Origin of the sequence: Pectobacterium aquaticum, assembly GCF_003382565.3 — a bacterium.
In the GTDB taxonomy this organism is placed as follows: domain Bacteria; phylum Pseudomonadota; class Gammaproteobacteria; order Enterobacterales; family Enterobacteriaceae; genus Pectobacterium; species Pectobacterium aquaticum.
Map to the genome: position 1 here is coordinate 3,514,498 of NZ_CP086253.1, position 57,671 is coordinate 3,572,168.

General features: G+C 51.0%; 50 protein-coding genes, 1 other RNA gene and 6 pseudogenes (1 of these 57 running past the window's edge). 22 read left to right on the top strand and 35 right to left on the bottom strand.

The window, feature by feature from the left end; all coding sequences use genetic code 11:
* On the top strand, positions 1–1,765 hold the 3' portion of the coding sequence (locus tag DMB82_RS16300) for a MacB family efflux pump subunit (RefSeq protein WP_116163173.1). 188 nt of this gene lie to the left of the window's left edge; 1,765 of the gene's 1,953 nt are visible here — the last part of the coding sequence; the start codon falls outside the window, past its left edge; its stop codon occupies positions 1,763–1,765.
* Between the two features lie 36 nt (positions 1,766–1,801).
* On the opposite strand, the gene cysM is transcribed toward DMB82_RS16300, so the two are convergent.
* The 8 genes from cysM to DMB82_RS16340 form a co-directional block, all read right to left on the bottom strand.
* Positions 1,802–2,683: a cysteine synthase CysM gene (gene cysM / locus DMB82_RS16305; protein ID WP_116163175.1), complete on the bottom strand. Its 882-nt coding sequence runs from the start codon at positions 2,681–2,683 to the stop codon at positions 1,802–1,804.
* A gap of 32 nt (positions 2,684–2,715) precedes the next feature.
* Complete coding sequence (locus DMB82_RS16310) at positions 2,716–3,615, bottom strand: Dyp-type peroxidase (protein WP_102118221.1); 900 nt, start codon at positions 3,613–3,615, stop codon at positions 2,716–2,718.
* 167 nt (positions 3,616–3,782) lie between these two features.
* Positions 3,783–4,394, bottom strand: a complete 612-nt coding sequence (locus tag DMB82_RS16315) for an RpoE-regulated lipoprotein (protein WP_116163177.1) — start codon at positions 4,392–4,394, stop codon at positions 3,783–3,785.
* Positions 4,395–4,581: 187 nt separating this feature from the next.
* Positions 4,582–6,255: an ABC transporter ATP-binding protein/permease gene (locus tag DMB82_RS16320; RefSeq protein ID WP_116163179.1), complete on the bottom strand. Its 1,674-nt coding sequence runs from the start codon at positions 6,253–6,255 to the stop codon at positions 4,582–4,584.
* A complete protein-coding gene (locus tag DMB82_RS16325) occupies positions 6,252–9,026 on the bottom strand; it encodes a M16 family metallopeptidase (RefSeq protein ID WP_116163202.1) in 2,775 nt (924 codons plus the stop codon). The genes DMB82_RS16320 and DMB82_RS16325 overlap by 4 nt, the downstream gene beginning before the upstream one ends.
* 105 nt (positions 9,027–9,131) lie before the next feature.
* A complete protein-coding gene (locus DMB82_RS16330) occupies positions 9,132–11,729 on the bottom strand; it encodes a TonB-dependent receptor plug domain-containing protein (protein ID WP_116163180.1) in 2,598 nt (865 codons plus the stop codon).
* Between the two features lie 70 nt (positions 11,730–11,799).
* Complete coding sequence (locus DMB82_RS16335) at positions 11,800–12,771, bottom strand: TonB family protein (RefSeq protein WP_116163182.1); 972 nt, start codon at positions 12,769–12,771, stop codon at positions 11,800–11,802.
* 336 nt (positions 12,772–13,107) lie between these two features.
* The gene (locus DMB82_RS16340; RefSeq protein ID WP_116163184.1) at positions 13,108–13,533 is read right to left on the bottom strand and encodes a GNAT family acetyltransferase; all 426 of its coding nucleotides are present in this window, start codon (positions 13,531–13,533) and stop codon (positions 13,108–13,110) included.
* A 181-nt stretch (positions 13,534–13,714) separates the two neighbouring features.
* Here DMB82_RS16340 and hemF point away from each other — a divergent pair, with 181 nt between their 5' ends.
* On the top strand, positions 13,715–14,647 hold the full coding sequence (gene hemF / locus DMB82_RS16345) for an oxygen-dependent coproporphyrinogen oxidase (RefSeq protein ID WP_116163186.1): 933 nt from the start codon (positions 13,715–13,717) through the stop codon (positions 14,645–14,647).
* 3 nt (positions 14,648–14,650) lie between these two features.
* A complete protein-coding gene (locus tag DMB82_RS16350; protein ID WP_010307164.1) occupies positions 14,651–15,103 on the top strand; it encodes a YaiI/YqxD family protein in 453 nt (150 codons plus the stop codon).
* 185 nt (positions 15,104–15,288) lie between these two features.
* Here the strand turns inward: DMB82_RS16350 and mtr are convergent, their stop codons facing one another.
* The 8 genes from mtr to DMB82_RS16390 form a co-directional block, all read right to left on the bottom strand.
* The gene (mtr, locus tag DMB82_RS16355) at positions 15,289–16,563 is read right to left on the bottom strand and encodes a tryptophan permease (RefSeq protein WP_116163188.1); all 1,275 of its coding nucleotides are present in this window, start codon (positions 16,561–16,563) and stop codon (positions 15,289–15,291) included.
* 319 nt (positions 16,564–16,882) lie between these two features.
* Positions 16,883–19,162: an NADP-dependent oxaloacetate-decarboxylating malate dehydrogenase gene (gene maeB, locus DMB82_RS16360; RefSeq protein ID WP_116163190.1), complete on the bottom strand. Its 2,280-nt coding sequence runs from the start codon at positions 19,160–19,162 to the stop codon at positions 16,883–16,885.
* A gap of 271 nt (positions 19,163–19,433) precedes the next feature.
* Positions 19,434–20,396 carry a sugar-binding transcriptional regulator gene (locus tag DMB82_RS16365; RefSeq protein WP_010284307.1) on the bottom strand — a complete coding sequence of 321 codons (963 nt, stop codon included), beginning with the start codon at positions 20,394–20,396 and terminating at the stop codon, positions 19,434–19,436.
* A 201-nt stretch (positions 20,397–20,597) separates the two neighbouring features.
* The gene (locus DMB82_RS16370) at positions 20,598–21,455 is read right to left on the bottom strand and encodes a phosphogluconate dehydrogenase C-terminal domain-containing protein (RefSeq protein ID WP_039472019.1); all 858 of its coding nucleotides are present in this window, start codon (positions 21,453–21,455) and stop codon (positions 20,598–20,600) included.
* A 37-nt stretch (positions 21,456–21,492) separates the two neighbouring features.
* On the bottom strand, positions 21,493–22,329 hold the full coding sequence (locus tag DMB82_RS16375) for a sugar phosphate isomerase/epimerase family protein (protein ID WP_116163192.1): 837 nt from the start codon (positions 22,327–22,329) through the stop codon (positions 21,493–21,495).
* A gap of 14 nt (positions 22,330–22,343) precedes the next feature.
* Positions 22,344–23,123, bottom strand: coding sequence for an L-erythrulose-1-phosphate isomerase (gene lerI / locus DMB82_RS16380; RefSeq protein ID WP_102118210.1), 780 nt, complete (start codon positions 23,121–23,123; stop codon positions 22,344–22,346).
* Complete coding sequence (gene lerK / locus DMB82_RS16385) at positions 23,120–24,892, bottom strand: L-erythrulose kinase (RefSeq protein WP_116163194.1); 1,773 nt, start codon at positions 24,890–24,892, stop codon at positions 23,120–23,122. The genes lerI and lerK overlap by 4 nt, the downstream gene beginning before the upstream one ends.
* Before the next feature lies 1 nt (position 24,893).
* Positions 24,894–26,276 (bottom strand): MFS transporter, encoded by a 1,383-nt coding sequence (locus tag DMB82_RS16390; RefSeq protein WP_116163196.1) that lies wholly within the window; start codon positions 26,274–26,276, stop codon positions 24,894–24,896.
* A 542-nt stretch (positions 26,277–26,818) separates the two neighbouring features.
* Here DMB82_RS16390 and rpiB point away from each other — a divergent pair.
* From rpiB to DMB82_RS16415, 5 genes and pseudogenes are all read left to right on the top strand, one after another.
* A complete protein-coding gene (gene rpiB / locus DMB82_RS16395; RefSeq protein WP_010307132.1) occupies positions 26,819–27,277 on the top strand; it encodes a ribose 5-phosphate isomerase B in 459 nt (152 codons plus the stop codon).
* Between the two features lie 212 nt (positions 27,278–27,489).
* Positions 27,490–28,440: a transaldolase gene (gene tal, locus DMB82_RS16400; RefSeq protein WP_116163198.1), complete on the top strand. Its 951-nt coding sequence runs from the start codon at positions 27,490–27,492 to the stop codon at positions 28,438–28,440.
* Positions 28,434–28,538, top strand: a pseudogene (locus DMB82_RS16405) (transketolase-like TK C-terminal-containing protein); the annotation flags it as partial. The gene tal and the pseudogene DMB82_RS16405, both read left to right, overlap by 7 nt.
* Before the next feature lie 350 nt (positions 28,539–28,888).
* Positions 28,889–30,838 carry a beta-glucoside-specific PTS transporter subunit IIABC gene (locus DMB82_RS16410; protein WP_116163200.1) on the top strand — a complete coding sequence of 650 codons (1,950 nt, stop codon included), beginning with the start codon at positions 28,889–28,891 and terminating at the stop codon, positions 30,836–30,838.
* 64 nt (positions 30,839–30,902) lie between these two features.
* Complete coding sequence (locus tag DMB82_RS16415) at positions 30,903–32,330, top strand: glycoside hydrolase family 1 protein (protein ID WP_102118205.1); 1,428 nt, start codon at positions 30,903–30,905, stop codon at positions 32,328–32,330.
* A 67-nt stretch (positions 32,331–32,397) separates the two neighbouring features.
* On the opposite strand, the gene DMB82_RS16420 is transcribed toward DMB82_RS16415, so the two are convergent.
* Positions 32,398–33,525 carry an ISAs1 family transposase gene (locus tag DMB82_RS16420; protein ID WP_102119602.1) on the bottom strand — a complete coding sequence of 376 codons (1,128 nt, stop codon included), beginning with the start codon at positions 33,523–33,525 and terminating at the stop codon, positions 32,398–32,400.
* 207 nt (positions 33,526–33,732) lie between these two features.
* Here DMB82_RS16420 and licT point away from each other — a divergent pair, with 207 nt between their 5' ends.
* Both licT and DMB82_RS16430 read left to right on the top strand, forming a co-directional pair.
* Complete coding sequence (gene licT, locus DMB82_RS16425; RefSeq protein ID WP_102118204.1) at positions 33,733–34,602, top strand: BglG family transcription antiterminator LicT; 870 nt, start codon at positions 33,733–33,735, stop codon at positions 34,600–34,602.
* Between the two features lie 227 nt (positions 34,603–34,829).
* Entirely contained in the window at positions 34,830–35,867 is a 1,038-nt protein-coding gene (locus tag DMB82_RS16430) for a LacI family DNA-binding transcriptional regulator (RefSeq protein WP_116163318.1), read from the top strand.
* Between the two features lie 70 nt (positions 35,868–35,937).
* Here DMB82_RS16430 and DMB82_RS16435 read toward each other — a convergent pair whose 3' ends face one another.
* The 6 genes from DMB82_RS16435 to nudK all read right to left on the bottom strand — a co-directional run bounded on the left by DMB82_RS16435 (position 35,938) and on the right by nudK (position 42,781).
* The gene (locus DMB82_RS16435) at positions 35,938–37,461 is read right to left on the bottom strand and encodes a glycosyl hydrolase 53 family protein (RefSeq protein ID WP_116163316.1); all 1,524 of its coding nucleotides are present in this window, start codon (positions 37,459–37,461) and stop codon (positions 35,938–35,940) included.
* Between the two features lie 210 nt (positions 37,462–37,671).
* Positions 37,672–38,757, bottom strand: coding sequence for an ABC transporter ATP-binding protein (locus DMB82_RS16440; RefSeq protein ID WP_116163314.1), 1,086 nt, complete (start codon positions 38,755–38,757; stop codon positions 37,672–37,674).
* 36 nt (positions 38,758–38,793) lie between these two features.
* Positions 38,794–39,606: a carbohydrate ABC transporter permease gene (locus tag DMB82_RS16445; protein WP_039274968.1), complete on the bottom strand. Its 813-nt coding sequence runs from the start codon at positions 39,604–39,606 to the stop codon at positions 38,794–38,796.
* A gap of 1 nt (position 39,607) precedes the next feature.
* Complete coding sequence (locus tag DMB82_RS16450) at positions 39,608–40,489, bottom strand: carbohydrate ABC transporter permease (RefSeq protein ID WP_039274971.1); 882 nt, start codon at positions 40,487–40,489, stop codon at positions 39,608–39,610.
* Between the two features lie 63 nt (positions 40,490–40,552).
* Positions 40,553–41,818 carry an ABC transporter substrate-binding protein gene (locus tag DMB82_RS16455; protein ID WP_116163312.1) on the bottom strand — a complete coding sequence of 422 codons (1,266 nt, stop codon included), beginning with the start codon at positions 41,816–41,818 and terminating at the stop codon, positions 40,553–40,555.
* 381 nt (positions 41,819–42,199) lie between these two features.
* Entirely contained in the window at positions 42,200–42,781 is a 582-nt protein-coding gene (gene nudK / locus DMB82_RS16460; RefSeq protein WP_102118198.1) for a GDP-mannose pyrophosphatase NudK, read from the bottom strand.
* A gap of 271 nt (positions 42,782–43,052) precedes the next feature.
* Between nudK and DMB82_RS16465 the strand changes: the two genes are divergently transcribed.
* The gene (locus tag DMB82_RS16465) at positions 43,053–43,256 is read left to right on the top strand and encodes a 2-hydroxymuconate tautomerase family protein (protein ID WP_039355555.1); all 204 of its coding nucleotides are present in this window, start codon (positions 43,053–43,055) and stop codon (positions 43,254–43,256) included.
* A gap of 66 nt (positions 43,257–43,322) precedes the next feature.
* Here DMB82_RS16465 and DMB82_RS16470 read toward each other — a convergent pair whose 3' ends face one another.
* Complete coding sequence (locus DMB82_RS16470) at positions 43,323–44,561, bottom strand: Nramp family divalent metal transporter (protein ID WP_102118197.1); 1,239 nt, start codon at positions 44,559–44,561, stop codon at positions 43,323–43,325.
* 262 nt (positions 44,562–44,823) lie between these two features.
* Entirely contained in the window at positions 44,824–45,411 is a 588-nt protein-coding gene (gene grpE, locus DMB82_RS16475) for a nucleotide exchange factor GrpE (RefSeq protein WP_039533923.1), read from the bottom strand.
* Between the two features lie 149 nt (positions 45,412–45,560).
* Between grpE and nadK the strand changes: the two genes are divergently transcribed.
* From nadK to bamE, 3 genes are all read left to right on the top strand, one after another.
* Positions 45,561–46,439 carry an NAD(+) kinase gene (gene nadK, locus DMB82_RS16480; RefSeq protein ID WP_102118196.1) on the top strand — a complete coding sequence of 293 codons (879 nt, stop codon included), beginning with the start codon at positions 45,561–45,563 and terminating at the stop codon, positions 46,437–46,439.
* Between the two features lie 81 nt (positions 46,440–46,520).
* Positions 46,521–48,182, top strand: a complete 1,662-nt coding sequence (gene recN / locus DMB82_RS16485) for a DNA repair protein RecN (protein ID WP_102118195.1) — start codon at positions 46,521–46,523, stop codon at positions 48,180–48,182.
* Positions 48,183–48,334: 152 nt separating this feature from the next.
* Positions 48,335–48,670 (top strand): outer membrane protein assembly factor BamE, encoded by a 336-nt coding sequence (gene bamE, locus DMB82_RS16490; protein ID WP_010282437.1) that lies wholly within the window; start codon positions 48,335–48,337, stop codon positions 48,668–48,670.
* Between the two features lie 238 nt (positions 48,671–48,908).
* Here the strand turns inward: bamE and DMB82_RS16495 are convergent, their stop codons facing one another.
* Positions 48,909–49,190 (bottom strand): RnfH family protein, encoded by a 282-nt coding sequence (locus tag DMB82_RS16495; RefSeq protein ID WP_219606231.1) that lies wholly within the window; start codon positions 49,188–49,190, stop codon positions 48,909–48,911.
* A complete protein-coding gene (locus DMB82_RS16500) occupies positions 49,180–49,626 on the bottom strand; it encodes a type II toxin-antitoxin system RatA family toxin (RefSeq protein WP_102118194.1) in 447 nt (148 codons plus the stop codon). The genes DMB82_RS16495 and DMB82_RS16500 overlap by 11 nt, the downstream gene beginning before the upstream one ends.
* A gap of 155 nt (positions 49,627–49,781) precedes the next feature.
* Here DMB82_RS16500 and smpB point away from each other — a divergent pair, with 155 nt between their 5' ends.
* Positions 49,782–50,264, top strand: coding sequence for an SsrA-binding protein SmpB (gene smpB / locus DMB82_RS16505; RefSeq protein ID WP_102118193.1), 483 nt, complete (start codon positions 49,782–49,784; stop codon positions 50,262–50,264).
* Positions 50,265–50,313: 49 nt separating this feature from the next.
* Positions 50,314–50,676, top strand: a transfer-messenger RNA (tmRNA) gene (ssrA, locus tag DMB82_RS16510).
* A 282-nt stretch (positions 50,677–50,958) separates the two neighbouring features.
* Here ssrA and DMB82_RS16515 read toward each other — a convergent pair.
* The gene (locus DMB82_RS16515; RefSeq protein ID WP_116163310.1) at positions 50,959–51,303 is read right to left on the bottom strand and encodes a DUF1493 family protein; all 345 of its coding nucleotides are present in this window, start codon (positions 51,301–51,303) and stop codon (positions 50,959–50,961) included.
* Positions 51,288–51,758, bottom strand: coding sequence for an STM2901 family protein (locus DMB82_RS16520; RefSeq protein WP_116155464.1), 471 nt, complete (start codon positions 51,756–51,758; stop codon positions 51,288–51,290). Before DMB82_RS16520 ends, DMB82_RS16515 begins: the two co-directional genes overlap by 16 nt.
* Before the next feature lie 129 nt (positions 51,759–51,887).
* Here DMB82_RS16520 and DMB82_RS16525 point away from each other — a divergent pair, with 129 nt between their 5' ends.
* The gene (locus DMB82_RS16525) at positions 51,888–52,139 is read left to right on the top strand and encodes a type II toxin-antitoxin system Phd/YefM family antitoxin (RefSeq protein WP_116163308.1); all 252 of its coding nucleotides are present in this window, start codon (positions 51,888–51,890) and stop codon (positions 52,137–52,139) included.
* A pseudogene (locus DMB82_RS16530) lies at positions 52,129–52,283 on the top strand (type II toxin-antitoxin system RelE family toxin); the annotation flags it as partial. The gene DMB82_RS16525 and the pseudogene DMB82_RS16530, both read left to right, overlap by 11 nt.
* A 205-nt stretch (positions 52,284–52,488) precedes the next feature.
* Here DMB82_RS16530 and DMB82_RS16535 read toward each other — a convergent pair.
* The 5 genes and pseudogenes from DMB82_RS16535 to DMB82_RS20820 all read right to left on the bottom strand — a co-directional run.
* Positions 52,489–53,073: a putative adenosine monophosphate-protein transferase Fic gene (locus DMB82_RS16535; protein ID WP_102117269.1), complete on the bottom strand. Its 585-nt coding sequence runs from the start codon at positions 53,071–53,073 to the stop codon at positions 52,489–52,491.
* Positions 53,066–53,557, bottom strand: a complete 492-nt coding sequence (locus DMB82_RS16540) for a YhfG family protein (RefSeq protein WP_039491059.1) — start codon at positions 53,555–53,557, stop codon at positions 53,066–53,068. The genes DMB82_RS16535 and DMB82_RS16540 overlap by 8 nt, the downstream gene beginning before the upstream one ends.
* 206 nt (positions 53,558–53,763) lie before the next feature.
* Complete coding sequence (locus DMB82_RS16545; RefSeq protein ID WP_116163306.1) at positions 53,764–54,681, bottom strand: nucleotidyl transferase AbiEii/AbiGii toxin family protein; 918 nt, start codon at positions 54,679–54,681, stop codon at positions 53,764–53,766.
* A complete protein-coding gene (abiEi, locus tag DMB82_RS16550; protein WP_102117271.1) occupies positions 54,665–55,210 on the bottom strand; it encodes a type IV toxin-antitoxin system AbiEi family antitoxin in 546 nt (181 codons plus the stop codon). Before abiEi ends, DMB82_RS16545 begins: the two co-directional genes overlap by 17 nt.
* Positions 55,211–55,558: 348 nt before the next feature.
* A pseudogene (locus tag DMB82_RS20820) lies at positions 55,559–55,777 on the bottom strand (STM2901 family protein); the annotation flags it as partial.
* Here DMB82_RS20820 and DMB82_RS16555 point away from each other — a divergent pair.
* The 4 genes and pseudogenes from DMB82_RS16555 to DMB82_RS16570 form a co-directional block, all read left to right on the top strand.
* Positions 55,777–55,953: pseudogene (locus DMB82_RS16555) on the top strand (type II toxin-antitoxin system Phd/YefM family antitoxin); the annotation flags it as partial. The pseudogenes DMB82_RS20820 and DMB82_RS16555 sit on opposite strands and share 1 nt — an antisense overlap.
* Positions 55,943–56,097: pseudogene (locus tag DMB82_RS16560) on the top strand (type II toxin-antitoxin system RelE family toxin); the annotation flags it as partial. The pseudogenes DMB82_RS16555 and DMB82_RS16560, both read left to right, overlap by 11 nt.
* 309 nt (positions 56,098–56,406) lie before the next feature.
* A complete protein-coding gene (locus tag DMB82_RS16565) occupies positions 56,407–56,673 on the top strand; it encodes a type II toxin-antitoxin system TacA family antitoxin (protein ID WP_039355529.1) in 267 nt (88 codons plus the stop codon).
* 1 nt (position 56,674) lies between these two features.
* Entirely contained in the window at positions 56,675–57,190 is a 516-nt protein-coding gene (locus tag DMB82_RS16570) for a GNAT family N-acetyltransferase (protein ID WP_102117272.1), read from the top strand.
* 68 nt (positions 57,191–57,258) lie between these two features.
* Here DMB82_RS16570 and DMB82_RS16575 read toward each other — a convergent pair.
* A pseudogene (locus DMB82_RS16575) lies at positions 57,259–57,613 on the bottom strand (IS1 family transposase); the annotation flags it as partial.
* Positions 57,614–57,671: the final 58 nt, after the last annotated feature.

Genomic DNA, 57,671 nt, shown 5'->3' on the forward strand with positions numbered 1-57,671 from the left:
TGGTGATTATCAGGTGGCAGGACGCGCCGTTGGCGAACTGGATAACGACCAGCTCGCGGAACTGCGCCGCGAGCATTTTGGCTTTATTTTCCAGCGCTATCACCTGCTCGGCGACCTCAGCGCGCTGGGGAATGTTGAAGTGCCGGCCATTTATGCAGGCAAACGTCGGCTCGAGCGCCGTCAGCGGGCGGCAGAGCTGCTTACTCGGCTAGGACTGGAAAATCGTCTCCACTATCGGCCTAGCCAGCTTTCCGGCGGCCAACAGCAGCGCGTGAGTATCGCGCGGGCGCTGATGAACGGCGGCGGCATCATTCTGGCGGATGAACCAACCGGTGCGTTGGACACCCACAGCGGCAACGAAGTTCTGAGCATACTTCGCGATCTGCACAGACAAGGCAATACCGTCGTGATCGTGACCCACGATATGACGATTGCCGAACACGCTCAGCGCATCATCGAACTGCGTGATGGCGAAGTGATTGCCGACCGGCAAACGCGCCCTGAAGAAGCTGTCGTGCCGTCAACGGAAGCCGCCAGTTCTCCGGCGACGTCCGCCCTGAATCAATTCAAAGATCGCTTTATTGATGCGTTTAAAATGGCGCTACTGGCGATGAACGCCCAGCGAATGCGTACCTTTCTGACCATGCTTGGCATCATCATCGGCATTGCGTCTGTCGTCTCGGTCGTCGCACTGGGAAAAGGCTCACAGGAGCAAGTGCTGGCCGACATCAACTCGATGGGCACCAGCACGCTGGAAATCTTCCCCGGCAAAGACTTCGGCGACATGGATGCCAGCGCCATACAAACGCTGCGAGCCAGCGATATTCAGCCGCTAACGCAGCAGCCCTACGTGCATAGCGTTACGCCGTCTATCTCAACCAGCGTAACGATGCGCTACGGCAACATTGCCGTTTCCGCCAGCATTTCCGGGGTTGGCGAGCAGTTCTTCACCGTACGTGGCTACACTCTACAACGCGGCGTACTTTTCCCTCGCAGCAGCGTCGATGAACTGAAGCAGGACGCAGTAATTGACAAAAACACGCGCGATAAGCTCTTTCCCCACGGCGAAGATCCGATTGGGCAAGTGATTCTGCTGGGCTCGCTGCCCGTAAGGATTATCGGCGTCGTCAGCAAGAATCAGGGCGGCTTCGGCAGCGATGAAAACCTGAACGTGTGGGTGCCGTACACCACGGTGATGAAGCGCATGGTCGGGCAGTCCTACCTGAAAAGCATCACCGTGCGGGTGAAAGACAATATTGATATGAACGTCGCCGAGAAAAGCATCACTGCACTGCTGACGCAGCGGCACGGTACGAAAGATTTCTTTATCATGAACACAGATAGCATTCGTCAGATGATCGAGAAAACCACCACCACGCTCACGCTGCTGGTGTCGATGATCGCACTGATTTCGCTGCTGGTCGGCGGTATTGGCGTGATGAACATCATGCTGGTCTCCGTCACCGAGCGAACCCGAGAGATCGGCGTTCGTATGGCGGTTGGCGCACGCACCAGCGATATCATGCAGCAGTTTCTTATCGAAGCGGTGCTGGTTTGCCTGTTCGGCGGCATCATCGGCGTGGCGCTGTCGCTGGCTATCGGCGTACTGTTTGCACAGTTCAGCAGCAATTTCGCGATGATGTATTCCAGCTCCTCGATTATTGCCGCGTTCCTGTGCTCCAGCCTGATCGGTATTATCTTCGGCTTTTTCCCCGCCCGCCGTGCCGCACGGATGGAACCGATTCACGCGCTGGAGCGGGAATAGCCAACGCACATGCAACTCGAAGTATGACGAGTAACGTTAATCAAATACCCCGGTGGACAGATAGCGATCACCGCGATCGCAGGCGATTGCCACAATCACGCTGCCGGGGTTTTCTGCCGCAATCCGCAACGCACCGGCAACCGCACCACCGGAACTGACACCACAGAAGATGCCTTCCTGACGCGCCAGCTGTCGCAGCGTATTCTCGGCGTCCACCTGCGTCATATCCAGAATGCGATCGACCAGATCGGCACGGAAAATCCCTGGCATATAGTCTGGCGTCCAGCGGCGAATACCGGGAATGTGGCTTCCTTCCGCAGGTTGTAATCCCACCGTACAAATTGCCGAGTTCTGCTGTTTCAGATAACGGCTGACGCCGGAAATGGTGCCAGTCGTTCCCATGCTGGAAATAAAATGAGTCAGCTTACCCGCCGTCTGCTGCCAGATTTCCGGGCCAGTCGTCAGAAAGTGCGCCAGCGAATTGTCTGGGTTATTGAACTGATCGAGTGTTTTCCCGTCTCCCGCCAGCACCATCTGTTTCGCCCGATCCCGCGCCCCTTCCATCCCCAGCTTGCGATTCACCAACACCAGTTCCGCACCATACGCGCGCATCGCGGTCTGGCGTTCATCGCTCATGTTGTCCGGCATCAGCAGACGCAGCCGGTAGCCTTTTACCGCCGCAATCATCGCCAACGCAATGCCGGTGTTCCCGCTGGTCGCCTCAATGAGCCGATCACCGGGGACGATGTCACCGCGATTCTCCGCCTGCTGAATCATGGAGAGCGCAGCCCGATCTTTTACCGATCCGGCTGGGTTATTCCCTTCCAGCTTCAGCCAGATTTCACTGTTCAACCCCTGTGTTATGCGCTGCAATTTCACCAGCGGGGTATTGCCAATACACTGCTCAAGCGTTGTCACTTATTAAATCCTAAAAAAACCCACGTCGGCGATCACAGCGACAACAGCTGATCCAGAGAAGGCGCAAAGAAGTAGCTGCCGCTGACGGCACGCGTAAAGCGCAGCATGTCGTCACGTTTACCGTCACGATCGCCGAACATGCTCAGCAACTGCTGCTCAATGTTATGCAAACGTGCGCAGTAAGCGACAAAGTAGAGTCCATTTTTCCCGCTCGCGGTGCCATAAGGCAGGCTCTGGCGCAGAATTTTCAGCCCCTTGCCGTCTTCCTTTAAATCTACGCGGCTAAGATGCGAGGTCACAGGGCGCTCATCGGAAGACAGTTCTTCGTTATCCTGCTTGGTACGCCCGATCATCTGTTCCTGCTGTTCCACGCTAAAACGCTGTAGCTGCTTCAGATTGTGTTCCCAACGCTGGGTAAACACGTAGCTGCCGCCCGCATCCGGCTGGCCCTCAGGGATAATCGCCACAGCGTGACGGGCATCGCCCTGCGGGTTTTCCGTGCCGTCGACAAAGCCGCTTAAATCGCGATCTTCCACCCAACGGAAACCGTGCGTCTCTTCTTCGATACGGATCGCGCTGCCAAACGCGGCCAGCGCCGCCTGTGCCAGCGTGAAATTAACATCATGACGGAGTGATTGGATGTGAATCAGTAGATCGCGCTGCGTGGCTGGAGCAAGCCCGTTACCCAGCGGTGTGAACGGTTTCAGCTCCGCTGCGCCGTGGTTGCAATCCAGATCGCGCCAAACGTCGTTGCCAAATGCCAGCACCGCGCCCAATCCCGCATCAGGATACTGCTGCTGTAACGCTTGCAACGTCTGACAGAATTTTTTGCATCCCTGCCGGATAGCATCAAACTCTCCCTGAATCATCGCTTCCATAAAAATGGCAAAACGGCGGTGTTCCAATAAAATACCGCTTTGAATTGGTGTCATTTCTGCTTCCTCAAGCGTCAGTTTTTTCTTTTGTTGTTATGGTTTACTACGGTAATTATGGCGAATATGGCTGCCGAAAAAGATATCAGGCGGCGCGGGTATCATACCGGAAGCCGCCTGACTTTAACCTTGCGTAAAAACAAATTAGCCCGTTACGAGACCCCCCTTTATAAAACGGATGAGTTTCGCGCCTGCGCGTGCCACACGATTTTGCTCACTTTCCAGGTTTTCAGGATATCATCGGGCGGCATCAAGCCTTCTGGGCCGCTCCACTCGCCGGAATAGACGTAGCTGATATGCGTACTCTGCGGCGCGGCACATTCCACGCTCTGCGCATCATCACCTTGCCCTAACTGGCAGGATTCAAACGCTTTACTGTAGGTAGTGCTAAAAACATCCCCTATTTTTACGCCACCTGCGCTGCCAATCGCCGGATCCATGACCTCAACTTTGCGCACGCTGCCCTTCGGCTGGCCGCTGACGATCATTTTCACCTCTTTGCCATCCAGCGCCTGATAAAACGCGACCAGTTGACCGTTGGACGTTCCCATTCCGCTACGCAGTTGATAACTGCCATCCAGCGCGTTCTGTAGCGCCCCTTCGGACAGTGGCGTACCGGCATTGATGCCACCGACACCCGCATCGGTAACGTCCAACGAGCTGCCGAACCAGTTAAACGGCGACAGGCTGGACCAGGAGAAATTGGAAAGTGTGCTGCATCCGGTCAGAAACAGCGGTAAACCCAGCACCAGCGATAACCCCAGCGGGCGAAAATTCATGGCATGTACTCCTCAAGATTGAACGGCTTTCGTCATCAGCCCCCTTAGTAAGATGGGGGTTGGAGTCTGCGAGCGACGAAAAGTGCCGTAAAGACGGGATAATCCTGCGAAGGATTATAGGTGGCATGTGAAAAGAAACCTACCAGAACCGCAGACCTCCCGAGAACCGGAAGGCCTGCGAACAACATCAACTGCGCTGTGAGGCAAAATCCGTTAAGTCATAACGGTGCGTGAACAAATCGTCCAGCTCCGTCTGGTGCGTAATCGCCACCACGGTACACGCGGGCAACACCAGCTTGACCAGCGCCAAAAGCTGTCTGGCGGCGTCATGATCCAGATTGCTGGTCGCTTCATCCAGATAGAGCGTATCGGGTTTAGCAATCAGCGCGCGGGCAAAGGCGACACGCTGCCGCTCCCCGCCGGAGAACACCCGATCCCAGTTCAGTTGCTCATCCAGACGATCGCGCCACGCGCCCAGCCCAACGCTATCGAGCGTCTGACGCAGCATCTCACTGTCGGCCAGCGGCGGATGCGGATAGCAGAGGATCTCTGCCAGCGTACCCTGCCCCAAATAGCTTTGCTGCGGTAACAGCAAGCTGCGACCTTCCAGCGATTGCCAGCGGCCATCGTAATACGGCCACAGACCATTTAGCGTACGCAGCAGCGTGGATTTCCCCAGCCCGCTGCGGCCAGAAAACTTACTCCAGCTACCCGCTTCACAGCGCAGATCCACCTTTTGCAGCAGCGGAGAGCCCTGCGGCGTGGTGAAAGAAAGCTGATCAATACGTAAATCCTGCCCTACCGGCGCATCGACCTGTTCAGACTGATGACGTTTGATTTCGTCCTTGAACTGGCTGAGACGCGCCATACTGGCAGAAAGAATCACGAATTCTTTGTACTTATGGATAAACCAGCTCAGCGCACCGTGCAACTGCGCAAACGCCCCGCGAATCTGCATCAGCCCGCCCAGCGTTACCGTTTTACTCAGGAAAGCAGGCAGAGCGGCAAAGACCGGCACAATCTGGCTTACACGCATATAGCCTGTGGTGAAGAAGCCCAGATTACGCTCGGCATTCATAAAACGCCCCCAGTTCGACACGATGGCGGAGAAATGCCGCTGAAGATGGCTTTTCTCCTGCGCTTCACCGCCGTACAGCGCGATTTGCTCGGCGTTATCATGCTTACGTAGCAGCGCCGCACGGAAATCGGCCTCTGCCTTTTGCTTCTCATAATTAATATTATGCAGACGCTTCCCGACCACATGCGTAATCAGGCTGCCGAGCAGCGTATACAGAATAGCGATCCACACCAGATAACCTTCGATTACCCACTCTTTGCCAAACAGCGTAAAGCGCTGAACGCCCGATAATCCCCACAGAATGACGACGAAAGAGAACAAACGCGCGGTCACGATCAAAAATTCGATGACCAGACTAACGGCTTTATCGACAAACAGGTTGATATCTTCGGCAATACGCTGGTCTGGGTTATCAATCTTGCCCGCAACCGACATGCGATAAAATGCCCGCTTCGCCAGCCAGCTATCTACCAGCTCGGCGGTTAACGCGGTACGCCAGCGGATAATTAGCAGTTTGGTAAACCACTCCTGATACACGATCGACCCGATATAGAGCAGGATGTAAACGCCGTATTCTTTCATCAGAGACAGCAACAAACTGCTGTCGAATGCGCCTAACGCATCATAAAACGTCTTACTCCACTCGTTTAACAACACATTGAGATAGACGATCATCCCGCCCATCGAAATGGCTACAAGCAGTAGGAGCCATGCCTGCCAGCTGCGTTTACCGCCCCAGAAGGGGCGGCAGAGATCGACAAATTGAGCGACAACCTTCCTCACTCTTTCACCTCTTGCGGCAAGGTGATGTAAAGCACGCGGTTATCCGGGTTATACAGCTTCGCCGACATCGCCCGTACGTCTTCCAGCGTGATGCTATCCGCCAGTTTGGCTACGCTAGTCAGATAACGTGGGTCGTTATAGTGGCGGTAGCTCAGGAGCAGGCGGCGCTCTATCGTCATGAGATCGCTCTGACGCCCTTTTTCCGCACGAATGAACTGTGCTTTCTGATCGTCTACATCCTGCTGAGTGATATTTTTCGGCAGTTCAGCAAAGGCTTTCTCAGCCAGTTTCCACAGTTCCTGCGCACGTTCAGGCGCGCTGGTAAAGCTCACTTCTGTCTCAATACGCTGTCTTTTATCTTCCAGTTCGCTGTCGACACGCATGCGATAAATGCCTAACGCATCATCACGCAGGCTGGTTTTGAGATATTTATTCGCCAGATTACGGGCAACGCTCACCTGCACCGCGGCCTGTGGTGTCCACGCATGCGGTGTGAAGCTCCAGGCGCGGATATCGGCACGCGGTTCAATACTGATAGCCGATGTTGCTTCACGCTTACCCGGCAGAGCCAGATGTGATTTCACGTCACCAGTAGACTGACGCGGGATCGTCGCTAAATAGCGTTCAACCTGCGGCAAAATCTGTGCAGCGGGCATATCTGCCACCAGATAGTAGGTAACGGGTGCAAACACCGCTTTATGCCACTGTGAAAGCAGCGCCGGCGCTGAAATTTGCTTCAGCTCTGCAATTTCAGGCTGCTGCCAGGCTGGCTCACCAAAACGCAGTTTGGTAATGTCACTCGCCTGTGTTCCTGAAACCGATTGATCGTCAATGGCTTTTTGACGCGCCAGCCCCATCATACTCTCTTTCATCACGTCAGGATCGATACCCGGAGCCACATTCAGCTCACGATATAACGCTAGCAGATTTGCCAACTGACCCGTTGGCGCATTCCCGCTTACCGTCAATTGATCCGCTTCCTGATTGATGCCCAGCGACAGCGTTTTTTCCTTTTTCCAGTTATTAAGCGCTTCACCGCTCCATGTTGCCGGCCCGCTTTGGTTGACTAATTGGCTTGCCAACAGTACCTGCCACGGATTGGTCGACGTCGATAAATATCCCGCGTCGCTCACGGCTGTGAAGTAGACTTTTTTACCCGCCTCTGGCGCACGCAGCCATACTACGCGGTCACCATTACTCAACTGCCACTGCTCGACCTTCTGCGCGGCGAAGGTCTTCACCGCCGTACGTTTCCCACTTTGCGTTACGGCAGGCAATTCAGGGATGACTTTCTCTTTTTCTACTTGCAGCGGTGCCAGCGTCGCTGCTGCCCACTGTGCCTGCAACTTACGAATCGCATCCGGTTTAGGCAAGGTGAAAGGCGTCGCGCCCGGCACGCTAAACTGAACCAACGTATCAGGTGACGCTAACCAACGTTGCCAATGGCGGTTCACATCTTCCGCCGTGATGGTATCCAGCGCTTCCAGTGCATCTTTACCGCGCTGCTGACTGCCGACATAAGGGCGATCCTGCTGCCAAACAATAGTCAACTGCTGAACCCAATCGGAGAACTCGCGTGTTTCAGGGGTAGTACTCATCCGCTGCGCGACTTCACGAATGTCGGATGTGATCTCCGTGATGTCCTGTTCGTTTAACGGATAACGTTTGAAACGCTCAATTTCTTTCAGTACAGCGGAAATAGCAGCGTCATGACCCCCTGGCATCACATTGGCGAAAAAGCCTAGTGCAGCCGTCGTTTTACCGATATCCGATTTACGCACCACCAGACTACTGGCGTCTTGCGGCAGTTCCGCTTGTTGTCGACGAACCTGACGTGTTACCGCAGACAGTGTGATTTGCGTCAGTAAACGATGACGGTAATCGGATTGGCCGAATGTATCTTTGTCATTGAAACGGTAGACAAATGACACCTGGCTGCTGCCACTCTGGCTATCCTGCAAACGCGCAACGTTGAGCCGCGGTTTCAGTAACGGTTCATAGTAATCACGAACTGGCACAGCAACATTCGGCAGCGATGCAAAATAACGTTGAATTTCGCGTTCTGCATCCGCAGGCGTGATATCACCAATGATCATCAAACGCATATTCGACGGGTGATACCAGCGTTGGTAGAAATCCTGTAGTACGCTGGCTGGCGTGTCGTTAATCGACGCTTCCGTGCCAATCGTTGGGCGGGAAGGATAACGAGAGTCATGGCGAATCGCCTGTACGCGCTGCTGGTTCATGCGTTCCGCTACGCCCAGCTTGCCACGCCACTCTTCCAGAATAATTTTGCGCTCATCATCGAGATCGTTTTGCAGCAGCTTGGCATGGCCCGTCATCTGGCTCAGCGCCTGCAAGGTCGTCCCCAGATCGCGATTCCCTTTCGGCGGGCTCATCATATACATGGTGCGCTCGTAGTTGGTCACCGCGTTATAGCTCTGCCCACGAACCCATCCCTGCTTGTGCAGTTCGGTACTGACGCCTTGAGGAAATGCCTCGCTGGCGCGGAACACCATATGCTCCACGATATGCGCCACACCAGATTCGTTGTCCTTCTCATCAATCGAACCGACATCCACAATCAGGCGAACATCTATCCGCGATTTTTGCCCTTCCAGCGGCACGAGGGTATAGCGAAGTCCATTCGCCAATGTCCCTTCTTTAATGACCGGCAATGGGCTTTTCACTTCTTCGGCCTGGCTCACCAGACTACCCGCTATCAGGCCGACAGCCGTTAGCGATAACCAACAACATTTCTTCCAGTTCATAACAACCTTTTCGTTTTTATTTTTGCCTGCAAGGCAATTTCTGAATGCATCAATGCAAAATGCCCCGCCATTCGTCAGCATGTGACGTATGGCGGGGCATAGGATTTACCAGGTGTAAGCGACACCAAGCCAGAACTGACGGCCGGGTTTGTAGGTGACAATGGCAGTATTGAAACTCGATTTCTGACTAGTTTCTACCACATTATCGAACACATTCAGCACATCCAATGTGATGTCCAACGTCTGCTTTTTGTACATCGGTTGCGAATAGGATAAACGCCAGTCGTAGGAGATAAAGTCGCTGTATTGAGTGGAAACATGTTCCGCAACACTCCCTGAGAAGCTAGGATCCGCGTCACAGGCAGGGCTACCGCCAGGACACACCGTCTGTGATGACGCAGTCAGATAGCCTTTGTAGCCGGAGGTATAGCCAACACGCTGTCCCCAGTTGACACGAATCGCCGGGAAGTAAGTATCCACGTTCAGGAAGGCAGTCCAGGGGGTATTGAAGTCCATGGCATCCATCTCGCCCCTGTACATCAGCTTACCGTCAACAATCACCCGCTGTTCGTCATTATTCAGATCATCGTAGTAAAAAATCGAATTAGCTTTATTTTTCGCAATACCGGCACCTAATGTCCAGTTCACTTCAGCAAAGCTAAAGCGATGCGGACTGATTGGCTGTACTTCCAGAGAAAATGTATTTCCCTCTGTCTGGCCGTCATTATTCATCACACGGTAACGCTGCCCAGCAACGGTCACTGATTCAGCACCAAACTGATCTTTACCCTGACGGTTGACCCATTTGGCCGTCCACACCGTATTCATCACACGCTGTGATAACCCCAGCGTTACTTCATCGCTATAAGGCGTTTTTAAATCAGAAACATCATAGTTGTTGCCCATTATTCTTGCTGGACTGGATGTCCACGGCGCAGTCGATGACGTGCGACTTTGCTGGACACTCGAACCAATACCCTGACGCAGCTTATAGGACAGTATATTCGCCGCATAATAGCGATTTGCCCCGCCGAACAAGCGCGTTGAGCGATCGCCGAAGACATCATAAGAAGCGGCGAAACGCGGGGCGAAATTCAGATTCTCCAGAAAATCATCATAAGTAACGCGCACCCCAGGAGTTACTTCCAGACGCCCGAAGCTCATACTGTCCTGTAGATAGGCAGCATAGCTGCTATAGCTAGTTTGCACGGAGCGAGCAGGAAAGAATGTACGGTTACCTGCAAATTGCTCACCGGGGATACACATTGAATCACCGGGTAGGCACACAACGCCGGGATTGATATAAGTCGCCCGCGGCGTAACACTGCTCGTATAGGCATCATGAAAACGACGATACTGTGCATTCGCAAAGTCAGCCTGCCAGCCAAAATCGACCTGATGGGTCATCCCCAGCAAGAAGGCAGGGTTGAGTTCGTAGTCCTGCTTGAATGTGGTGGTATTTTTTTCCGTAGCGAATGAACCATAACCGCCGATCGATGAATTTCTAATTGATGATTGCCAGTCAAGTGACGGGGAGACAAAACCTAACGAAGGCGCATTGTTGGTCCAAGTAATAAACTCGTTAGATTCATGTTCAATTTTGTTTTGTTCAAACTGGTACCCAGCCAGACTGGTCACTTTCCCCCAAGTGGCATTGTGATCCCACTCCATATTGAAGCGATAACCGCCACCTGTGTTAGTAAATGCTCCGTTCTTTATATTCTTTTTGTAGTATTTAGATTCATGTGGGGAATACATGCCCGTCATGCGAACAATATCGCCGCTGTCCGTCAGATAGGTACCTTTTAACAGGTAGGTTTCACTAATCCGCTCCTGATCTTTCCACGTCTGTAAATACTGCTGATAATAGGGAATATCTGACTGCTGGCGGTTATAAGCAAAAATAAAGCCCGCTTTATCGCTCAACGGCTGATTAAAGCTGGCTGAATAAAAATTCTTCTTAAACTTCGGCTGGTAGTAAAGATTAGTACCTGAATAGAACTCTTCGCTAATGCTAGAATCAACGTGATAACTGGTCCAGCTGTCGCGCGTGGTGCGATAAGAGATCTTGCCGGAGGCTTTATCCAGCTTGGGGTCCATGAGCTTGGAATCTACCACACCACCGGTAAAGTCACCGTACTTAGCAGACACGTTGCTATCAAACACTTCCAGCGATTCAATCAGCTCCGAGTTAATCCAGAACGATTGTGTGCCACCGGCGGGTAAATCTGTCGGGTTGTAACCATCAGGATCGCCATCTAGCACTCCCTTATTAGCACCAGGGTTGATATTGCTATTATTCGATAACCCATCGATCATAAAGTTATTGTTGTAAAACTTCTCGCCGTGGAACGAGACGTTCTCTGGAGCCAGCTCGCCCGGCGTATTGCTGCTATTCGCCGTGTTCGAGAATTGTACCGCTGGGTTATTCTTTAATAACTCCGTTACCGACCCGTTTCCGGTTGGCATCTTTTTAATCTGCTCGGCATTAAGAATCTGCGTCCCCATCGACTGGCTAGTCGGGGTTGAGCGGACTAAAATCGTATCTTCGCTATTCTCCGAAGAGGAATCACCCTGCTGTTCTTCTTCGGTTTCTGCCTTGTTTTTCTGCTGATTTTCATCGGCAGAGGTATCATTTTGCTGTGCGAGTGCAGGCCCTGATAATAATGACAATAGCATCATTAAATAGACGTTCTTATTCATTTATTCAAAATCCCCAATAAGCATAATCATTTGAAAAATAAAATATTATTGTAAATTCCACGTGTAATATTTATTGCTGGTCGTCAACCCGAATGTGTCCATTCAGTTTGAAAACGATGGAAACGATCTGATTATCCACCGGTGCCTCCGTGCGATAGCGCCAGCGCGCCATGTCTTTCACTACGTCATCGCCAAATACGCCGTCTGGCGTTTCAGACAGAATCTGTACGTTAGTGACCGTACCGCTACCGGTAATATCGAATTTGACGCGCACCTTTCCTTCCACACCCAGCGCTTTTGCCCGAGAGGGATAATTCACACGGCGATGCAGCGCTCTGAAATTTTGACTGTTGCTTTTCCCTGCACCGTGCGCAGCCTGACCGCTATCACTTTCTCCAGCCTTAGCGGTTGCGGCACTCCCCGGCATACCAGCAGAGGCTTGCATTGGTGAAGGCGCATCGCCGGTCTGGCTTGTCGCTACGGGAGACTCACTCTTTTTTTCTGTCTGCTGCTGCGTAACCTGCTGTTGTTCTTTTGGCTTGTTCTCAGGCTTCTTTTCAGGCTGCTTTCTCTCACGCACGGGCGGCTTCTTTTCCGCAACAGGCGTGACGGGCTTGCGCTCAATGACGGGTTGTTTAATAACCGGGTTGGGGTGTTCTGGTAACGGAGGCGAGATAGGTTGTTCTAAAGAAACGGTTTGCGTCGCCACAACGGGAGGATCGGAAGATTCTGCGGTAGGAGGGGATGAGTCAGCCTGCTGCGTCATTGCCGCAGCCATCATCGTGACCTGAATGCTTCCGCCTGCATTTCCCGCCATGTCTTCAATGCTCTCTTTCGGGGAAGAGTGCAATAGAAAGAAAAGCGCCAGCGCCGCATGCGCTACGCAGGACAAAACAAAGAATGCCAGCGAACGCCAGTTAGGCACATCGGCGGTCAGCGCTGCGGTTGGAGAGGAATGAGCAAAAGGATGAGAGCCCAGCAATACGCTGCGGCCAGTGCGGTTCGCACCCAGCAAAGCCTCCTGAAGATTTTCACGACTCACTATCCAACTCCATCTCTTAAACTTCAACTTCCTGGTGTCAGTCGTGCAATCACAATCTTCCAGGCGATAAAATGTAAGCAAGATCAGAACACAAAAAAACATGTCAAGACCAAACGGACTACATTAATAAATAATAATACAAATGAGAATCGTTTTACAAATGAAAACTGTTACCCACAAAGTCTAACAAACTGCATGCAATATCATTACAAATTACAGTAACGCATTGAGGTTAAATGAAAAAAGTGCGCTAACAGAGGCGCACTTTTTACTCAGAGGGGTAATTCGGGGGAGAAACAGTGCAGGAATAGCGGTTTAGCATCAGCGCAATAGCGATCAATATTCCCTGTCTTCAATCAGGCGTTTTCCCAGCGTGATGCTATCGACAATCTCATAATCGAGCTTTTCATACATGCCGATCACGGTATCGTTGTCTTCACGCACCATCAGGTGGATTTTCGGGCAGCCACGGGCAATGAGCTTTTTCTCCAGACGGTTAATCAACGCATTCGCAATGCCGCGGCCGCGAAAATCAGGGTGCACGCCCAGATAGTACGCAGACCCGCGGTGCCCATCATAACCGCCCATCACCGATCCCACGATTTCGCCGTTCACCTCTGCGACCAGAAACAGATCGGGATCGTGATTGAGCTTACGTTCGATGTCCATTTCAGGATCGTTCCACGGGCGCAGCAAATCGCAGCGCTCCCAGAGGATGATCACGGCTTCAAAGTCATCCTGCCTGAATATGCGGATTTCCATCACAGTCGCCATTTTGCAATAAGGTAAATCGTGATTATCGCGTGATTTTTATCAGACGCAATCTCAAATTGCGTGCCGCCATCAGGAATCACACAACGGGTAACCGGGGATCGATTTTATTGATGGTATACTGCCGCCTTTATTACTGTGCCACCAGCGCTATGGAAACGGGATGCCCACTATGTCTGACGTCAATGCGGTAAAACATTTTTTGCTTAGCTTACAGAAAGATATCTGTCAGCAGCTTGCGGCGATCGATGGCGGAGCCGATTTCGCTGAGGATGAATGGCAGCGTGCCGAAGGCGGTGGTGGATGCAGTCGCGTACTGTCCGGTGGGCGCATCTTTGAACGCGCAGGGGTCAATTTTTCCCACGTGACCGGCAAATCATTGCCACCTTCGGCCAGCACCCACCGCCCCGACCTGGCAGGCAGAAGCTTTCAGGCAATGGGCGTGTCGCTGGTGATTCATCCGCTAAGCCCTTACGTTCCCACCAGCCACGCTAACGTGCGCCTGTTCGTCGCCGAGAAACTGGGCGAAGAACCAGTATGGTGGTTTGGCGGCGGGTTCGATCTCACACCCTATTACGGTTTCAAAGAGGACGCCGTGCACTGGCATCAGACCGCTCACGACCTGTGCCAACCGTTCGGTGACGATGTCTACCCACGCTATAAAAAATGGTGCGACGATTACTTCTTCCTCAAGCACCGTAACGAAGCACGCGGTATCGGCGGACTCTTCTTCGACGATCTCAACGAGCCCGATTTTGCAACCAGCTTTGCCTTCATCCGTGCCGTTGGTAACGGATTCCTCGATGGCTATCTGCCCATCGTCGAACGGCGTAAAGATCTGCCGTGGGGAGAACGCGAGCGCGAATTCCAGCTCTATCGTCGTGGGCGCTATGTGGAATTCAACCTGATTTGGGATCGCGGTACGCTATTTGGCCTGCAAAGCGGTGGACGCACCGAGTCAATTTTGATGTCCATGCCACCGCTAGCACGCTGGGAATACCAGCATCAAACTGAACCGGGTAGCCCGGAAGCCCTGCTGTATCAAGATTTTTTACCGGCTAAAGACTGGCTGGCAGAAAGTCACACGCACAACAAGGAAGCATAAGTCATGCAGATTTGGGTCGATGCCGACGCCTGTCCTAACGTCATCAAAGAAGTGCTATTTCGCGCGGCGGATCGCACGCAAACACAGGTCACGCTGGTTGCCAACCAGACCATCAAAGTGCCGCCGTCGCGCTTTATTCGCACGCTGCGCGTCTCAGCGGGTTTTGACGTCGCCGACAATGAGATTGTGCAACGCGTTGAAGCAGGCGATTTGGTGATCACTGCGGATATTCCGCTGGCATCGGAAGTGATAGAAAAAGGCGGCATCGCGTTGAATCCGCGTGGAGAGCGCTATACACCGGATACCATTCGGGAACGGCTAAACATGCGGGATTTTATGGATACCATGCGCGCCAGCGGGATACAAACCGGTGGCCCGAGTGCATTAAACCAGCGGGACCGTCAGCAGTTCGCTAATGAGCTGGACAAGTGGTTGCAGCAGTCGAAAAAGCCGTAACGCTCTGCCTGATTACCCTTCCGTAGACTACCGATCGTTAAAAGATCGAGATACACGGAGCGATCGCGGGGCGAGGTATCCCTATGGGTACCTCATCCCCGCGCTTCTCCTAAAAACAGGCTCAAGCAGCCAACATTAACTATCTCGTCCCTTCTGTTTTAGCAAAGCAGGATGGCGATATTTGTTTAGCGATAAACCGGCAGCAGATCGAGACTCGAAAGCACATGTATCAGCGCGGTGCCGATACCAAATAGCAGCACCAGCGCAACCATCGCATTGCCGCCCCGCACGCGAAACAGCGGGCTACCAAAGCGGACGCGCGACGCACGAGCCAGCAACGCAGGCGTAATCACCGCCCATACTGTAGCGGCCAATCCGGCAAACCCAATCGCATAAATAAAGCCGTTCGGATATAGCAGGCCGCCGATGATTGGCGGAAAAAAGGTCACCAGCGCCGTCTTGGCTCTTCCCAGTCGGCTATCGTCAAACTTCAATAAATCCGCCAGATAATCAAACAGCCCCAGCGTTACCCCAAGAAATGAACAGGCGACGGCGAAGTTGGAAAAGACGGTGAGCAACACGTCCAGATAGGGGCTGTTGAGCACGCTACCCAGCGTCTGCACCAGCACGTCAATATTACCGCCCCGCTCCGCAATCCCGATAAAATCAGGACGGGCAATGTTTCCCATCGTACCAATCAACCAGATGGCATACATCACCAGCGCCAGAGCGCTGCCAATAAACAGGCAACGCTTGATGACCTGTGGCTTATGGCCGTAATGCTTCACCAAACTGGGAACGTTGCCATGAAAGCCAAAAGAGGCCAGGCAGAATGGCAGCGTCATCAACACATACGGAAGATAGCTGGGCGCTTCTTCCGCAACATTGAGTAAAACAACTGGCTTAACGTTCCACAGCAGGCTGCCGAACGTCATGAAAAAGGTCAGTACTTTTGCCGCCAGAAAAAAGGCGGTCATGCGGCTCACCGCCGCGGTACTCCACCAAACAGTCAACGCGACAAACAGCGCAAACAGGCAGCCGCCGACGCGGGCGGAGAAATCGATCGACATCTCAGCAAGCGTGTGATGGATAATTGAGCCACTCGCCGAGATATAGGCGTAGGTCAGAATATAGAGGACAAAGGCAATCGATATGCCGTTAATCACATTCCAAGTCTTACCTAACAGATCTTTGGTCAGCGTATCGAAGCTGGCACCCGTCGGATAATTCAGATTAGCTTCCAGTATCATTAACCCCGAGTGATACATGCAAAACCAGGTAAACACCAACACGGCCAATGACCAGAAAAACCAGGCACCCGACATCACCACCGGCAGGGAAAACATCCCAGCACCAATAATCGTTCCTGCAATAATCATCGACCCGCCAAACAGCGAAGGAAGACGCTTTTCTGTACCGCTTTTTTCTACTGTATTTTCGTTCACTGCGCGTGTTGCCATGGCCGATAGTCGCTCGTTGGTTTTTTTATCGAGTCTGGGGAAAGCCCCCATACAGACGATAATGCTGCTCACTTAAGTATGGATGTAGGGGGAAACACGGTGATGAGGTTCCCGCAGGGATACCTCGCACCGTGGTAGCCCCCGGTATCTCGATCTTTAAACGATCGGCATTACCCTATAAATGAGGCGGGATCATGGCATAAAACAAAAATTATTCCATTGATTCATATCGGCTAAGCGATTACTTGGTCGATAAACTACGATAAATAAAAAACCCAGCCAACAATCGGCTGGGTTCGTCTGTATGACGGGAAATAACTTACAGCGGCTGAGTTTGTGCTTCTACCACTGCCAGTGCGACCATGTTCACGATCCGGCGCACGGAGGCAATCGGCGTCAGGATGTGTACCGGTTTTGAAATACCCATCAGTACCGGCCCTACCGTCACGCCTTCTGAAGAGGAAACACGTAGCAGGTTATAGCTGATACGCGCAGATTCCATGTTCGGCATGATCAGAATGTTAGCCGAGCCTTTCAGCGGGCTGTCTGGCATTTGCTCGCGGCGGATCGCTTCCACCAGCGCGGCGTCGCCGTGCATCTCGCCGTCGATCTCGAGTTCCGGTGCCAGCTTGTTGACCAGCGCCAGCGTGGCACGCATTTTCTGCGCCGTCGGGGAATCCGAGGTGCCGAAGCTGGAATGCGACAACAGTGCAACCTTCGGTTCGATACCGAAACGACGTACGCTTTCTGCCGCCATCAGGGTAATTTCCGCCAGCTGTTCCGGCGTTGGATCTGCATTGACGTAGGTATCGGCGATAAAGGTGTTGCCGCTCGGCAGCATCAGCGCGTTCATCGCCCCCGCTGCATGGACGCCTTCGCGGTAGCCGAACACTTTCTCAACCACATCGAAATGCTCTTCATACGTGCCAATCGTGCCACAAATCAGCGCGTCCGCTTCGCCACGGTGAACCATGATCGAGCCAATCAGCGTTGGGTTGCCGATCACCGCACGCTGCGCTTTCTCCTGCGACACGCCGCGACGCTTCATCAGTTCGAAATACTCACTCCAGTATTCTTTGAAGCGCGGATCGGATTCGTTATTGACCACTTCGAAATCTTTACCGATGGTCAGTTGCAGCCCCAGCTTTTGCAGACGCATTTCGATGACGCTCGGACGACCAATCAGAATCGGGAACGCCAGCCCCAGCGTCACCAGTTCCTGCGTAGCGTGCAGCACGCGCGCATCTTCACCTTCGGCGAAGACGACACGTTTCGGCTGCTGACGCGCCTGCGCGAAGATCGGCTTCATGAACAGGTTGGTTTTGTAGACGAACTGGGTCAGTTTTTCGATGTAGGCATCGAAATCTTCGATCGGACGCGTCGCCACGCCGGAATCCATCGCCGCCTTCGCCACCGCCGGTGCGATCTTGATGATCAGACGCGGATCGAATGGTTTCGGGATCAGGTAATCTGGGCCAAATGACAGCTCTTGGTCGCCGTAGGCAGAGGCAACCACTTCACTCTGCTCCGCCAGCGCCAGATCGGCAATCGCATGCACGCAGGCCAGCTTCATCTCTTCGTTAATCGTAATCGCGCCGACATCCAACGCGCCACGGAAGATGAACGGGAAGCACAGCACGTTGTTCACCTGATTCGGGTAATCCGAACGGCCGGTACAGATAATGGCATCCGGGCGCACTTCTTTCGCCAGCGGTGGCAGAATTTCTGGTTCCGGGTTAGCCAGCGCCATGATCAGCGGACGTGGTGCCATGGTTTTCACCATCTCCGGCGTCAGTACGCCGGGGCCAGAGCAGCCGAGGAAGATATCCGCATCAGGGATCACGTCAGCCAGCTTGCGAGCACCGTTATCCTCAATGGCGTAAGCGGCCTTGGTTTCTTCCATATTTTCGTCACGGCCGTGGAAAATCACGCCGCGTGAATCGCACACCACAATGTTGTGCTTCTGAAGACCCAGCGCCACCAGCAGGTTAAGACAGGCGATAGACGCTGCACCCGCACCGGACACCACCAGACGCACATCGGAGATATTTTTTTCTACTACGCGCAGGCCGTTCAAAACGGCGGCGGTACAGATGATCGCGGTGCCGTGCTGATCGTCGTGGAAGACCGGAATCTTCATGCGCTCACGCAGTTTCTTCTCGATGTAGAAGCACTCAGGCGCCTTGATGTCTTCCAGATTGATACCGCCAAACGTCGGCTCCAGCGCGGCGATCACGTCGATCAGTTTGTCTGGATCCAGCTCGTCGACTTCGATATCGAAAACATCAATGCCGGAGAATTTTTTAAACAGGACGCCTTTGCCTTCCATCACTGGTTTACCGGCCAGTGCGCCGATATTACCGAGGCCCAGAACGGCCGTCCCGTTAGAGATAACGGCAACCAGATTGCCGCGCGCGGTGTATTTGTAGGCGGCCAGCGGATCTGCCGCAATTTCCAGACAGGGAGCCGCGACGCCAGGGGAATAGGCCAGCGCCAGATCGCGCTGTGTCGCCAGCGGTTTCGTCGGGGAAACCTGAATTTTTCCGGGAATCGGATACTGGTGGAAATCAAGGGCGCTTTGCTTTAGCTGTTCATCCATTTTATGTACCTTTTCGGTTTTGTTGTGTTGTGTCTGTAGGGTCAAGAGTACCCAGTATAGTGTTTGCGAATGACGAAACTACCGAGGATGGCAAAAACTGCGGGGGAATGCTGGTTAATATAGTTATTTTATTTGACGGTTTTTTGTTCAGTTTACCGTCAGCGTCAGGGACACCGAACAGGTCGTTCAGAAGCGATTCAGGGGAAATGGGGGACGAACGGGCAATAAGCGTCACGTGATGTAAAAACACCACGTAACGGAGAAAAGTGAGTTACTGCGTCATATTCAGAATAGTACGAATATTGCCTGCGCTGGTGGCGATAATATCGATGGCTCCCGTGCGCAGTGCACCGAGAATGGCTAACGCTTTGGTGTTTTCAGAAGCAATGGCAATCACACAGGGGATTTTATGTAACTCCTCAATACTCACGCCGATAACCCGTTCGTTCATCACCGTATCGACATGCTGGCCCTGAGCGTTAAAGAAGTCATACCCGGCGATATCGCCAATCACGCCCTGATTCAGGCTGGCATCAATAATTTCATGCGGAGTGAACCAGCCGAGTTTAACCATGTAGCTGTTTTCATTCATATCTCCGATGCCCACCAGCGCGATATCGGCCTTGCGCGCCCGATCCAGCGTTTCCTTAATGGTACCGTTTTGCATGAATGCTTCTTTCAGCGCCCGATTTTCGACATAAGCGGGTGAGTACAGTGTTTCACTGCTGCCGCCGAACTTCTTTGCCAGACGGCGGCTGATATGGTCGGCGTTAATCGCATCGCCGGGACGGTGTGTTCCGCCAATACCGCAGATAAAGCGGCAATTGCGTTCCGTCACATTGCTCACATGGTCTGCGACCGCCGCCACATTACGCCCTTGCCCCACCGCCACCACCGTATCGTCCTTCAACGACAGTGCCAGATAGTTAGAAACCAGCGCCGCAACCTGCCGCCGCTGTTCCTCTTCATCTTGATGATCTAACGCAATCAGAGCGCGCTTGATCGAAAAGCGCTCCAGCATCTGCTGTTCGAGACGCGTGCTGAATACCGGGTGATAGCGCACGGTAATTTCAACAATGCCCTCTTCCTTCGCCCGCTTCAGTAAACGTCCGACCTTGATGCGCGAAATACCAAATTTCTTGGCGATCTCTTCCTGAGTAATTTCGTCCTGATAATAAGCAACGGCGATTTCAGTCAGAAGTTCGCTTTCCTGAGATCCTGATTGTTTTTCCATCTGGTCACATTTTCCTTACGCAAGGGGATCGGTTTATACAGACGCTGTGTCTACAGATGAAAACAGTCGCGATGAATAATTGTTGCATGCCGGGAAGAGAGGCTCAAGCCCAGCGCGATGATCCCTGACGGTGACGCAAACGAACAAAGGCAGCCGTGCCGTAAGCCAGCCCAAAAGGCTGGCTCCGACAGCGGCAGGACATTACCGTTGAATCGCATCAATCTTCAGCATTTTGGCAATCACCAGATCAAGCTCTTTCTCGTCGAAAATCTTCTTCCAATCCGGTTTGATGATGTTCTCTTTACCGTATTCAATGGCGATCATACACGCATCTGAGAACGGGTTGGTGCTGCGGAAAGCCACCGCCAACGCAATCTGAATATGACCATACAGCATGGCTTTTGCCGCGGCTTCCGGCACGCCAATCGTGTTGATGGTTTCATCCAGCGCTTCTTTCATCAAAGTGCCAACCATACAGGCGACGGTTTCAACCAGCGTTGGTTCCAGATAGGCCAGCTGTTTTACCGTCACCCAGTGCACATCAAGCACCGGGCCATACATCACTTTCACCACGCGAGCCAGTTCCGCTTTCTGCTCATCGCTGCCCGTTTCATAAGATGCCGCAACGTGCTGTGGCGCAGCCACGCCACCAAATGCATCGGCATGCTCTTCCGGCGTGAAGCGATCCAGAAATACGGAGGGATGGCACGGGTGTGCGACGGCGTAATCAATATCATCACGTTTGGCGATAAGATTGGCATAGGCCGCAGCCGGGTCGAGCGTCAGCAGCACGGCGTTACTTTTCATCTGCGGAACAACCAGCCCGGAGACCACCTTCAGCGCAATATCTGGCACAGCCAAAATCACGACATCGCTTTCAGGAATAACCTGCTCGGCAACGGAGAGCTCCCTGCCTGCGGCCACAACTTGTTCCTGCGCGCGCGGCGAGTTCTCGCAGTAAAACACCTGATAGTCACTTTTCTGGAAATTGGCAGAGATGCGCATGCCCATTTTGCCGCCAGCGCCCAGTACGGTAATGGTTTTCAATTCAGCAGCCATGATTGTTACTCCTCAGATTTACAATAGTAAAAAGCGATTAAATAGAATGCGTTGTCGGTGATGAACGGCCTGCGTACGGGTTTCGGGTATACAGGTAGTTCAGGCTATGGCGCGTCCAGGCGTCTTCCAGACGGCAGGTTTCTTCCGCATTGGCTTGCCACGGCAGCCAATGCTCGACGATCTGGTTAATGTTTCGTTCGTTCGGACGGACTTTCTGGTGAAGCACGTCGTAATCCAGCAGGCCGGTTCCCAGCAGACATCCGGAATAGGTAAAGCCCACCCACCCTTCCTGACGGGCAAAGGCAAAATCTTTGATATGCAGGTTAACCACGCGTGGAGCCGTCAGCTCAATCACCTCGCGCGGATACTCCAGCGCAGCAACACAGTTGCCGGGATCGAGACAAATCCCCAGTGCTGGGCTGTCGATGGCGTCAACCACGGCCAGGACGTCGCGCGTTTTTACCTGTTCGTAAGTTTCCAGCCCCAGTTGGATGTCATGCCGCTCAAACTCAGGCAGCACCTGACGCAGTAACGTAAGCGCCTCGTCTTGCGTTGGCTTATGTGTTGCCGTGTTGAACATCGTACGGATAAAACGGACATCCAGCGCACGCGCCATGGTGAGATAGCGCATCAGGTGCGCCGTGTCTAACCCCCGCGTCCCCAACTCCAGTTGAATGCCTAAATCGGCGGCGTGCTGCCGCAGTTTTTCCAATTCGGCAGGTGAGAGTGTTTCGACCGCGGCGTAATCACAAATCTGGAAAACGCCCGCACCAGACTCCGCCGTTTGCTCCAGCATAGCTTGCAATCCCAGCGGCTTTGGCACACGAGAAGAGGCTCGCCAGAAGAATGCATAGGTACTTAATCCGATTGCCATGTTTATTTCCTCTCTTACGTCTGCGAGCCGAGCACGAAGGCTTCATCCATAATGGCGTTAAACGCCGCCGGATCGTGGGCAAAACGCCCCAGAAACAGGCCATCAGCCGAATCGCCAAGCTGACTAAGCAATCCCGGCCCCGCGCTACCGCCATAAATAATTCGTCCCTCGCGCACACCTGCCTGTGTTGGAACGTGCTGTTTTAATGCCTGACAAACTTCGCGGATGTAGGCCGTCGGGGCGGGTTCCGTGCTGCCAATCGCCCACTGTGGTTCGTAGGCCAGTACCAGCTCGCCCGTCAGCTGTTGCTTCTGGGCCAGATCCAGCGCCGCCGCCAGCTGAGCCTGACAGGTGTCGATTGCCTGCTGCGTCGAACCGCGTTTCTCTTCGCCAACGCACAGCACCGGAGTCAAGCCATTACGCCAGGCCGCCGCTGTTTTCAGCGCGAAATGCTCATCCGTTTCACCAAAATAGCGGCGACGCTCGGCGTGCCCGATTTCGACATAGCGACACCCCATTTCGTGCAGCATGGTGCCGCTCACTTCCCCAGTGAAAGCACCGTTATCCACCCAGTGCAGATCTTGTGCACCAACATGAACGGGTGACTCGGCAAACCGTTGCACAACGGGGGCTAAGGTCGGAAAAGCGGGCAGAACAAATAGCCTGACCGAAGGCAGTGACGATAATGGATGCTGTGCCACCATCGCCTGAATGTGCTGGCACCAGTCGAGCGTCTGCTGGTAGCCGAAATACATTTTCAGGCTGACGCCCAGCGTTAATTTGCGGGAACTCATCGCTCACTCTCCGCTTGCATCGCCGTCTGACGTGAAGGGCTAGCCGTCGTCTCGCTGTTCAATACCACCGAGATAGCGTCAAGAATCATGGCTAGCGATATCGCACCCGCATCAGGTGTTCCCAGGCTTTTTTCTGCCAGCGGGCGAGCGCGACCCATTTTGGGTAACAGCTGCGCCGTGTCGTCAGCCGCCTGCTGCGCGCACTGCGCGGCCTGCTGCCAGGCATCTGGCAAGCGCATTCCCGCGTCCACCCGCTGTGTGAGCGCGAGACTAAAGGGGATCAGAGCATCCACCAGCGTTTTATCCCCCGGTTTCGCTTTGCCGAAATGCATCACGCTTTCTTTGGCCTGACGCACGCCATCTGCCACACGGCGACCGTCAGGGCGTTGTTCATCACCCAATACGGTTCCCAGCGCATTCAACGCGACGCCCCAGATTGCGCCAGAGGTTCCTCCAGCCCGATCGGCCCAGGCATCTGCCGCACGTTGCAATAACGTACCGGCCCCCGCCTGCTGTTCCAGCATCTCCGCCGCTTTTTCCGCAGCGGCAATCACCCCGCGTTCCATGCCAATGCCGTGATCGCCATCTCCGGCAATCGCATCGATACGCCCTAATTCTGTGACGTTCGCCAGCACAACGTCACGCGCGGCATTCAGCGCCGCCGCAACACAGTGTGCCGCCGCTTTCGATGCCGCCGTCGCGGTGGGAATCACATCCAGTTCTGTGGTGAATGTCCGCTCAGCCAGCGGTTCGGCGGGAGACATGCTGCCTTTACGAAATGCTGGTGCATCCGCAGGTGCTCGCCAAAAACGCTCTAGTTCCTCATCCAGCCAGAACAGCGTGAGCGACAGACCCGCCATATCGAAGCTGGTCACAAGTTCCCCCACTTCCGGCTCGACCACCGTCAGCCCCTGCTCAACCAGCAGTTGCGAAACACGGCGATAAACCACAAACAGCTCTTCGTATTTCACGCCGCCGAGGCCGTTGAGCACTACGCTGATCCGCTGCCCAGAGATCGTCGCAATACCTTGCGGCACCTCTTCCAGCAGTGAACTGACCAAAAGCTCAGCCAGCTCATCGGCGGTTGAAATAGGCACATCGCGAATGCCCGGTTCACCGTGAATCCCCATGCCCACCGCCATCATTCCTTCGGGGACGGTGAACAGCGGGTGTTCCGCACCCGGCAACGTACAGCCTGAAAAGGCTACGCCGAGTGAACGGGTGCGCTGGTTGGCACGCTCGGCAACCTCAAGCACGGCGGCCAAATCGTAGCCCGCTTCCGCTGCCGCAGAGGCTGCTTTGAAGACCATCAGATCGCCCGCCACTCCACGACGTTTTTGCGATTCGTTCAGTGGCGCACTGGAAATGTCATCGGTAACCGCCAGCAGTTCACATGGAATGCCCTCCGCATTCAGACGCGCCTTGGCCTGTCCGAAATGAAGCACATCGCCTGCATAGTTACCAAACGTCAGCAGTACACCACCGCCATTGTGTGCCGCTCGAGCGACGGAGCAGATCTGCTGGGCGGATGGCGAAGCAAACAGGTTGCCCATCGCCGCACCGTGCGCCAGCCCTTGCCCGACCAGGCCAGCAAACGCCGGGTAGTGGCCGGAGCCCCCCCCGGCCACAATGGCGACCCCACCTTCACGACTGCGAGTGCTTCTGACCACGCCGCCAGGCACCTGACGCACTTTGTCAGCATGCGCCGCCACAAAGCCTTCGGTCAGTTCCCGAGCGAAAGCAGAAGGTTGGTTGAACAAATACGTCATATTAATGCTCCTGTGTTGCTGATGCGGATTTCGATAACCGGTCCGAACGGCTGAGCAGGACAATCAACACGGCGGAAAGCAGCATTAGCCCGCCGACAATCATCATAGGCAGCACGTAGGTTCCCGTCACACCCCGCACCGCACCGGTGATGTATCCCGCTGAAAATCCGGCAACATTGCCAATGGTATTGATGAGCGCGATGGCCGCTGCCGCTGACGCCCCCGTCAGGAACTGGGTCGGTAATGTCCAGAAGTTAGGTAGTGCGGCGAAGATGGAGCAGGCCGTTACGGTGATCACCGCAATGGTCGCCGTAGGCGATTCCATGAACAGCGCCAGCGGAATGCTGATCGCCCCCGTCAGCGCAGGGATGGCGATGTGCCATGAACGACAGCCGCGGCGCGTTGCATCACGCGACCAGAAATACATCACGATGGCCGCAGGCAAGTAAGGGATCGCGGTAATCAGCCCTTTATCCATGACGTTGAACGTCGTGCCGAACTGCTGTTGGAAACCCGCGATAATTGTGGGCAGGAAGAACGCCAGCGCGTAGAGGCCGTAAATAAAACCGAAGTAAATCAGGCACAGTACCCAGACGCGTTTGTTGAACATCACGGTCATCACGCCAGGGTGTTTGCTGTGATTTTTGGTGGCATGCTCGCTTTCCAGTTCACTGACCAGCCAGCGTTTTTCATCGGCATTCAGCCACTTGGCATCGGCCGGACGATCCACCAGATAGAACCAGGTAATGAGGCCAACAATAATGGCGGGAACAGAGACGCCGAGGAACATCACCCGCCAACCGGACAACCCGAACAGGCCATGCTGCTCAATCAACCAGGCGGCCAGCGGCGCGCCTAACACCACCGTCAGCGGCTGTGCCAGATAGAACAGTGACAGGATCCTGCTACGGTAGCGGGCAGGCACCCACATACTGAGGAACAAGATCGCGCCAGGGAAAAAGCCCGCCTCCGCAATCCCCAGCAGGAAACGTAGGATATACAACCCTTCAAGACTGCTTACCCAGGTAAACAGCAATGACACGATGCCCCACGACACCATAATGCGTGACAGCCATTTGCGCGCGCCGAAACGGTGCAGCGCCAGATTACTTGGGACTTCCAGCAGAATATAACCAATGAAGAAAATGCCAGAAGCCAGCCCGAACTGCGCCACGGTGAGCGCAAGATCGGTGTTCATGCCATTCGGTCCCGCGAACGAAATAGCCGTACGATCGAGGAAGTTAATGAAAAACATCAAGCCGACGAAAGGCACCAAACGCCAGGAGATCTTGCGAATGGCCGATTGTTCTACAGCAGATGGTGTGGTGGTGGACGGTTTTGTGGCAGATTGCCCCGCCGTTGCCGCAGCCGATACTTTACTCATACAGCCCCCTTACTACCGATAGCCAACCCCTTCCCTGTCATTGCCTCTACGCCAGGCTGTTCCTGCATTTCATCCTCTTTCGTCATTCGATACCCGGTGTGACCTTTGTTGTTCGTTGTCTTTTTTATGGTTTGCATGCAGGTCTGACACATTGTTATGCCCTCTAAATATTTGGATCATTAACACACACTGTGAACATATGAACGATATATTTGCCCCAGTCTTTTGCCTATCTCTCTGTTTAAAAATTGTGAGCATGATCTAAATATGTATCAAAAAGGTAAAATAGCGCCTTAAAAGCCGCAAAAGTGACCAAGATCACTCTTTGAATCATCGTTTCCTCTTCGAGAAAACAAAAAACAAATAATCACACATTGAACATTTGAAAGAAGCGGTATATGTTTAGCCATGAAAAGGCCGGAAATGTACGGAATCAGGCAGAGAGATTCTCGTTAGCGTCTGTTTATTCATGTTTTTATAAACAACTTAGCGAAAGCGACATATCAGGCTCACTTTGACCCTCAGCCAGGCAGGAGATAGATATGCTCTCGATTGCAATTGGTGCAGACAGCGCCGCGATTGATCTGAAAAACACGATTACTGATTATTTACAGCAGAAGGGGCTGACGGTGACCGACTACAGCTACGATCCCACTGGGGAAAACCCGATCTACCCCGATGTTGCCTACACGCTGGCACACGCGATCAAAGACGGTAAGCACCAGCGTGGGATCCTGCTGTGCGGCACCGGGATCGGCATGAGTATCGTGGCTAACAAGGTCAATGGCATTCGTGCCGCTCAGTGCCATGACACCTATTCCGCTCAGCGAGCCAGAAAGAGTAACGATGCGCAGGTAATCGCACTGGGCGCTCGGGTTATCGGCCCTGAACTGGCAAAAGAGATTGTCGGTGCCTGGCTGGATGCCGAGTTTGAAGGCGGCGGATCGGCACCGAAAGTCGAGAAAATCAGCTACTACGAACACCAAGAAAATCATCGGTAATCCTGTCTGACGGCCCGTGGCTATCCCCAGACTGGCTGGCCGTCAGTCTTACCGTCCGTTCAACCGACTTTCCGTGCAGCAAAATAGTGTTCAGTCGAGAGAGCCCAACCGCAGCAATCGGAAAAAGCGCATGTTATTCCACGTCCTCATGGTGCAGTGTGTTGGCTCTGTTTTGCGCAGGCCATTTCTCTTTTACATCAAGGAGCTCAATCATGAATCAATTAGAAGCCCTTAAGCAATTTACCGTGGTGGTCGCCGATAGCGGCGATATCGACTCTATTCGTCAATTTTCGCCACAAGATGCCACCACAAATCCGTCCCTGATTCTGAAAGCCGCCACCCTGCCCCAGTATCAACCACTGTTTGATGACGCGATCGCCTATGCAAACCAACAAGGCGGTAGTCCGGAAACGCGGCTCATCAACGCTAGCGATCGACTGGCCGTGAATATCGGTGCAGAAGTGCTGAAAAGCATCCCGGGCCGCATCTCCACCGAAGTGGATGCTCGCCTCTCGTTCGATCGCGGTATGTGCGTAGCGAAAGCGCGCAAGCTCATTGGGATGTATCAGGAAAAAGACATCCCGCGTTCACGCATTCTGATCAAGCTTGCCGCCACTTGGGAAGGGATTCGCGCGGCTGAAGAGCTGGAAAAAGAAGGGATCAACTGCAACCTGACGCTGCTGTTCTCGTTTGCTCAGGCGCGCGCCTGCGCCGAAGCGGGCGTCTTTCTGATCTCGCCGTTTGTTGGTCGGATTTATGACTGGCATCAGGAAAAGCAGCCCACCCGCGACTATCAGGCTGAGAGCGATCCTGGCGTGATCTCCGTGCGTCATATTTATGACTATTACAAACGCCACCGCTACCAAACCGTGATCATGGGCGCCAGCTTCCGCAAAGTGGAACAGATTCTGGCGCTGGCGGGATGCGATCGCCTGACGATTTCCCCCGCGCTGCTGGAGCAATTGAAAAACAGCCATGCTCCGGTCGAACGCCAACTGACGCCGTCGACCGAAGCGTTCAATCCCCCTTCGCCGCTGTCTGAAGCCGAGTTCCGCTGGGAACACTGTCAGGATGCGATGGCCGTCGATAAACTGGCGGAAGGCATTCGCCTGTTCGCTGCCGATCAACAAAAGCTGGAAGCACTGTTGGCGGCCAAGCTGTAACGTCTGGAGTCGAACTGGCTGTCGGCGCGTATGACAAACTGACTGCCGCAGGCCGCAAGGTGCGCGTAGTGTCCATGCCGTCTACGGATGCGTTCGATAACGTCGTCGAAAAAGCGCAGGCGTTGCTGAAGTAAAGCGGCGGTTCGGTAAACTGACGATGCAGTAAAACACCGATAGTAGACTGCGATATCGCGCGCAAAAGGATCGCAAACCGCGCTATGGTTTGTGATCCAGATCAATTAATTCACCTGAGTATATTGCATGACTCCAGCGCCGCATGCTGATATTGCGGCGCAACACCACAAGTTGCACCAGCCTATTTTTATCGCGGCGTGCTACTGCTTCGGCAGGCAAGACCAAAGTAAAAATGCATTTCCTCTTTTTTAGAGGTGCATTTTTATTTTGGTCTTTTTTTTTGGCCTAATTGGCGTCAATACAGGGTAACACTATGAATTATCAAAAAACGAATTATCAAAAAACGAATTATCAAAAACTTGGATTCGACATCCTCGCGTTAAGCGGCGGCAAGCAGAACGTCAGCAAACTGACCCACTGCGCCACTCGCTTACGTTTCGAGTTCAACGACAGCGATGCCGTACAGGCAGACGCGATTGCTAAACTTCCCGGCGTTATCAGCGTAGTCGATCGCGGCGGCCAGTTTCAGGTGGTGATCGGCAACGACGTTCAAGTCACCTACCGGGCGATTTTGAACGAGATTGGCGAGATGAACGGCCAGCGCACTGCCAGCAGTAAAGAACCGCAGAAAAAAGGCGGCATTTTCTCGCAAATCATCAGCGTGATTTCCACCACCTTCACGCCCGTTATCCCGGCGATTACCGGCGCAGGGATGATTAAAGCCCTGCTGGCGATCCTCAAGCTGACGGGGTTAATTTCCGCCGACAGCACGACCTATCGCCTGCTGGACACTATCTCCGATGCAGCCTTCTTCTTCCTGCCTGTGCTGCTGGCTTACGGTGCCGCCATCAAGTTCGCCTGTAACCCGATTCTGGCGATGACGATTGCTGGCGCATTGCTGCACCCGAATCTGGCTCAGCTGCTAGCCTCCGGCGGCCCCATCAGCTTTATCGGTATTCCAGTGCGGCTGGCGGACTATGCCGGATCGGTATTGCCGATCATTCTTACCGTATGGATCATGTCTTACATCGAGCAGTTTGCCGAAAAGATCTCGCCCTCGATGATCAAATTTTTCACCAAGCCGATGATCGTGCTGCTGGTTACCGCGCCGCTCGCGCTGGTGGTGATTGGGCCTTTCGGTATTTTCCTCAACGATCTGGTCGCCAACGGCGCGGCGATCATTGACGGCAAGGCAAGCTGGTTAATCCCGATGCTGATGGGCGGTCTGCAACCGTTTTTGGTGATCACCGGCACCGCCTGGGCGATGACGCCAATTGCCACCTCACAGCTGACTCGCAACGGCTTCGAGATGATCAACGGGCCCGGCATGCTGGCTTCCAACATTGCGCAGGGTGCCGCCACGCTGTGCGTCGCGTTTAAAACCAAGAACAAGAATCTGAAACAGCTGGCTTCTTCGGCGGGCTTCACCGCGCTGCTGGGTATCACCGAACCTTCCCTGTACGGGGTGACGCTGAAACTGAAGAAACCGCTGATTGCCGCCATGATTGGTGGGGGCTGTGCGGGTATCTATGCTGGTTTAGCTGGGCTGGTTCGCTACGCCTTCGTCTCACCGGGGCTGGCAGCGCTGCCTGCTTTCATTGGTGAAAACCCGATGAACATCGTCCATGCGCTGATCACCTGCGCCATTGCGATTGTCGTCACGTTTGCTCTCACCTGGATCATGGGATTCGACGATCCGGTGGATGAAACTGACAGTGTCCAAACCGACTCAGCTCAGGCAGACCAACGCCAAGCGTCACCGGCAGCCACTACCGCGCAAAAAACGCAGGCCGCAGAAAGCCGCGCAGAACCACAAACGATACTCAGCCCGCTGTCCGGCAAGCTGGTCGCGCTGAGTGACATCAACGATGACGTATTCTCACAGGGATTGCTGGGGCAAGGCGTGGCGATTATTCCTGACAACGGTGAAGTGGTCGCGCCCGTCAGTGGCGAAATCATCACGTTCCTTGAGTCTAAGCACGCCATCGGCATCCGGGCTGATAACGGTTTAGAATTGCTGATTCACGTCGGTCTGGACACGGTGAACCTCAACGGCAAGCACTTTACCGGCTATATCAAACCGGGCGACCGGGTTAGCGCAGGTGACAGGCTAATTAGCGTCGATCTGCATGAAATCATGCGTCTGGGCTACGACCCGGTTACGCCAGTCGTGATCATCAATAGCGATGAGTACGCCAGCGTCGTCTGTACCGCACCACAGCCGATCGCCCCGCTGGATACCATCATGAAAGTGAACGCCTGACGATCCATAAAAGCATTGGGCAAGGTGCCCAATGCTTTTCAGTCTCCCTGTATGTGAGAAAAATATGCACTATCAACAGCAAAAACACTTCCCAGCAGGTTTTCTGTGGGGAGCGTCGACGTCGGCTTATCAGGTAGAAGGTGGCTGGCAGGCCGATGGGAAAAGCCCGTCGATCATTGATCAATGCCAGCACCCAGAAAACACTGCCGACTTCACCGTCGCCAGCGATCACTACCATCGGTTTAAAGAAGATGTGCAGCTTTTCGCGGAGCTCGGCTTAAAGGCCTATCGCTTCTCTATCGCCTGGACACGTATTCTTCCCGATGGCACCGGTGCCATCAATCCGCTGGGTATCGCGTTTTACAACAATCTGATTGATGAGTTGAACGCGCACAATATCGAACCGGTCGTCACGCTCTACCATTTCGATTTGCCTTATTGTCTTGAGGCACAAGGCGGCTGGCAGAATCGCGCCACGATTGATGCCTTTGTTCACTACGCCCGCACGCTGTTTACGCATTTCGGCGACAAGGTAAAATATTGGCTGACAATCAATGAACAGAACACCATGATTCTGCATCCCGGCGCAATTGGCCTGCCGAAAGGTGGCGTGTTACCGTCTAAAAAAGCACTGTATCAGCAAAACCACCACATGATGTTGGCACAGGCGCAGGTCATGGCCTTGTGTCACGAACTCGCGCCCAATGGCCTGATTGGTCCGGCGATCAACACCACGTCTATGTATCAGGCCACCAGCAAACCGGAAGATGCTATCGCCGCACACAACTGGGAAACGCTGCGCTGCTGGAGTTTTTTGGATGTTGCCGTGCACGGCCGCTACAACGCGCTGGCCTGGCGTTATCTGGAAGATCGCGGTCTGGCACCGGAAACATTACCTGGCGATGACGATATCCTACAGTCAGGAAAGCCCGACTACGTGGCGATCAACTACTACTCCACCGCCACCATTGCCGCCAGCAAAGGCGATGCGTCGGATGTCAGCGCCCGCGCGGGCGATCAGCAAATCATGCTGGGCGAACCCGGTGTTTATCGTGCAGCGGAAAACCCGCACGTTGATAAAACGCCTTATGGCTGGGTGATCGATCCCGTTGGCTTGCGCTTAACGCTGCGGAAAACCTACGAGCGCTATCATCTGCCGATCCTGATTACGGAAAACGGCATGGGCGCGCCGGATAAGCTTGAGGCCGACGGTACGATCGACGATCAATATCGCATCGATTTTATTGCTCGCCATATTGAACAGATGCAGCTCGCCATCAGCGATGGCGTTGATCTTATTGGCTATTGCCCGTGGTCGGCGATCGATGTGGTCAGCACCCATCAGGGCTACGGTAAACGCTACGGGTTTATTTACGTGAACCGCGACGAATTTGATCTGAAAGACCTGCGCCGCATCAAAAAGAAAAGTTTTTACTGGTATCAAGGTGTCATAGAATCAAATGGAGCGCGCTTATTTCCCAGCGTCCCGTGATACCTATATCCAGTACACGTTGTTAAAACGGGGATGAGCACGACGCCCAGGGCGTCCGCATGAGTGATCAACATTTAACCATTGACGTTAATCCAGCCATAAGAACTTGCTCCAAGAACACGGGTTTCATCATGCAGCGTTTTTGTTTCATCGGTACGCTAATCTTCGTTGGCTCGGCTCTGAGCATGTTCAGCGCCATGTGCCTTAACCCTGCCAAGTTTTCTGCGGCGTTTTCTCGGTAAATCTGGCAAGCATCCTCTCGCATACTGACATCTAAAATCCAATGCATGGACTCGATACCCCAATGGGCCCGTATCGCATCTCCGGCCTGCTCTGGGGTTAGTTTGGCTGAACTGATGTAGTAGCGGTACTCCAACTCTGGCGCTTTGCCTTTTGCTGCGCGGTAACTTTCGACCATGACTATGCTGGTTAGCCCGAGCCAGGCAGAGAAATCCCCAACCATATCACTGGCATCCAGTACATGGTAAGTGCGTGCCTCCACTCGGCTTTTCTGCTTCTCAACTTGAGATATGCCCCTGTCAATTGGCGCGCGCCGATGTGGGGTAAAAGCGGCCTGTATCGCTGCCGCTAACTTGCCTTGATTGCCCTTAACTGCCAATAAGTAGTCGCCACCTTTGCTCGTAATCGCCTTGGCAATCTTGGTCTGACAGGCCATCGCATCAATTGTCACGATGGCACCTCGCAAGTCCAACATCTGAATCAGCGCGGGTATCGCGGTGATTTCATTGCTTTTAGCATCAGTTTTAAGCTGGCCCAATACGAGTTGGTTGGCGCTGGCATAGGCACTTACCATATGGATGGTGCTTTGCCTGTCGTCTCTGTCATAAGAGCCGCGCAAAGTCTTGCCATCAATAGCGACGACTTCACCACAGGTTAACTTGTGCACGGCTTTCATCCAGGCGAGAAAACAATCGCGGAATTCAGCGGGCTCAATATTTGAAATTAGGCGAGCAAAGGTATCATCAACGGGCACACCTTTTTCAAATAAGCCCTGTTTAAGGAACCAGTCATGATGGCCGAGAACGTACTCACGAATGTCAGTCCAGCCCTGGCCTCCCGCTATCACTGCGCAGATTGAAGCAAACAAAATATCAAACAGTGGGTAATCCACTTTTGCGCTTTGTCGTTCATCGCGGATGATACTGAAATGCGCTTTGATGGTATCTAAATTCATGGTCACTCCTCAAAAGAGGAGCATAAGATCATAGTCGACTCGTCAGGTCAATGTTGACGTCGAATTGTGCAAAAAACGTTCATGATCTTGCCCTGAGCACGACGCCGGATATGTCACGTTGCAGGAAGCCTATTTCCCACAACGTGACAAATTAGGGGACAGGCTTATCTCACTGATTTTCTCACTGAACCACTCAAGAAACGCATGATGGCTGAACCGATAAAAGCAATAAAAATACTGAACAATAGCCTGGTGTTATCTTCCGATGCAGATAACAACGAAATCATTGTTATGGGGAAAGGAATCGGCTTTAACAGCAAGACCGGCGATATTCTCGATCCGGCCAAAATTGAGAAGACCTTTATTCTCAAGGATGGTACATCGCCACGCGAATTTGCTCGTCTGATTGAGCACGTCGGGGAAGAATATGTTCATATCGTGAATAAGATTATTGATGATGCGAACCGGCAGCTTCATAGTCGCTTGAGCGAGCAGGTCTTTTTTACGCTGATCGACCATATCAGTTTTGCGATTGAGCGCTATCGCAAAGGCATCAGCATACAAAATCGTCTGCTTTATGAAGTAAAGCGATTTTACCCGCAGGAATTTGCGATTGCCTCGCGGGCGCTCAACGACATTAACCAACAGATGAAGCTGGAATTGCCTGAAGAGGAAGCGGGCAATATCGCGTTTCATTTAGTCAACGCCCAAACCGACGTCCAGAATATGGAGAACACGCTCCAGTCGGTCAAGATGCTGAAAGATATCTTTAATATCATCCAATACAACTTCCATATCGTGATTGATAAAGAGTCGATTAACTACTCCCGCTTCCTGACGCACATGCAATTCTTTATTCAGCGTCTGTTGGAAAATAGCCTGATTCATTCAAATGATGACTTTATTTTTGAGCAAGTCACCAAAGAATATCCTGATGCCTATAAATGCAGCCGACTGATCAAAGACTATATTCACAACCTGCTCAACATCGACATTTCTAACGATGAAATGCTGTACCTAATTATTCATATCGTCCGTATCACCCCAGAACAGGAAAGCGCGCCCAATCGGCGATAAATTGATCAGCGGTTTTCCTGCCGCTACTGCATCTCCTCGTTTTGATGACCTCACAAGTGCAACACGCACAAGAACCCATCCCTGATAGTCCATTTGGACAAGGAACAACCCATGCGGGTGACACGGCGATGACTGAAGATTTCATCGCATTTTTGGTTACTGGGCATGTTCAATCAATAAGGCATTAGCTACTATCATTTTCATAAGCAAATTATGGAAAATTTTTTGTGGCAACGATTACAGATATCGCTCAAAAAGCTGGGGTGGCAGCCTCAACCGTTTCTCGCGTACTTAATAACGATCCCAGCCTGTCAATAACCAAAGAAAAGCGCCAACTCATCAAGAAAATTGCCCATGAGTTGGCCTATTTATCGCCCACACAACGTAAGCAGCAGAAAAAAAGGTTAGAGAACGCGCTTGTTGTCCGTTCTCATTTCAAAATGGATAATGACAATCTATTAAATCTCGCCGTCGTCCACTTTCTTACGCCCTCAGAAGAACTCAACGATCCTTATTTCACCGCAATGCGTATTGGCATTGAAAACCGCTGCCACCATTTTAATATTTCGTTACGCAATCTATTCACCACCAATTTATCATCCAATAGCCAGACTTTATCTCAAGCGCAGGCGATCATTTGCGTAGGTCACTTTAGCGATAGCGATATCGCCTTAATCTCTTCATTAAATAAAAATCTGATTTTTATCGATTCGGCCCCTCTCGATAAACAATGTGACGCCGTGCTTTTTGATCGGGAAGCGGCCGCACGCGAAGTATTGTATTACATTGTGAATAGCGGCGCTCAGCGCCCCGCATTTATAGGGAACAATGAGAGTCGACTGCATGTATTTCAGGAGATAACGCAAAAACACGGTATCTACGACGAGTCGCGATGCAAAGTCAGTCAGTTATTCTGTATTGAGTCCGGCTATCAGGCGATGAATGAGTTGCTGCAACAAAAAGAGTGGCCTGATGTCGTGTTCGCGGCGACAGACATTATCGCTATTGGCGTGTACCGAGCGATTCAAGAGAAAGGTATTGCCATTCCTAAGCAAATAAAAGTGGTTGGGATGAATGACATCCCCACAGCACAGCATCTCAATCCCAGTTTGACCACAATGCGACTTTACCCCACTGAAATGGGCGAAGCCGCCGTCGATCTGTTTTTAGAGCTGGTGGCAGGACGCTATTATAAAAAACACGTACAGATTGGTTATGAGATGATGTGGCGCGAAAGCTTCACACTCAACGATGCCCTTTTATAATACGTCCCCTTATCTTTCCTATCCTTACGAATATACCGGCCACGTAAGCAAGCTACGCGGCCAGAGAGCGTCAATTAGCGGTTATTTTCCACAACTGATTCCATCCCCCGTTATCATGCCATTGAATACCGGATGCACCGTTCTCTGTTGAACGGCTGTTAACATCCAAAAGCTTCCCACTGTTCCTATTCATGATTTTATAATAGCCATCGCCGGCATCCAAAATCAGCCATTGCTGGCTAAAATGGCCGGTGTTATACATTTGGAGAATTTGCGCACCATCCTCATTGGCACTGAAATTAACATCAATGTACTTTCCGCTATTCACATTCACCAGATTGAAATAACCATTGCCAATCGCGTTAAAATAAAAACGCTGGCTGTCCCAGTTGCCGTCACTGTATTGTTCAACCCATGCGCCATCTTCACTCGAACCGCTCACGATATTCAGCGATTTACTACTGTGTCGATTAACGATTTTATAGCGGGTGCCGTTGACGAAATTGATTTGCGATTCGGCAAACGCGTCCAGTGCTCGGGTAAATTGCAATACATTGGTTGAAACTTGCGTCGTCGCGCCTAAAGCGTAGCCATCCGGTAGCACCTTTGCATTAGCCGCTGGTTCCCAATAAAAAACCCCAATCCCTTTATTTCCCGGCACGGCTTTAACAAGATTAATCGTATCCCTGATCGTCCAGTAACTGTCTGTCGGGTTGGTTTCCAAACCGCCGACTTCAACGACCATGACTTCCTTACCATACCGGCTCGCCATATCATTGAGATTGCTCGCCAGAGCGCCAGTGAGCTCCCAATAATTTTTCCCTTCCCAGTAGGGATAGAACGAAAAGCCAATCACATCGGTTTTCCCACCGTGCGTGGTGAGGAAATTATCAAAAAACCAGCGAGAGTTTGAATTATTATTCCCATGCGCCAGATGGCTGATCACCTTAGAGGAAGGGCTGACCGCTTTAACCGCATCATAGCCCGCATTCAGTAGCTGCGTTAGATTGGCAAACCGGCTTGTGCTACCTTCCGGGAGTAAAATGCCCGGGTTCATTTCGTTGCCGACCTGCACCCATTCCGGCGTCACGCCAGCGGATACCAACGCAGTCATCACTTCATGAGTGTGATTATAAACGGCCGTCGTTAATTGACTCAGATTGTAGTTCGCCCACGCCGCTGGCTTTATTTGATGACCCGGATCCGCGAAAACATCACTGTAGTGGAAATCCACCATGACGCGCATTCCCATCGCTTTGGCGCGCTGCGCGGCATCCACCACGCGGGTTTTATCCGTATAGCCAAGCATCGTCCAGGTCGTATTATCTTTATGCCATAGCGCACTGGGGTCGGGATTAACGAAAATGCGTAACCGTACAGCGTTTATACCGTGATCGCGCAATATCTGTAATACATCGCGCGGCGTTCCTGCATCATCACGCCAGCTTACCCCGCGATCTTCTAATTGCTTTACCCAGCCAATATCCGCGCCGTAAGCAAACGGCTGCGCCGCTTTCGCCAAATTGGCTGACATAAACCCTATAAACAGCATTAACAATATAGAGATGATTCCTGAATAATTATTCTTTTTCATTCATTTCTCCTTGAGGTAACACGCTTAAAGGGCATTTATTACATAAATACCCAGGTACAGATTAAAAATAGAGGGGGATACTGATAAAAATAAATTTCACAGAATAAACCAAGCAGCCATTAATGGCTGCTTAGCTATTTTCTAAATTTTTCACTTATTCAACATGACGTTTTCTATGGCGTTATCCTCGTCATGACAGACATTTTATTTTTAATTAATCCGCTTTCCATTTTCATCAAAAAAGTGCAGATGTTCACTACGGCACGTCAGCGGAATCGTTGAGTAAGGCACAATACTATTATCACCCGACAAATGAACCTTGAAATTATTAACGCCAGAATACGCACCAAAAATATAGGTCGCATTACCCAGCCTTTCCGTGACCTCACTCGTGATCGACAAGCTGACGTCCCCACCGTTCGGGTCAATACTCAGGTGTTCAGGGCGAATACCCACGGTAATTTTCTGATCGGCACACAATCCGTGGTTAGCAAGATTAACGGAAAGCGTATTGAGCTTATTGATCAAGATACTCACGTTGTTCCCTTCAACCTGTAGCACTTCGCCAGGTAGAAAGTTCATATTCGGCGAACCGATAAAACCTGCGACAAAAAGATTTTCTGGCTTATGGTAGAGCGCCATCGGTGTCCCAACCTGCTCAATATATCCCTTGTTTAACACCACAATTTTATCCGCCAGCGTCATCGCTTCGACTTGATCGTGCGTCACATAAACCATGGTGTTACGCATTTCCTGATGAAGCCGGGCAATCTGTAAACGCATTTCCACGCGTAATTCGGCATCGAGGTTCGACAAGGGCTCATCGAATAAGAACACTTTAGGATCGCGCACAATGGCACGCCCAATCGCAACACGCTGACGCTGACCGCCAGAAAGCTGTTTCGGTGTGCGGTCTAACAGTGCTTCTAGCTGGAGCGTCATCGCGGCCTTACGCACCATTTTTTCGACTTCAGCTTTGGGGTGCCCGTTCATTCTCAACCCAAACCCCATATTTTCAGCCACCGTCATATGCGGGTACAGCGCGTAAGACTGGAACACCATCGCAATCCCCCGCTCTGCGGGATCGAAATGGTTAACTAAACGGTTATCAATATGAATTTCGCCATCCGTGATATCTTCCAATCCTGCGATCATTCTCAGCAACGTCGATTTACCACACCCCGACGGACCGACGAAGACCACAAATTCGCCTGAATTAATCTCAAGATTAATACGATGGATGGTTTCAGTCTTATCGTAACGCTTCACTATATTTTTTAATAAAATATCAGCCATGTTGAACCTCAAACTTAATTTGCCATTGCGCGCGTATTACTTCACTGCGCCCGTCATGCTGGCGATAAATTGCTTTTGCATGGCGAAGAAGATAAGTAAGCTAGGAAGAGTAGAGATGACTGTTCCCACCATAATAAGCCCGAAGTCTGGAGAATAGGCAGAAGCAAAGCTGGATAACACCAGATTAATCGTCTTTAATTCATTAGACTGGAGGACAATAAGCGGCCAGAGAAAGGCATTCCATGACGTCATAAAAACAATGATAAACGCAGCGGAATAGCTGGCTCGCATAATCGGTACATAGACATACAAGAAAATTTTCCACTCCGCGACGCTTTCCACGCGCGCAGCATCGATCAACTCTCTCGGAAACGTTTTCGTACATTGCCTAAAGTAAAAAATAATAAACGCACCGGCCACCGTCGGCATGACAACGGCAAAATGCGTATCCAGTAAGCCAGCCTTACCAAACATGGTAAAAAGCGGGATCATTAATGCTGCAAACGGGATCATCATCGTCGTTAATAGTGCGACATAGACACGCTCACGATTCTTGCTGGAATAAATCTCAAAGGCATAACCTGCGATAGAGCACACCACCAGCGTTGACACCGTACTGATCAATGCAATCTTTGAGGTATTCCAAAACACTAATGCCAGATCCACCTGACTCGTCAGATTGGTAAAGTTGACCAGTAATTGATCGCCAAACGTGAATTTACCCATGTTGATTTGGCTGGTGCTATTCGTGCTCGATACCACCATCCAATAGAATGGGAAAAGCGAGAAAATGCTCATCAGCACAAGAAAAATATGCATCAGCATGCTGTTAATTTTACTTTTTCTCATATTATCCCTTCCGTGCTGCTTTAAACTGAATCAGCGCCAGTATTGCTGAGAAAACAACAATCACGTATGAAACCGTTGCCGCATAGCCAAAGTTCGGTACAAATTTGAATGACAAATTATAAATATAAAGCGATAACGTCAGCGTCGCATTTGCCGGACCACCATTCGTGATATTCATGACTTCATCAAACAACTGTAATGTGCCAATGGTTGATGTCACACTGGTAAAAAGAATAACCGGTTTCAATAAGGGTATGGTGATGAAGAAAAACTGCTTAATGGGGCTGACGCCATCAACCCTAGCCGCCTCATAAATTGACTTATCAATATTCTGCATAGCAGAAAGATAAAATATCATGTTATATCCCGTCCAGCGCCATGTAATGGCAATAATGATGGTCACTTTCGCCCAGAAAGGATCGGACAACCACGGAATCGGATCGTCAATAACATGAATAAACAGCAAGAATGAATTAATCACGCCATCCAGTTCAAACATACTCTTGAAAAGAATGGAGTAGGCCACCAGTGAGGTCACACAAGGTAAAAAGATCGCTATTCTAAACCACTGGCGATATTTAAGCTGAGACGAGTTCAAACAAGAAGAAATAGCCAGTGATAATAGAATCATAATGGGGACTTGGATTACCAGAAACGTTAACGTATTCCAAAGTGCCGTTTTGAACATAGGATCACTGAATAAACGAATGATATTTCCCAGGCCAACAAATTGTGTCACCACACCACGGCCAGACTGAAAAGAAAGCCACAGTGATTTGAAAATAGGGTATATCGTCATTAAGGCAATTAACCCAACAGCGGTAGCGACAAAAGCCCAGCCGTTGATGTTATAAAGCCTATTCATTTTAGGTTTATACATCATTATCACACCATCGATTTCTGGAGAGAAATACTTGAGGGCTTGCCGCCCTCAAGCTCACACTCGCTACTGCATAATCTGATTTTTTAATGTCGCTTCGGCGCGTTTTAAAACGTCATCAACAGAATCGCCTTTCAGTAATGCAGGTATTTCAGCAGCAATGGCGTTATCAACTTCCTGGGTATACATACCGTAGGAAACCTGTGGAATTTCAGTCACCCATTTAGAGAAATCAGCGAACACGGGTTGCCCGCCAAAGAACGGATCGTGTACCGCGTAAGCAGGGCCGGAAGTGGCGGGAAGGAAGGTGGCGAGCGCACCGCGATCAACCAAAAGGGTTTGATACATATTGCTATCTGCCGCAAAGGTTTTCTGCAAAAATTCAATCGCCTGTTTAGTATTTTTGCCACCTTTTAAGACATACCAGCTCGATCCCCCCTGATTGGAAGCATGTACCGCTTTGTCGAGGTTCAGCCGTGGGATCGGCGCGACACGCCATTTGCCTTTCTGATCTTCAGCACTTTTAATGGAGCCAATCACCCATACGCCAGAAACCACACTCGCCGATTTTCCGGCATTAAAGCTCCCGACAAAACTCGACCAGCCTGAGATAGGACGTGCAATTTTCGCGTCATTAATCGCTTTAATTGTTTTTAACGTTTCTTTCAGTGCATTATTTTTGGTGAGATTGAGTTGTCCTTGATTATCGAAGAACCATTCTCCACCGGACTGCATCATAATATGAGGGAGAACTACATCATTCATATCGTAGGTCAGCATATCAACACCGGTTTTCGCTTTTACCTGCTTACCGATTTCAATATATTTATCCCAGGTAATATTCACCATATCACTCTCTTTATATCCGGCAGCCTCCAGATAATCGAGTCGATAGAACATTCCCGCCACGCCGGAATCAAAAGGAACACCGTATACCTTATCCCCTACCGTCATCACCTTCGTTTTATAAGGTGCAAACTGGCTATAATCGATAGCATCCTGTAATGGGGTAAACGAGTCAGGATAAGCCTGAAGATACTTCTGAGCATTATAATCTTCAATAAGCACAATATCAGGAAGCGAGTTTTTAACCCCTGAAGCCAACATGGTATTTAATTTCTGCTCAATATCTTCTTTACCGGAGTCGATCACTTTCAGACTAAAACTTGGATCGGCTTTTTTATATATCGACGATGCCTCATGCATTGCCGCAACATTGAAGTTAGGATCCCAGGCCCACACGGTGACTTCAGCAGCCAAGCTGTGACTCGATAAGCCCAGCGTGAGGAATGAAACTGCAAATAGGGTAGATACTTTATTCTTGATCTTCATCAGAGCAGTCCTTCTTTACTTTTTGTAAAGAGAGAATATGAGTTACTGCATAATGAAGCAACGAGTTACACCGCTTACATTCTTCCATCCGGTGATACGGGTCACACAACAAGGAGAAAAATGACTAAATATTCGATCTAAATACAAAAAATTTAGGAAAAATTTCCTCCTATAAAGCCCATACCAGCCCATAAAAATGATTAAAATAAAAGCAAAACCCACCACATACCATTGAAAATAAAACAAAAAATGACAGTATAAAAAGGTTAATCAGCGCATATTAACCATAATCACCTCTTCATCGTGGAATTACGCAAAAATGAAAGCGTTACCACAGAAAATCCAGCGGCACATGGGATACCCGTGTGCCGCAAAACAGGCCTATGCCTTGGCAAACCAGCCGCGGATGATCGCATGCTGTAGCAGCATAATGGTCTTACCGTCTTTAATCCGGCCATCGTTCATCATCGCGACGGCTTCGCTGAACGGCAGTTCCAGCACCTCAATGTCTTCATCTTCCACACCACCGCCCAGATTATCCCTCTGCGACTCATCGTATTCAGCAGCGAAAAAGTACACACGCTCCGTCACGCTGCCCGGCGACATGTAGGCATAGAACAGCTTTTCCACGTTGCCGATCGCATAGCCCGTTTCTTCGATGGCCTCGTTACGGATACATTCTTCGGGCGAATGGTCGTCCAGCAAACCCGCGCAGGTTTCCAGCAGCATGCCGCTTTCGTTGCCGTTGACGTAGGTGGGAATACGGAATTGTCGTGTCAGAATCACCGTACCTTTCGCCCGGTTGTACAGCAGAATCGTCGCACCATCACCACGATCGTAAACTTCACGAACTTGGCGAACCAAGCCGCCATTATTTCTTTTTAAATCAAATGTATATTTATTCAGAATATACCAATTATCGGATAGCAGCTTCTTTTCGACGATATCAATGGGAGACGACATGCAAACACCTCGATGCTCGATGACTGAAGGGATGGTTCGTTTATATAAACAACGCGAATTCATCATATCCACTTTTAGCGGCGGCATAAACGGATAAGAAGGTATCCACAGCTACGGTAAAACAGCCCGGCTCCCGCGAGATCGACCCCGTGGAGTTGGGCTTGATATATGCGTTGTGTATCAGCGATGCTATGTAGCGCAGCAGCACTTTTTATCGCGGCAGGGCTCTGCTTCCCCTACCGTCGACCACTACCCTAATCCCGGAGAACCTATGCCATACGTCAACATCAAAATCACCAATGAAGGCGTCACCGCTGAACAAAAGCGTCAGTTGATTGAAGGCGTCACCCAGTTGCTGGTCGATGTGCTAAATAAGAACCCGAAAACCACCGTGGTCGTGATTGATGAAGTTGAAACGGACAACTGGGGGATCGGCGGCGTGCCGGTGACGGAGTTGAGGAAGGCCAGTCAGTAAGCCAGCTAGTGATAAAGAGTAGAAAGGTGCCACGCTATTCTGACGTAATAATCGGTGGCACCCGTTTTATATCCCCAACATCGTATCCATCAGCAGATACATATTGAGGGAAACTACCAGTACGACAATGAGTTGGCCGATGCGCTGTACCCATTTTCCGTTCACCATCGTCCCCATTAGTTCACGGTTGCCGGTGAAGGACAGCAAGGGAACCAGCGCCAGCGCGATCCCAAAGCTCAGCACCACCTGACTCAACACCAGCACCCGCGTCGGATCCATACCGGACAGAATCACGATAAACGACGGCAGCATTGTCACTGTGCGGCGTACCCAGAGTGGGATATGAAAGCGCACGAATCCTTGCATCACCACCTGCCCCGCCAGCGTACCGACAACGGTAGAAGACAGACCCGCCGCCACCAGACTCAGACCGAAAATGACCGCGGCGGCTTTACCCAGCAGCGGCTCCAGCGTGAGGTAGGCTTTATCCAGATCGGCAATATCCTGATTGCCGCTGAAATGGAACGCCGCCGCGGCCGTTGCCATCATCGCCAGATTGACGAATCCGGCGATGGTCATCGCAATCGCGACATCGACTTTCGTTGCCGAATAACGCTCGGCACGGGTGTGGTTGCCCTCATGCTGCGTCAGGGAAGAGTGCAGGTAAATCACATGCGGCATAATGGTCGCCCCCAACACACCGGCGGCCAGCAACACGGCATCGGAGGTCGGCAGACTCGGGATTGCCATGCCTTTGGCTAACGCGGACAGCTCAGGCTGAGAGAAGACCAATTCAACAATATACGCCGCCGCCACAAACAGCAGCAGGCCGCCAATGACCATCTCCAGCGGCTTCTGCCCGCGCTGTTGCAGCATAAGAATCAGGAAGGTGGCAATGGCAGTGAGGATCGCGCCTTCCAGCAGCGACACGCCCAATAGCAGCTTGAAACCAATCGCCGCACCGATAAATTCGGCCAGATCGGTCGCCATCGCAATAATTTCGGCCTGCACCCAATACGCCCAAACGGCTGGGCGCGGAAAACGATCGCGAATATGTTCCGCCAGGTTCTTACCCGTTGCGATCCCCAATTTGGCGGACAACAGCTGGATCAGCATCGCCATCAGGTTCGCCCACACCACCACCCACAGCAGCGTATAGCCATAGGCCGCGCCAGACTGGATGTTAGTGGCAAAGTTACCCGGATCGATATAACCAATCGCCGCAATAAACGCCGGGCCCATCAGAGAAAGTTTGACCTTCCTTGATGTGCGGCTTGTTGACTCAATAACACGGCTACCCGGCATAGTATGACCCTTCTAACACTGTTGTTTTATTACTCTCACAAAAACGATAATGATTATCAAGTGCATTTAGAGTGGTAATACCAATTCTTTTGATAGCTAATGATGATGAGTCATTCAAAACCTAAAAAACATCTTTTTTATCAAACAAATCTTAACAAAATGTACACTAAATAATTCAGTATGACGGGGCATATAAACAAAAAACCCCATGCGGTGGGCACGGGGTTCGGAATAAAGCTACGTTGTAAACAGGGTGCGTGTATCAGTCTTGCGCTTTTGATACCGCAACCATCGCTGGACGCAGCAAACGGCCGTTCAGCGTATAGCCTTTTTGCATGACCATCATGACATGATTCGGCTGGTGATCGGCCGAAGGTAACATCGTCATCGCCTGATGCACTTCTGGGTTAAATGGTACGCCCACATCACCCACAACCTCGATGCCAAATTTACGCACGGCATCCAGCAACGATTTCAGCGTCAGTTCAACACCTTCAATCATTGCAGCCAGTGATTCATTGGCCTTGTCCGCCGTATCCAGCGCACGTTCCAGATTGTCGATAACTGGCAGCATTTCGCTGGCAAATTTTTCTACCGCAAATTTATGCGCTTTCTCAACATCCATTTCCGCACGGCGGCGAATGTTATCGGCTTCAGCACGGACGCGAAGCATATTGTCACGTTCACGCTGTTGCAGTTCGCTCAACTGGGTTTCCAGTTCGGCGATGCGCGCATCACGCGGGTCAGCTACGTCTGCCGTCTCTGGCGTGGCATCCGCTTGCTGCCCTTTTGCTGCTTCCTTTTGATCCAGGACTTGCTCGTCAGGCGTTTTCTGTTCTTTACTACTCATGAAATTCTCCGCGGTTTAGCATTAATCTCGCTAGTTGCTTATTATGGGGATCAAAATCGGGGATTCAAGGGAACCAGTCACATATTGGTTCCAGCCGCTGCCGATACACTACGCTGAGGACAAAAACAGCAATGAACACACCGCTTACAATGAACAGGCCGTTTAATTGTATTGGCATTGTCGGCCATCCGCGCCACCCAACGGCGCTGGCAACGCATGAGATGCTTTATCACTGGCTCACCGACAAAGGCTACTCGGTTCTGATCGAGCAACAGATCGCTCGTGAGTTGAATCTAAAAGACGCACCGACCGGTAGCCTTGCTGACATCGGCCAGCAGGCGGATTTGGCAGTTGTCGTTGGCGGTGATGGCAATATGCTCGGCGCAGCACGCGTGCTGTCGCGCTATGACATCAAGGTGATCGGTGTGAACCGTGGCAACCTCGGTTTTCTGACCGATCTCGATCCTGATCAGGCGCAGCAGCAGCTTTCTGACGTTCTCGACGGCCATTATTTGAGCGAACAGCGTTTCATGCTGGAAGCGCACGTTTGCCGCGAAAACCAGCCCGACAGTATCAGTACCGCTATTAACGAAGTAGTGCTTCACCCAGGAAAAGTTGCACATATGATTGAATTTGAAGTCTATATTGACGACAAATTCGCCTTTTCACAGCGTTCAGACGGCCTGATTATCGCCACGCCTACAGGCTCCACTGCCTATTCCCTTTCCGCTGGCGGCCCAATCCTAACACCGTCGCTGGATGCCATTGCGCTGGTGCCCATGTTCCCGCACACGCTGTCAGCACGCCCGCTGGTCATCAACAGCAGCAGCACGATTCGGCTGAAATTTTCCTGCATTACCAACGATCTGGAGATCAGCTGTGACAGCCAGATTGCGTTACCGGTACAGGAAGGCGAAGAAGTCCTGATTCGCCGCAGCGAATATTATCTGAATCTGATCCACCCAAAAAACTACAGCTATTTCAATACACTAAGTTCAAAACTCGGTTGGTCAAAAAAATTATTCTAAAATTTCACCCAGCTACTTTACTGTATATAAAACCAGTTTATACTGTATGTAATCACATGTGATTACATACAGAGGTTTATCATGCTGGCGCAACTCACTATCAGTAACTTCGCCATCGTGCGCGAATTAGAAATCGATTTTCAGTCAGGAATGAGCGTTATAACTGGGGAAACCGGTGCGGGGAAATCAATTGCGATTGATGCCCTCGGTTTATGTCTGGGAAATCGTTCTGACGCCAGCATGGTTAGGCCGGGCACCGCCCGCGCCGACATTTGTGCCCGCTTTGCGCTGGCAGATACCCCAACGGCACGTCAGTGGCTGGAAGAAAACCAGTTGGATGACAGCAACGAGTGCCTGCTACGTCGCGTGATTAGCGCCGATGGCCGCTCACGCGGCTTTATTAACGGCACCGCCGTGCCGTTGTCTCAACTGCGCGAACTCGGTCAACACCTGATTCAGGTACATGGCCAGCATGCCCATCAGCTACTGTTGCGACCCGATCATCAAAAACACCTGCTGGATGCCTATGCCGATGAACCAAAACTGCTGATTGCTATGCAGCAGGTTTGGCATCAGTGGCACCAAAGCTGCCGCGCGCTGGCGCAGTTGCAACAGGCAGCCATTGAGCGCGAGGCTCGCCGGGAACTGCTGCAATACCAATTAAAAGAGCTGAATGAATTCTCCCCACAGCTCGGAGAATATGAGCAGATTGACGTTGAATATAAGCGTCTGGCGAATAGCGGTCAGCTACTGACGATGAGCCAACAGGCCATGCAACTGCTGAGCGAAGACGACGAGCAGAACATCATCAGTATGCTGCACAGCGTAAAACATCAGCTTGGCGAACTCATCAGTATGGATGACAAACTGTCCGGCGTGCTGTCCATGCTCGAAGAAGCCGGCATTCAGCTTAGCGAAGCCAGCGATGAGCTGCGCCACTACAGCGAACAGATGGATCTTGACCCGATTCGGCTGTATGAACTGGAACAACGCCTGTCGCGTCAGCTCGCGTTGGCACGCAAACACCACGTTGCTCCAGAGGCGCTCCCAGCGTTCCATCAACAGCTATTAGAAGAACAGCAACAGTTGGCGCAGCAGGAAAGCGACCATGACGCGCTTAGCGCTTCCGTCGGCGAATACCATCAGCAGGCGTTGCACCTTGCAGAACAGCTACACGTGCGCCGTCAGCACCACGCCAGCGAACTGGCACAGCTCATCACCACCAATATGCGTGAACTGGCAATGCCACACGGCCACTTCTCCATTGATGTGAAATTTACGCCAGACAACCTGACGGCCACCGGTGCCGACAGTATCGAATTCCGCGTGACCACGAACCCCGGCCAGCCGCATCAGACGCTGGCAAAAGTGGCTTCGGGCGGTGAGTTATCACGTATCGCACTGATTATTCAGGTGATTACCGCACAGAAAATGGACACGCCCGCGATGATCTTCGATGAGGTCGATGTGGGTATTAGCGGACCAACCGCCGCCATCGTCGGCAGAATGCTGCGCCAACTCGGCGAATCTACACAGGTGATGTGCGTGACGCACCTGCCGCAGGTCGCGGGCTGCGGTCATCAGCACTTCTTCGTGAGCAAACAAACGGACGGTGCAGAAACGGAAACGCTGATGCAGCCGTTGGATAAACGTGCTCGGCTACAAGAACTGGCACGACTCCTTGGCGGCAGCGCCGTCACCAAAAACACGCTGGCAAATGCCAAAGAATTGCTGGCAGCCTAAAATTCACCGTCGACAGGGCAAGAAAGGTGCATCAGCGATAAAAAAGCTCAACTTTTTTACCTTCCTGAGGTCATACAATCGCCTTGCAGGTTTCCAAGTCCTGCAAGGTCTATTATCATCGGCAACCTATGCCCTTAAGGAATGTAATCACTATGCGCTGTAAAACGCTGACTGTCGTCGCCGCGGTGGTTGTTATGCTGACTGCCGGTTGTTCCACACTGGAAAAGGTGGTCTATCGGCCGGACATCAATCAGGGAAACTATCTGGCACCGGCTGACGTTGCGAAAATTCACACCGGCATGACCAAACAACAGGTCGCTTATACGCTGGGTACTCCTATGATGCAGGATCCGTTTGGCAGCGATACCTGGTTTTACATCTTCCGCCAGCAGCCTGGTCATGAATCGGTAAAACAGCAGACGCTGACGCTGACCTTCAGCGGCAGTGGCGTGTTAACCAACATCAACAACAAGCCCGCGCTGGATTAATGCTTTCAATGCCGTTCGGCTGAATCGGGATGAACGATTCTGGCAGCCAGAAGTGGCAAGTTAAGACCAAACCCACAATGGGCGGAGTACGTGAAGGAAGCCAACGCACACGCGGCTTGATGTCTAGCGGGTATAACAGCAGGCAAATCTGAACACTTCAGGTTTGCCTGTGTTTTGTTGTAAGGGCATTAAGGTAAGGACGCTCAGGAAAACGTCATGTGCCGTTCAATGACATCGTTCAGGATTTACTCTTAGCACGTTCTGCGCGCTGACGACGTAGCTCTTTCGGATCGGCAATCAGCGGACGATAAATTTCCACGCGATCCCCCTCCTGCACCACATCAGTCAGCTTCGCCGCGCGGCTGTAAATACCGACTTTATTCACTTGTAAATCGATATCATGGCGCAGTTCCAGCAGGCCCGATGCCACAATCGCCTGCTCAACCGTGCTGCCCTCTTCCAGCTTCACGGTGCGTAGATACTGGCGTTCCGGCAACGCATAGACCACATCAACCTGCATTGCGGACACGGTAGACCTCTTTTGCTCGCTGCGTGAAAGCCTGCACCATATTTCCTGCCAGTTCCTTGAATACTTTGCCAAAAGCGAGTTCAATCAAGGCGTTGGTGAATTCAAATTCCAGATGCAGCTCGACTTTACAGGCATCGGCGCTTAACGGCGTAAAATGCCAGTCGCCCCCCAACTGACGGAAGGGGCCATCGACCAGTTGCATATTGATATTCTGGTTGTGCGTCAGCGTATTACGTGTAGTAAATGTCTTGCTGATACCGGCTTTGGAAACATCGACTGCGGCGATCATCTCTCCTTCTGAGGAAGAGAGCACACGGCTCCCCGTACAGCCCGGTAAAAACGCGGGGTAAGAAGCGACATCATTCACCAGCTTGTACATCTGTTCCGCACTGAATGGCACCAGTGCGGAACGACTTATCTTTGGCATACTCTTTTCCGTGATTCATAAAACGCGCAAAATAATATCACTGATAGCCCGACAGGCAAAAATTCTGCGAAGTTTATCGCACGATATCATTAACCACGACACGGACGCACGGCGGGGATTTCATTCCCAATGACATCCAGTATAATGACGGCACTATGACAAAGAAAAAAGCATACAAACCCGGTTCCGCCACCATTGCGCAGAACAAGCGCGCCCGTCACGAATACTTCATTGAGGAAGAATTTGAGGCTGGCCTTGCGCTGCAAGGATGGGAAGTCAAATCACTGCGCGCAGGCAAAGCAAACCTCAGCGACAGCTATGTCACCTTCATGAACGGTGAAGCTTACCTGTTTGGCGCAACGATCACGCCGCTGAACGTGGCTTCATCACACGTGGTGTGCGATCCAATACGCACGCGCAAACTCCTGCTCAACAAACGCGAGCTGGATTCACTGTTTGGCCGCGTCAGTCGTGAAGGCTACACGGTCGTCGCGCTATCCATGTATTGGAAAAATGCCTGGAGCAAAGTCAAAATCGGCGTGGCTAAAGGTAAAAAAGATCACGACAAGCGTGATGACATCAAAGAACGTGAATGGAAGTTAGACAAAGCCCGTATCATGAAGAACGCCAATCGTTAAGCCACTGGCTTAACAACGGTAAGTTCTGGTATACTGGCAACAGTTTCTTGGGGCTGATTCTGGATTCGACGGGATTTGCAAAGCCCAAGGTGCATGCCGAGGGGCGGTTTGCCTCGTAAAAAGCCGCAAAAAAATAGTCGCAAACGACGAAAACTACGCTTTAGCAGCTTAATAACCTGCTTTTAGCCCTCTCTCCCTAGCCTCCGCTCTTAGGACGGGGATCAAGAGAGGTCAAACCCAAAAGAGATCGTGTGGATGCCTTGCCTGGGGTTGAAGCACTAAATCTAATCAGGCTAGTTTGTTAGTGGCGTGTCTATTCGCAGCTGGCAAGCGAATGTAAAGATAGACTAAGCATGTAGTACCGACGGTAGAGTGGTTCCGGACGGGGGTTCAAATCCCCCCAGCTCCACCAATTTAGACATCGGGTATTACCAGATAAGTCCGATGAAGTACGAAAAGCCCGCATGGCGCAAGCCCTGCGGGCTTTTTTGTGTCCGTAATAGTCCAACGATATCCGGTGGTTATTGGCTACGTTTAGGTATACGCAAACTGAGCATACTGGTTAATCTTTGGCTGAAAGACGAATCAGACGCCGACTGGCTGCCCAAATGTGAGTCGGCGATGTAGACACCAGAAACGACAAAACCGGCTCCAGCCGGTTTTTACGTCCAAACACTTCAATAATTAGATGCCTCTAATCGTATAACCATTTCCCTGCTTTAGCTGACTCAATAATCATCCCGACAGTGAGCGGTTTTAACGCTTTCGATAGTGGTTTCTTTTGCCAGATTGGATACTCATATTCAAAATAATTTCTTCCATCAAAGTTTGAATGCTCAATATTAAAATGTCCGAATACATCAAGAAGGAAATCGTGAGCATCCTCTGGTAGAAACTGATAATCATCCTGTAACTTCCAGTCTTTAGTGACTTGTCTAATTCCGGATTTAAACCAATTTTTCCTAATCGGGTAACGTTCCATGAGATATTGAATAATCTCATTTTCGATATCTCTTTTGTTCATCAGAAATACGTCCATTCAATGCGGTCTTCTGGCCTAGCGATCAGGTTATACTGTCGACGGGTGTCCCTTGCTACCGATTGCATTATAGCAATCAATTGGACGTAGCCTATCCATGGAATATAACGACCAACAAAAGAGGCAATTTTATTCGTTGGAACCATCTTCAATGTCGCAAGATTTTTTCCCATAGGCGTAAGTGGCCTTAGCCCATAAGGGAAACATAAATCTCTGAGCAATGCTCGTGATACTTTGGAAGCAACACTCGTTCCGGGTGTTGCTGTGGCGGCAGATAGTTTTCCTGACACCTTTAGATAAGGTTGCCCTGAGAGGATCAGCGCCGCCGCTGTAATTTCTAAACCGGTACGAGAAGAAAAATTTTCAAGAAAGATCAGGTTAAATAACTCTCCGGCAGTTAAATTCCCATGACCGTGATAGTAATACGTGCTATTAAGTTCCTCGGTAGTCTCCATTAAACCTCCCTGTTTTTAATGTATTTTCAATATTATTTTATTTGGTGTCACATTTATACCGTGATGTTACTGCCTTTTTGGTTAAGCGCTAAATTCAGTATCAAATATCATACTTAAAAGGGGCTGATTATGTCCGTACAACCAATCCTTGCAAATGCAGCCGTGAGTATCAGCGACTTTAAAAAGTCCCCTAATGCCGCGCTTAAAGAAGCTAACGGCGAGCCTGTAGCCGTGCTAACCAATGGCCGTATCTCTGGCTACTATGTTTCTCCTGAAACATGGGAAGCGCTGGCCGACTATCAGGAAGATATCGAACTCGCCAACATTGCCCGTTCCCGGATGAAGGGGAAACATGTGAAGGTCGATCTGGATGAGTTATAAGCTGGAGTTTGAAGAGCACGCACTGAAAGAATTTAAGAAGCTGGGCGCGCCCGTGCGGGAGCAGTTCACCAAAAAACTGAAAGAGGTTTACAAAATCCCCACGTTCCCGCCAATCGTCTTCACGGAATGGCTGACTGCTACAAGAAGTTTATAAAGCAGCCAAAGACCGACTATAAGCGGGGACAGTTTTCAACTCGCGGCTATTTTGTTGTGCAACCTATCTATCAAGGTGATGAGTGGCTCATCATCTGTTCACCGACTCATCACCCAGCAATCTATTGATTAGTAGAAATAAAACTCTGTGATGAAGAGGGCGAACAGTTTCGTGAAAAATTTTTTATTGGAGAGGTCAGAGAATACTTTTCTCAAAAATATCGGCTAATGGTTGAGTATTGCCGTGGTATCCGGCCACGTTAGCCGCTAACCATTTCTGAACGCCGATATTTTCGAAAGAGACACCATAGCCACAATTGATAATCATATGCTCGAACAATAAACGCTGAGAACGTCCATTGCCTTCCCGAAACGGATGAACCACATTTAAATCTGAATAATATTCAGCTAACTGAGTGATTAGAGCCGGACGCTCAAGGCCTTGTAAAAAATCATCATTGGAGAGCTGCATAAAAATTTTATTGGCTTCAATTGCAATACGGGATACGTTGCAAAAACGTGTCTGACCTTTAGAAATATCGATACGCCGTATTTCTCCTGCCCAATCGAATAAATCCCCGAATATTTTCCCGTGCAAATCACACCAATAATGTAGATCGTAGGGAGGCTCTTCAAATTCAATATCGAGAACGGCCAGTTCGGATAGCTGACGCTCCGCATCATCGAATTGACTGTCATCGTTGATGCCGAGCTTATTTATCAGAACATCGCTATCGGGGTAGGTATAAGGATCTTGCCCTGAGCCGTATTTATCAGACATAGCCACCCGCTTTATACATAGCAATCAGATTTTTTCTCAGCGCATCCCTTTCCTGCTTGTCAGCGGGAAGCGGAGCATCCTCAACGCTAAACCCTTCAAGACGCATACTGTCCCGATAGTTTTTGAGTTTCACCTGGTTGTAGTAATCACGCTTTTCTTCCAACGTCACCATGCGCGAGGATCGCGTTTTGTTTGGCAACGCTTTTGTGGTGATTTTACGATGTTGTTTGAATATCAACAGATCGGTATTTTTCAGTTTCTCGATCAGCCGTTCCCCGTCGCCAAACACGCCCCATGACGCGATAGACAAGGCTTGCCGCTTGCCATTTTTTACTCGTGTAATGCTGATATCCATAGTTGACTGGAGCGTGTTTAACACGTCCTGTACTTTTCTTTCAGAGATACCCGTAGCGGTGACGATAGATTGCGTATTAGGAGAATCCTCTTGTACCAGAGCTGCGAGTACCGCCATTTCATAACGCATGTGCCTTCACCTTTAATCCGCATATATATGCGATAAAGAGTACCACAATTACGGCCTAGACGTATCTTACCTGCATGGGTGATGAGTGACTCGTCACCTGTTCACTTACTGTTAACCGCTTAACTCGCTAAAAATAAAGATAAAAAATGAAAGGTGAAGAGGGTGAACAGTTTTGTGCAAAATCTTTTTATTTTGGCTACTGACGATTACATGACGAACGGCGCTTTTCCGTCCTCTCCTTTTAACGCTTGCTGTAACGAGCCTAAGAGTGCTTTTAGTTCACCGTTCAAATACTGGCTGAATGCCTCCCGCCCTAACGTTCTATTAAATACCGCTTGTGGCAGGAATCGCCGCATTTCAGCGCTAAAGCGGCCATCCCCCACAACCTGATCAATGCTTTCTATGCGCTGTGCCAGTAGCTCATCATAATTCGGGATGCGGTAATCCTGTATTTTCTTATGAATCAGATCGATATCATAAGTCGCGTTTTGCTGGATCAGCCACGGTAAGTCCCAAACATCACGGTAGCGGATATATTTGGTGGTCGCGACGAGCGAAACCAGCTTGTCACACATCACTTCATTAAGCGTTTCACACATGACCAGCGTATCGGAATAACCATCGGGTAAAACCTCATAGTTACGTTTTAGCGTCATCGGCGCTCGGGTATAAGCCGGAATATTGGCGATCTCAATCTTGATCCGTTGTCTCGGCATATCACGTTTTTCCGGTGCCGTGGTCACGGATACCTGCCATTTGTCAATACGGACTTCCTCATAGCCGGGTTCATTCCGTAGCTCATTTGGCTCTTTCACGTTGACCTCAAGGCCGTACCGATTCCCCAGATAATCTTCAATACAGGCTTTCATGTTTTTTAGATCTGCGCCAGAAAACGCAACACCACCGGCAAAATCCAAATCCTCACTGAAGCGATTTGCGCCATGACATAGCCTTAATGAGGTTCCCCCCTGAAAAGTAAGCTGTTCTAACAAGCCCGCGCTATCAAGACAGTAGAGAATGTCGTAGTGCAAAAGCTCCTTTTCCACCACATTGCGTAAACCTTCAAGCTCGGCTGATTCCACCGCTTTGCTGACCAGTTCGGCAAAGTTAACTTTCTGATTCATGATATAGCTCCGATTCGTCAATCAGATGGGTATTACGTCCAACGCGGCGTAAATCTCTCACGGCGGTTTTCTTCGTCGCGTGCCGTAACGGGGAGTGACCAAAATAGGTATCCTGCAAAATCTGCTCTGGTGACCGCTTGGTATGGGTAAATTCAATCACCCCAAAAGGCGTTTGATGTTCTTCGGAACGTCCGGTGGTCATCACCGTGATCCGGTCAATCGGGATTTGAGAAATCACGCCATATTCAGACAAGGCGGATTCGAGGCTAAGATAGTTATATTCACCACGGCGTAGCGCTAACACGATGCGTTCAAGCGTATAGGCATCTTTGCTTTTGGCATGGTTATAAACGTACACGCCGCGAATAGCACGGGTCAGGATGCCATCTTTTACCAAACGATGTAGCCCGGCATTAAACGCTCTGGGCGTATCCTCATGGAAAATCTTGGCTAAATCGCGGGAGGTGAAGACATAACGCCCTTGCTTATCGAATGCGTTTAAACGTTCAATAGCAGTGATCCTGTTCATTTATAAGTCCACATGAAAACCACACAATTGTGTCATTCACGTATACTTGAATAAAAACCACTCGTCAAGTACACACGAATGACATCAATAAATGACATTCGTGTGTACTTACCAAAGAATAGTCATAGATTTAGGTGACAAAAAGGTGGGTTTCACAGGGTGAGAACGTTAGCAAAAAGCCCTATCACTTTTCAGTATTGGTATACATTTAGGTATACCAACAAAGTCTGAATTCACATTTAAAACATAAATATCATAACGTTACGTTTAATATTCAGATTCCCCCAGCGCGGGCTTTTTTGTGTCCTCAGTTTGTCCCGTGAAGTCCGAAGTCAACTAATTAAATCCGAACCTTTTAGGCCTATTCGTTGAAACCATCTTCAATGTCGCAAGATTTTTTCCCATAGGCGTAAGCGGCCTTAGCCCATAAGGGAAACGTAAATCTCTGAGCAATGCTCGTGATACTTTGGAAGCCACACTCGTTCCGGGCGTCGCAGTGGCGGCGGATAATTTCCCTGATACCTTTAGATAAGGTTGCCCTGAGAGGATCAGCGCCGCCGCTGTAAGAAGCTAACGGCGAACCTGTAGCCGTGTTAACCAACGGGCGTATCTCTGGCTATTATGTTTCCCCGGAAACATGGGAAGCGCTGGCCGACGATTATCAGGAAGATATCGAACTTGCCAACATTGCCCGTTCCCGGATGAAGGGGAAACGGGTCAAGGTCGATCTGGATGAGTTATAAGTTGGAGTTTGAAGAGCACGCACTGAAAGAATTTAAGAAACTGGGCGCACCTGTGCGGGAGCCGTTCACCAAAAAGTTGAAAGAGGTTTTCAAAATCCCCACGTTCCCGCCAACCGACTTCATGGAATGGTTGACTGCTACAAGAAGTTTATAAAGCAGCCAAAGACCGACTATAAACGCGGACAGTTTTCAACTCTCGGCTATTTTGTTGTGCAACCTATCTATCAAGTTGATGAGTCACTCGTCACCTGTTCACCCACTCATAACCCATTAATCTATTGATTATTAAAAATAAAATCACTAGTGAAGAGGGTTAACAGTTTTGTGCAAAATCTTTTTATTTTGAGGTAAGCACGCTCATCCTCAATGCAAATACTCAGACTATCTTTTGACATGTATCTTTTATATACTACTTGTACGGCAATTTGCCGGAATAATGTATATGAGGTGACTATGCCTACCACCGCAAGACTGGAAGCGCGCATCCCTTCGGAACTCCACGCATTGATCAAACATGCCGCCGAGTTACAGGGCCGTACAATGACGGATTTTATTATCACAGCAACGCAGGAAGCCGCTAAAAGAGCCGTAGAGGAAACCGCAATCCTGAGACTGGCAATGGAAGACCAAAAGCAATTTGCTGACTCGCTACTATCTGAATCGCCGGTTTCCCCTGCATTACTAGGCGCAATGAAAAGGCGTAAAGCGCTGGGAAGATAAAATGAGCTTATTGACCTACACGCTACTTGCCAAAAGCCATAACAAGAAAGACTTTAATTGTGGCGTTCCTGAATTAAATACCTACCTGCAAAAGTATGCAGGGCAGGACAGCCGGGAACGCTTTACTAAATGTTATGCTGCCGTTGATGAAAACAATAACGTGGCAGGCTTTTATACATTGTCTTCCAGTGCAATCGACATCAGCGGCCTTCCCGATACGATTACCAAGAAACTCCCGCGTTATCCTTCTGTACCTGCTGCGTTACTTGGCCGCCTTGCCGTCGATTCTCAATTTGCAGGAAAAGGCATAGGTGGTTCATTACTCGTTGATGCGATCCTCAATGTATCACGCTCGACGACAGGAATATGGGCTTTACATGTCGATGCCAAAGATCAGGCTGCGAAGAATTTTTATCTGAAGTATGGATTTGTTGCCTTTCAACGTAAGCCTAATTCGCTTTATCTTCCTATCACGCATACCCTGTTAAAAGAATTAGCTTCATTTGAACTGGCCTGAATAGCATCATGTTACGTTAGATTCCCCAAGCCCAGTACACCGCCAGTCTTGGTGCTGTATGCGTATCAGAGTGCTTTACTGCCGACAAAACGCCATTGCTCATCGAGTTCGCAGATAAGCACCACGTCAGCATGAGCGATCGGTGAGGATGTTATTCGCTTCGGCGCGAGTTTTTTAACGTGCGAATAACGGTGTTGATAACAATGTTCAGTGTCCTCGCGGTATCGCGTCTCCCGTGCCGTTGAAAGCCATTTCGGTGATCTGTTCTTTGACACCCACCTTGCGCGCTTCGTGGGTATAAGTGAGTAGAAACACGCGGTGGCGGTCACGGCAGCGAAATCTGTCACGACCTTTAGGATTATGACCATGGCGACAAACCTGAGCAGACTGACAGCGGGGACAAGGAACATTAACGCTGCCCATGAGAAAACCTGAAAAGCGAGCATGATATATCACATTCAACGAATTGGATGCGTTATCC

What these genes read in the sequence shown, in the direction of transcription:
- DMB82_RS16440 (WP_116163314.1), bottom strand. Translation starts at nt 38,757, where the DNA reads ATGGCTGATATTTTATTAAAAAATATAGTGAAGCGTTACGATAAGACT.
- DMB82_RS16435 (WP_116163316.1), bottom strand. Translation starts at nt 37,461, where the DNA reads ATGAAAAAGAATAATTATTCAGGAATCATCTCTATATTGTTAATGCTG.
- DMB82_RS16535 (WP_102117269.1), bottom strand. Translation starts at nt 53,073, where the DNA reads ATGTCTGATAAATACGGCTCAGGGCAAGATCCTTATACCTACCCCGAT.
- DMB82_RS16340 (WP_116163184.1), bottom strand. Translation starts at nt 13,533, where the DNA reads ATGGAAATCCGCATATTCAGGCAGGATGACTTTGAAGCCGTGATCATC.
- DMB82_RS16470 (WP_102118197.1), bottom strand. Translation starts at nt 44,561, where the DNA reads ATGCCGGGTAGCCGTGTTATTGAGTCAACAAGCCGCACATCAAGGAAG.
- rpiB (WP_010307132.1), top strand. Translation starts at nt 26,819, where the DNA reads ATGCTCTCGATTGCAATTGGTGCAGACAGCGCCGCGATTGATCTGAAA.
- tal (WP_116163198.1), top strand. Translation starts at nt 27,490, where the DNA reads ATGAATCAATTAGAAGCCCTTAAGCAATTTACCGTGGTGGTCGCCGAT.
- DMB82_RS16540 (WP_039491059.1), bottom strand. Translation starts at nt 53,557, where the DNA reads ATGCGTTATGAAATGGCGGTACTCGCAGCTCTGGTACAAGAGGATTCT.
- DMB82_RS16525 (WP_116163308.1), top strand. Translation starts at nt 51,888, where the DNA reads ATGTCCGTACAACCAATCCTTGCAAATGCAGCCGTGAGTATCAGCGAC.
- DMB82_RS16375 (WP_116163192.1), bottom strand. Translation starts at nt 22,329, where the DNA reads ATGGCAATCGGATTAAGTACCTATGCATTCTTCTGGCGAGCCTCTTCT.
- DMB82_RS16365 (WP_010284307.1), bottom strand. Translation starts at nt 20,396, where the DNA reads ATGGAAAAACAATCAGGATCTCAGGAAAGCGAACTTCTGACTGAAATC.
- DMB82_RS16410 (WP_116163200.1), top strand. Translation starts at nt 28,889, where the DNA reads ATGAATTATCAAAAAACGAATTATCAAAAAACGAATTATCAAAAACTT.
- abiEi (WP_102117271.1), bottom strand. Translation starts at nt 55,210, where the DNA reads ATGAACAGGATCACTGCTATTGAACGTTTAAACGCATTCGATAAGCAA.
- DMB82_RS16545 (WP_116163306.1), bottom strand. Translation starts at nt 54,681, where the DNA reads ATGAATCAGAAAGTTAACTTTGCCGAACTGGTCAGCAAAGCGGTGGAA.
- nadK (WP_102118196.1), top strand. Translation starts at nt 45,561, where the DNA reads ATGAACAGGCCGTTTAATTGTATTGGCATTGTCGGCCATCCGCGCCAC.
- DMB82_RS16515 (WP_116163310.1), bottom strand. Translation starts at nt 51,303, where the DNA reads ATGGACGTATTTCTGATGAACAAAAGAGATATCGAAAATGAGATTATT.
- DMB82_RS16450 (WP_039274971.1), bottom strand. Translation starts at nt 40,489, where the DNA reads ATGATGTATAAACCTAAAATGAATAGGCTTTATAACATCAACGGCTGG.
- DMB82_RS16370 (WP_039472019.1), bottom strand. Translation starts at nt 21,455, where the DNA reads ATGGCTGCTGAATTGAAAACCATTACCGTACTGGGCGCTGGCGGCAAA.
- DMB82_RS16465 (WP_039355555.1), top strand. Translation starts at nt 43,053, where the DNA reads ATGCCATACGTCAACATCAAAATCACCAATGAAGGCGTCACCGCTGAA.
- nudK (WP_102118198.1), bottom strand. Translation starts at nt 42,781, where the DNA reads ATGTCGTCTCCCATTGATATCGTCGAAAAGAAGCTGCTATCCGATAAT.
- maeB (WP_116163190.1), bottom strand. Translation starts at nt 19,162, where the DNA reads ATGGATGAACAGCTAAAGCAAAGCGCCCTTGATTTCCACCAGTATCCG.
- smpB (WP_102118193.1), top strand. Translation starts at nt 49,782, where the DNA reads ATGACAAAGAAAAAAGCATACAAACCCGGTTCCGCCACCATTGCGCAG.
- grpE (WP_039533923.1), bottom strand. Translation starts at nt 45,411, where the DNA reads ATGAGTAGTAAAGAACAGAAAACGCCTGACGAGCAAGTCCTGGATCAA.
- DMB82_RS16420 (WP_102119602.1), bottom strand. Translation starts at nt 33,525, where the DNA reads ATGAATTTAGATACCATCAAAGCGCATTTCAGTATCATCCGCGATGAA.
- DMB82_RS16445 (WP_039274968.1), bottom strand. Translation starts at nt 39,606, where the DNA reads ATGAGAAAAAGTAAAATTAACAGCATGCTGATGCATATTTTTCTTGTG.
- lerI (WP_102118210.1), bottom strand. Translation starts at nt 23,123, where the DNA reads ATGAGTTCCCGCAAATTAACGCTGGGCGTCAGCCTGAAAATGTATTTC.
- DMB82_RS16565 (WP_039355529.1), top strand. Translation starts at nt 56,407, where the DNA reads ATGCCTACCACCGCAAGACTGGAAGCGCGCATCCCTTCGGAACTCCAC.
- DMB82_RS16495 (WP_219606231.1), bottom strand. Translation starts at nt 49,190, where the DNA reads ATGCAGGTTGATGTGGTCTATGCGTTGCCGGAACGCCAGTATCTACGC.
- DMB82_RS16390 (WP_116163196.1), bottom strand. Translation starts at nt 26,276, where the DNA reads ATGAGTAAAGTATCGGCTGCGGCAACGGCGGGGCAATCTGCCACAAAA.
- DMB82_RS16310 (WP_102118221.1), bottom strand. Translation starts at nt 3,615, where the DNA reads ATGACACCAATTCAAAGCGGTATTTTATTGGAACACCGCCGTTTTGCC.
- DMB82_RS16415 (WP_102118205.1), top strand. Translation starts at nt 30,903, where the DNA reads ATGCACTATCAACAGCAAAAACACTTCCCAGCAGGTTTTCTGTGGGGA.
- licT (WP_102118204.1), top strand. Translation starts at nt 33,733, where the DNA reads ATGGCTGAACCGATAAAAGCAATAAAAATACTGAACAATAGCCTGGTG.
- DMB82_RS16350 (WP_010307164.1), top strand. Translation starts at nt 14,651, where the DNA reads ATGCAGATTTGGGTCGATGCCGACGCCTGTCCTAACGTCATCAAAGAA.
- hemF (WP_116163186.1), top strand. Translation starts at nt 13,715, where the DNA reads ATGTCTGACGTCAATGCGGTAAAACATTTTTTGCTTAGCTTACAGAAA.
- lerK (WP_116163194.1), bottom strand. Translation starts at nt 24,892, where the DNA reads ATGACGTATTTGTTCAACCAACCTTCTGCTTTCGCTCGGGAACTGACC.
- DMB82_RS16500 (WP_102118194.1), bottom strand. Translation starts at nt 49,626, where the DNA reads ATGCCAAAGATAAGTCGTTCCGCACTGGTGCCATTCAGTGCGGAACAG.
- DMB82_RS16570 (WP_102117272.1), top strand. Translation starts at nt 56,675, where the DNA reads ATGAGCTTATTGACCTACACGCTACTTGCCAAAAGCCATAACAAGAAA.
- DMB82_RS16455 (WP_116163312.1), bottom strand. Translation starts at nt 41,818, where the DNA reads ATGAAGATCAAGAATAAAGTATCTACCCTATTTGCAGTTTCATTCCTC.
- bamE (WP_010282437.1), top strand. Translation starts at nt 48,335, where the DNA reads ATGCGCTGTAAAACGCTGACTGTCGTCGCCGCGGTGGTTGTTATGCTG.
- mtr (WP_116163188.1), bottom strand. Translation starts at nt 16,563, where the DNA reads ATGGCAACACGCGCAGTGAACGAAAATACAGTAGAAAAAAGCGGTACA.
- DMB82_RS16330 (WP_116163180.1), bottom strand. Translation starts at nt 11,729, where the DNA reads ATGAATAAGAACGTCTATTTAATGATGCTATTGTCATTATTATCAGGG.
- DMB82_RS16315 (WP_116163177.1), bottom strand. Translation starts at nt 4,394, where the DNA reads ATGAATTTTCGCCCGCTGGGGTTATCGCTGGTGCTGGGTTTACCGCTG.
- DMB82_RS16325 (WP_116163202.1), bottom strand. Translation starts at nt 9,026, where the DNA reads ATGAACTGGAAGAAATGTTGTTGGTTATCGCTAACGGCTGTCGGCCTG.
- recN (WP_102118195.1), top strand. Translation starts at nt 46,521, where the DNA reads ATGCTGGCGCAACTCACTATCAGTAACTTCGCCATCGTGCGCGAATTA.
- DMB82_RS16520 (WP_116155464.1), bottom strand. Translation starts at nt 51,758, where the DNA reads ATGGAGACTACCGAGGAACTTAATAGCACGTATTACTATCACGGTCAT.